The sequence below is a fragment of the Phenylobacterium sp. T106 genome, assembly GCF_057219735.1.
On the sequence record NZ_JBXVWA010000008.1, the window covers coordinates 110,110 to 161,523 of the forward strand.

Sequence of the window (51,414 nt, forward strand, 5' to 3'; positions counted from 1 at the left end):
CCCGACCGCGATCCGCTGGAGGTCCTGGCCCGGCCCGACCGCGGCGCGATCAGCGTCTACGCCCAGGGCGACGACTATCACGAGGTCATCAAGGGGCGGCTCAAGCGGCTGGGCGGTTGGCTGAAGCACAGGTTCGGCGGCGAGCTGAAGGTGTTCGTCGACACCGCGCCCCTGCTCGAGAAGCCCCTGGCCGAGCGCGCCGGCGCCGGCTGGCAGGGCAAGCACACCAACCTGGTGAGCCGCGAGTTCGGCTCGTGGCTGTTCCTGGGCTCGATCCTGACCACGCTGGAGCTGTCGCCCGACCCGCCCGAGCCGACGACCTGCGGGACCTGCCGGGCGTGCCTGGACGTCTGCCCCACCAACGCCTTCCCGGCGCCGTTCCAGCTCGATGCGCGGCGCTGCATCAGCTACCTGACCATCGAACTCAAGGGCCCGATCCCGCGGGCGTTCCGCGAGGCCCTGGGCAACCGCATCTACGGCTGCGACGACTGCCTGGCGGTCTGTCCGTGGAACAAGTTCGCGACGACCGCCCGCGAACAGAAGCTGGCGGCGCGGGCGGCGCTGCGGTCGCCGACCCTGGCCGAGCTGGCCCGGCTGGACGATGCGGCGTTCCGCGAGCTGTTCCGCAAGAGCCCTGTCAAGCGCATCGGCCGCGACCGCTTCGTCCGCAACGTCCTCTACGCCCTCGGCAACTCGGGGGAGCCGAGGCTGGCGGCGGAGGCCGAGCGGCTGCTGGACGACCCGGTCCCGCTGGTGCGGGGCGCTGCGGTCTGGGCGCTGTCGCGGCTGCTGCCGGCCGAGAGGTTCGCGTCGCTGCGGGCCGCGCGTCTGGCCCAGGAGCCCGACGCCGGGGTGCAGGAGGAGTGGACGCCGCTGTGATGCCGGGTTCCGCGCCCGCGTACCACGGGGATCTCTAGATCAGCGAGGCGCGGCGGCGACGCCGCGGGCCGCCTCCGCCATCGGGCGCGTATGGGTCCCGGTCCTCGCCTTGCGGCGAAACCGGGATGACAGCCCGGTAGAGAGCAGCCCTTCAGAAAGCGACGGGGCCCAGGTCCTTCAGGCGGGGCAGGACCTGGTCCTTGCCGGAGAGGATCGGCTCGCCCGCCACCGGCCAGGGGATCGCGAGGTCCGGGTCGTTCCAGATGATCCCGCCCTCGCTCTGCGGGGCGTAGGGCCCGTCGACCTTGTAGAAGATCTCACAGTCGTCGGTGATCGTGCAGTAGCCGTGGGCGAAGCCGCGGGGCACCCACAGCTGCTCGCCGCCCTCGGCGGTGAGCTCGGCCGAGACCCACTGCCCGTAGGTGGGCGAGCCGGCGCGGATGTCGACGGCCACGTCGAAGATCGCGCCCCGCAGCGCCCGGATCAGCTTGCCCTGCGCGTTCGGGGCCAGCTGGAAATGCAGGCCGCGCAGGGTGCCCTTCGCGGCGCTGAAGGCCTGGTTGTCCTGCACGAACGTCGTGTCGGCCGTCGTGCCGGAGAGCGCTTTATGACTCCACGTCTCGGCGAACCAGCCGCGCGCATCGCCATGACGCTTGGGCGTGATAAGCAGGACGTCGGGGATGGCGAGCGGCGTGATCGTCGTCATTTCGATTCCAGCAGGACAGGTGAAGCGCTCGCATGGCGCACGGACCGAGCGATGACAAGGCCCCCGCCGCCACGGTGTGCGTCATCGCCTACAACTCGGGACCGACGCTGCGCGCCTGTCTGCAGCACCTGGGCGCCCAGACCTTCCGCGACTTCGAGACGCTGATCATCGACAACGCCTCCCCCGACCCGGGCGACGCGGAGATCGCGGAGGCGTTCGTCCGGTCGCACGCCGGTGCGCGGCTTATCCGCAACCCGGAAAACCTCGGCTTCACCGGCGCGGGCAACCAGGGCGCGCGGGAGGGGCGGGGGCGATGGTACGTGCTCCTGAACCCCGACGCCTACGCCGAGCCCGACTGGCTGGCCGGGCTGATGGCGGCGGCCGGGCGGCGCCCGGACGTCCGGGCCTTCACCTCGCGCCAGGTGGTGGCCGAGGATCCCGGGCTGCTGGACGGCCTGGGCGACGTGATGAGCATCACCGGCATCCCCTATCGCGGCGGCTACCTCAACCCCGACCGCGGCCAGGCGCGCGAGGGCGAGGTGTTCAGTCCCTGCGGTGCGGCGATGATGATCGACCGCGAGCTCTTCCTGCGCCTCGGCGGCTTCGACGAGGCCTTCTTCTGCTACGGCGAGGACGTCGACCTGGGCTACCGTCTGCAGCTCGCGGGGGAGCCGACGATGCTGGTCCCGGCGGCGACCATCCGCCATGTCGGCTCGGCGTCCACCGGCGGGCGCAAGTCGGAGTTCGCCGTCTTCCACGGCACGCGCAACCGGTTCTGGGTGCTGTTCAAGAACACGCCGGCGCCGCTCCTGCCGCTGGTCGTGCCGCTGCACCTGATGGCGCTGGTCCTGATCTACCTGCGGCGCGAGAACCGGCCGCACATCCGGCTGATCCTGCGGGCGGTGCGGGCGGCCTTCGCGGGCGCCCCCGCCATGTTCCGCGCGCGGCGGCGCGTCCAGGCCCAGCGCCGCGCCACCGTGGGCGAGATCGCCCGCGCCATGACCTGGAACCCGCGCGACCTCTCCGGACGCCGGCCCGTGATCAGGCCTCTTCGGCCGCGGCCCACTCGATCAGGCGGCGCATGAACTGGGCGCCGCGCTGCATCTGGCTCACCTCGACGTACTCGTTCGGCTGGTGGGCCTGGTCGATGGAGCCCGGGCCGCAGATCACGGTGGAGAAGCCGGCCTGCTGGAACTGGCCCGCCTCGGCGGCGTAGGCCACCACGCGCGGTGGGCCGTTGTCGCCCGCAAGCCGCCGGGCGAAGGCCTCGGCCGGACCGTCGCGTTCGGGGATGAACGGCGGCACGTCGGTACGCATCTCCACGACGACGCCGCACTCGGGGAAGCGCGCCTTCAGCGCCTTGTCCATGGCCTCGGCCTCGGCCAGGAACGGCGCCACGATCTCCTTCGGCGTCCGGGGTCCCGGCGAGCGGACGTCGAACACGAAGCGGCACTCGCGCGCGATGATGTTGTGCGCCGTCCCGCCGTTGACCATCCCGATGGTGAGGGAGGGCCCCTTCGGCGTGAAGGGCGAGCCGGGGTCGGCCTCGTCCTGCAGCCGTCCGGCCAGCCCGTTCAACGCGGCCATCAGCTTCACCGCCTCCATCACGGCCGAGACGCCCAGATGAGGCTGGCTGGAGTGGCATTCGCGCCCCGTGACGGTCACGTGGAAGGTGGCGATCCCCTTGTGGCCGTTCACGGCCACCATGTCGGTGGGTTCGCCCACGACGACGAGGGCGGGCTTCGGCAGTTCGCGGCGGATCACCTCGATCATGGCCGGCGCGCCCAGGCAGCCGATCTCCTCATCGTACGAGAAGGCCAGGTGCACCGGCCGTCGTGCGGTGCGGGCGAGTTCCGGGGCGGCGGCGAGGGCGAGCGCCAGGAACCCCTTCATGTCGCAGGTCCCGCGCCCGTAGAGCCGGCCGTCGGCCTCGACGACCGCGAAGGGGTCGGTCGTCCACGGCTGCCCGTCCACCGGGACCACGTCGGTGTGGCCCGATAGCACGACGCCGCCCTCGACCGCCGGGCCGATGGTCGCCAGCAGGTTCGACTTCGTGCCGTCGGCGTTGGGGACGCGGCGGTGGGCGATCTTCAGGTCGTCGAGGTAGCCCTCGACCCACGCGATCAGCGGCAGGTTCGACCCGCGCGACGTGGTGTCGAAGCTCACCAGCCTGGCCAGCAGCTCGCGCGCGTCGGGATAGAGGTCGGTCATCGTCCAGGCTTAGACCCGGGCGGCCTCCCGGTGAACCCCTCGGCGGCGCCTCAGCCCTGCTGGATGCGGCCCGGACCGGCGAGGACGTCGATCAGCTCGATGCGGAAGATGAGCGGGGCGCCGGGCGGGATGGGCCCCTGGCCTTCCTCGCCGTAGCCCAGGTTGGACGGGACGTAGAGGATCCACTCGTCGCCGGGCCGCATCATCGGCAAGGCCTCCTGCCACGCCGGGATCAGGCCCCTGAGCGGCATGGCGGCCGGCTGGCCGCGCTCGTAGGACGAGTCGAACACCGTGCCGTTCTCGAGCTTGCCTTCGTAGTGGACCTTCACCTCGTCCTGCGCCTGCGGCTTGAGGCCGGTGGCGGGGCCGGATCGGACGACCTTGTAGGCCAGGCCCGAGGGCAGGACCTTCACGCCCGGCTCCTTGGCGACCTTGGCCATGTAGGCGGTGCTCTGGGCCGAGGGCTTCTGCTGGGCCAGGTCGTCGCCCGTCGCGGCCGGCTTGTCCTGGCAGGCGGCGAGCGCGACGACGGCGAGCGCGAGAACGGCGAGGCGTTTCATCTGAACAGTCCTTACACGACCCGGGGCGGGTAGCCGCGCTCGCGCAGGGCGTCCATGACTTCCTGGGTGTGCTGGGCGTCGCGGGTCTCGATCATCACGTCGAACTCGGCGCCCTTGGCCGGCACGTCGAGCGCGAGGCGGTTGTGCGCCACCTCGATGATGTTCGCGCCCATCTGCCCGATGGTGGCCGAGACGTTGGCCAGCAGGCCCGGCCGGTCGTCGCCGATGATCCGCAGGGAGACGATCCGGCTCTCGCGGACCAGTTCTCGGGTGAGGACCGAGGCCAGCAGGCGCGTGTCGATATTGCCGCCGGTGATGACCAGGCCGCACTTCTTGCCGCGGAACCGCTCGGGATAGGCCAGCAGCCCGGCCAGCGAGGCCGCGCCGGCGCCTTCGGCCACCGTCTTCTCGACGTTGCAGTAGAGAGCGATGCCGCGTTCGAAGAAGGGCTCCTCCACCAGCAGGACCTCGTCGATCAGCGGGCGCGCGATCGAATAGGTGAGGCCGCCCACCTCCTTCACCGCGATGCCCTCCGCGATGGTCGAGGCGCCGTTGTTGGCGGCGGTGCGCACGCCGCGCATCTTGGCCGTGAACGACGGGAACATCGCCGGCTCGAGCCCGACGATGCGGATGTCCTTGTTCAGGTGCTTGGCCGCCGTCGCCATGCCGGCGATCAGGCCGCCGCCGCCGATCGGGATCGGCAGGACCTCGAGGTCGGGGACGTCCTCGAGCATCTCGAGCGCCACGGTCCCCTGCCCGGCCATGACGTCCATGTCGTCGAAGGGATGGACGAAGGTCAGCTCGCGCTCGTCGCAGACCTTCCGGGCGTGCGCCGCCGCCTCGTCGTAGCTCTCGCCGTCGATGACCACCTCGGCGCCGTGGGCCCGGGTCTGCTGCACCTTCATGAAGGGCGTGCCCTTGGGCATCACGATGGTGACCGGGATGCCCAGGCGGGCGGCGTGGTAGGCCAGCCCCTGGCTGTGGTTGCCGGCCGACGCGGCGATCACGCCGCGCGCGCGGACGTTCTCGCCGAGCAGCAGCAGCTTGTTGAGCGCCCCGCGCTCCTTGTAGGCGGCGGTGAACTGCAGGTTCTCGAACTTCACCCACACCTCGGCCCCGGTGATCTCGGACAGGGTGCGTGACCGGCGGCACGGGGTGCGCTCGATATGGCCCCGCAACCGCTCCTGGGCGGCGAGGATGTCGTCGAAGGCGAGGCTCATGTCTGCGGCGGCCGGGTCTGCAAAAGGCGGCGCAACCTAGCGGCGCCGCGCCCATGCCGCAACGCAGCGTCGGTCGGCCCGGCGCGGCGGTGAGTCGCGAGGGTTTGGAGGCCGCCGCTGAATCGGGCATTGGGAAGCGGGATGCCCCACCAGAAACCCGCCCTGTTCCTGGACCGCGACGGCGTGCTGAACGAGGACCGCGGCTACGTCCACAGCTGGGCGGACTTCCGCTGGATCCCGGGGGCGCGCGAGACGGTGGCGGCGTTCAACCGCGCCGGCTGGATCGTGCTGGTGGTCACCAACCAGTCGGGGATCGGGCGCGGCTACTACACCGAGGACGCCATGCACGCCCTGCACGCGCGGATGCAGGCCGACCTGGCCGAGGCGGGCGGACGGATCGACGCCTTCTACTACGCGCCGCATCACCCCGAGGCTCCGCTCGAGGCCTACCGCCACCCCGACCCGCCGCTCCGCAAGCCGAACCCCGGCATGATCCTGCAGGCGCTCCAGGACTGGCCGATCGACCGCGAGGCCTCGATCCTGGTGGGCGACAAGCCGTCCGACCTGGAGGCGGCCCTGCGGGCGGGCGTGCGCGCCGTCCTCTTCGGCGGGGGCGACCTGGCGGCGTTCCTGCAGTCGGAAGCCCTCTGGCCGGACGGCGCCGGCGGACCGTGACGCGGGTCGCCTGGATCACCTTCGCCGCGCCGGTCCGCGACCCGGCGGGCGGCCTCACCTCCGACGTGGCCAGTCTCCGCTACCGCGTGCTGGCGCCCGCACGGGGGCTGGCGGAAGCGGACTGGAGCCACGCAATCGTCGCCAACACGGGGGTCGACGCCGCCGCGCGCGACGCCGCGGCGGACTCCGACGTGCTGGTCTTGTCCAAGAGCGTCGCCGTCGGCAACGAGGCGATCGCGGAGCGGGCCCGCACCGCCGGCCGCCGCGTGATTTTCGACATCTGCGACGACCACTTCGGCCACCCGCGCCTGGGCGCCCACTACCGGCGGATGGCCGCCCTCGCGGATCAGGTCGTCTGCAACACGCCCGCCATGGCCGAGGCGGCCGCGCCGTTCGCCGCGCGGCCGCCGGTGGTGATCCCCGATCCCTACGAAGGCCCCGGGGGCGCGGCACGGTTCGCGCCCGGCGCGCGCCTGAAGCTGCTCTGGTTCGGGCATCCGTCGAACCTCGACAGCCTGCAGGCCGAGCTTCCGGGGCTCATCGCCTGCGCCCGCGCCAGGCCGCTCTCGCTCAGCGTGCTCACGGCGCTGACGCCGCGGATCGTCGAGGTCTGCGCGCAGGTCTCCGCCGCGTCGGAGGGCGCGCTGGAGATGGCCGCCGCTCCGTGGTCGCTGCCCGCGCAATGGTCCGCGCTCGCCGCCTGCGACGCCGTCGTGATCCCCAGCCGGGACACGCCCGAGAAGCGCGTGAAGTCGGCCAACCGCATGGTCGAGGCGCTCTGGGCCGGCCGGCCCGTGGCCGCCCAGCCCATGCCGGCCTACGCGCCATTCGCGGCCCACACGCCGGTGCGGCCGACGCTCGCCGAAGGCCTTTCGGACCTCCTGGCCGACCCGGCCGCCGTTCCGGCGCGGATCGAGGCCGCCCGGGCGCTGATCGCCGCCGACTTCGCGCCGCGCGCCATCGCGCGACAGTGGGCGTCCGTGCTAGCAGCCCGCGCATGATCCGGCTCAATCTCGGCTGCGGCGACAAGATCCTGGACGGCTACGTCAACGTGGACGTGGTGGAGAGCCGCGCCGGGAAGCGGCCGGACGTCATCTGCGACCTTCACCAGCTGACCCCGTTCCCCGACGACCATGCCGACGAGGTGATGGCGATCCACGTGGTCGAGCACTTCTGGCGCTGGGAGGTGGTCGACGTGCTCAAGGAGTGGGTGCGGGTCCTGAAGCCGGGCGGGAAGATGATCCTGGAGTGCCCGAACCTGATCTCCGCCGCCCAGGCGCTGCTGGCCGATCCGGACCGGGCCTCGGGGCCGGGCGGCGAAGGGCAGCGCAGCATGTGGGTCTTCTACGGCGACCCGCAGTGGAAGGACCCCCTCATGGTCCACCGCTGGGGCTACACGCCGCGCAGCCTCGCCTTCGTGATGCACGAGGCGGGTCTCGTGGAGCTCCGCCAGGAGCCGGCGCAGTTCAAGCTGCGCGAGCCGCGCGACATGCGCATCACCGGGATCAAGCCCAGGCAGGCCGATGCATCCGGCGGCGCTTGAATACCTGAAGTGGTACCACCAGACGAACGTCTGGAAGCAGGTGACCTGGCGCGGCGTGCGGACGCTGAAGCTGCCGTCCGACATGTGGAACTACCAGGAGATCATCACCGGCCACGGCGTGGGCTGGGTGGTCGAGACCGGCTCGCGGCACGGCGGCTCGGCGCTCTACTTCGCCGACCTGCTGCGCAACAGCGGCGCGCCCGGCCGCGTGTTCTCGATCGATTTCCGGCCGGCGCTCGACCCGCGCGCGGCCGCCGACCCCCTGATCGACTTCATCACCGGCGACAGCGCCGACCCGGCGATCGCCGCGCGCATCCTGGACGCCCTGCCCGCGGATCGGGCGCCGCTGTTCCTGATCCTCGACTCCGACCATGCGGCGGCCCACGTGCGGCGGGAGCTCGACCTCTGGGCGCCCCGGCTGCGGTCGGGCGACTACCTCGTGGTCGAGGACACGGTGGTGAACGGCCATCCCGTCCGGCCCGACCACGGACGGGGCCCGATGGAGGCGATCCGCGCGTTCCGCGCCGACAACCCCGGCCTGCTGATCGCCGACCCGGCGCGCGAGGCGAAGTTCGGGGCCACCTTCGCGCGCGAGGGCTACTACCTCCGCGCCTAGGGTTCGAACTGTATTCTGTATCAGCGATTTCAACAGCTTCCGACCGTCCCGGCGAATGCCGGGACCCAGATCCACGTGCGGGGTCGTGATGGGAAGGGCTCCGAACCTACCGAAGCCGCGCCTAAGCCATTCCATCTGGATCCCGGCTTTCGCCGGGATGACCGGGTGTTGAGTGGGCGACTCTAGCGGGCTTCGATCTTCCGCAGCAGGCGCTCCAGGGCGTCGATCTCGTCGGCCTCGCCGGGCGGCTTGTCCCAGCGGATCCGGTTGATGCGGGGAAAGCGCATGGCGACGCCCGACTTGTGGCGCGTGGAGCGCTGCAGGCCCTCGAACGCCACCTCGAACACCAGGCCGTGGTGCGGCTCGGCGCGCACCGAGCGCACGGGACCGAACCGCTCGATCGTGTTGTCGCGCACGAACTTGTCGATCTGCAGCAGCTCCTCGTCGGTGAAGCCGAAGTAGGCCTTGCCGACGGGCGTCAGCATCCGCTGGCCTGCGCCGTCCTGCGTCCAGACGCCGAAGGTGTAGTCGGAATAGAAGCTCGAGCGCTTCCCGTGCCCCCGCTGGGCGTACATCAGGACCGCGTCCACCAGGAACGGGTCGCGCTTCCACTTGAACCAGGGCCCCTTGGGCCGGCCCGCCTCGTAGCGGCTGTCCCAGCGCTTCAGCATCACGCCCTCGGCGATCTGCGGGTCGCCCGCCGGGGGTTCGGCGCGCAGGGCGGTGAGTTCGGCCCACGTCTCGAACGGCTGCAGCGGCGACAGGTCGATCCGCGGACTGGCCTGCCGCGCCACGAAGGCCTCCAGGCGCGCCCGGCGCTCGGCGAAGGGCCGGCTTCGCAGGTCCTCGTCGCCCTCCTGCAACAGGTCGTAGACCCGGATCGCGGCGGGGAACTGCGCCATCATCTTCGCATCCACGGTCTTGCGGTTCAGGCGCTGCTGCAGGTCGGCGAAGGGGGCGACCCGGCCGTCGCGGATCACCAGGAGCTCGCCGTCGATCACGCCCACGTCGTCCAGAGCGTCCAGGACGTCGGGGAAGGTGCGGCTGATGTCGTCGCCGGTGCGGGTGTAGAGCCGGCGCTGGAAGCCCTCGTGGGCGGCCTGCACCCGGATGCCGTCCCACTTCCATTCGGCGGCGTAGTCGGCGGGATCGAGCTTGCCGAAATCCACGGCCTCGTCGAGGGCCTGGGCCAGCATCACGGGCCGGAAGCGCGCCGGATGCTCGGCGGTGGGCTTCTCCGAGCGGCCCTCCAGCCACGCGAACAGGTCCTCGTAGGGCGGCGAGAGGGCGTGCCACAGCTCCTCGATCTCGGCAGGATCGACGTCGCCCATATCGGCGGCGGCGCGCTTGGCGAGGCGCGCGGTCATGCCGACCCGCAGGGCGCCGGTCATCAGCTTGAGGAGCGCCCAGCGCTCGCGCGGCTCGGCCATGGCGTCGAGCCAGCCCTCGATCAGCCGCTGCACCTCGCTGCGCGAGGCGGTGCGCAGGGCCTCGATCACCTCGAAGAGCTCGGGCTCGCGGTTGGCGCCGGGGCGCGCGGGCCAGACCAGGGACACCGCCTCGGCCAGGTCGCCCACGTAGTCGTACGACCACCAGAAGAGCTGGGGGTCCATCCGCGCCTCGACGGCCTTGCGGATGAAGGCCGGCTTGGCGGCGTCGAAGGTCAGGTCGCCGGTGAGCGCCGCCAACGCCCAGCCGCGGTCAGGATCGGGCGTCTCGCGCAGGTAGTCGCGGACGAGCGTCAGCTTGGCGTTGCGCGACGGCGTCAGCGACAGTCGGTCCAGAAGCTCGGCGAAAGCCCGCATGCCTGACAGCTAGGCCCTGGACGCCGGTTCGCCAATCAGGCGCCGGGAATCTGGCCGGGCGTGTCGACCCCGCGATCGCCGTCGCCCTCCAGCAGGCCCGGGTCCACCGCGTCGCCGGGACCGGGCGGCTCGCGTCCGCCATCCACCGCAGGCAGGCCGTCGCCGGACGGGCGCGACAGGGGACCGCCGAGGCTGTCGGGGGGCGTATGGGGTTCGGACATGGCGCGGCTCCTCTTGCGGGGAGCCAACGCCACGCCTTCGCGACCGTTCCGCCTAGCGCTTCGAAGGCTCGGCCGCCGTCGTCGGCGGCGCGGGCGTGCCGGGCGGCGCCGTGGGCGCGGCGGCCGCCGGCCCGGCGGGCTGCGGCGCGGAGGGCTGCGGCGGCAGGGTCGTCGCCGCATAGGGGGCCGGCTCGGGCGCCGGATCCTTCTGCCAGAACGGCTTGCAGGCCACGAGCCCGCCCGCGACGAGGGCGACGGTGGTCAGGGTCAGGGTCTTGCGCATGGATCACCTCCGTGTTGGCGCGAGGTGACGGTAGGGGCGCGCCGATCACGCGTTCGTGATCGACCTTGGGAGAACCCGTGGAGGAGCCGCGCGGCTTCGGCTCAGCTGTCCTCGTCGTCCTCGTAGCCCACCAGGGCCAGGGCGCGGGCGGGGATGTCGTGCAGGGCGGCCCAGCGGGCCAGGGCCTCCTCGCGGCCATGAGTGATCCAGAGCTCGCCGGGGCGCAGCTCGTCGACGGTGGCGGTGAGCTCGTCCCAGTCCGCATGGTCCGAGATCACCAGGGGCAGCTCGACGCCGCGCTGCTTCGCACGCGCCCGGATCTGCATCCAGCCCGACGCGAAGGCCGCCACGGGCTCGGGGAAGCGGCGGCTCCAGCGGTCCTGCATCGCCGACGGCGGGGCGATCACGATGGCGCCGGCGAAGTCGGCCTTCTTCGCGGTGGTCGCCGGGGCCAGCGGACCCAGGTCGACGCCGTGCCGCTCGTAGAGGGCGTTGAGCCGCTCGAGGGCGCCGTGGACGTGGATCACGCGATCCCAGCCCGCCTCGCGCAGCAGCCGGATGATCCGCTGGGCCTTGCCGAGCGCATAGGCGCCCACGATGTGGCTGCGCTCGGGGAACTGGGCGACCGAGCGCAGCAGGCGGGCGATCTCCTGGCGGTCGTCGGGATGGCGGAAGACCGGCAGGCCGAAGGTCGCCTCGCTGATGAAGACGTCGCACGGGACCGGCTCGAACGGCGGGCAGGTCGGGTCGCGCCGGCGCTTGTAGTCGCCGCTCACCACCATGGTCAGGCCCTTCCAGCGCACCACCGCCTGGGCCGAGCCCAGGACGTGGCCGGCCGGGACCAGGGTCACCGCCACGTCGTCGCGGGCGACCGCCTCGCCGTAGGCCGCGGCCTGCCTGGCCTGGGCGAAGTCGAGGCCGTAGCGCTCGGCCATGATGTCGAGGGTCTCGGCGGTGGCGAGCACCGCGCCGTGGCCGGCGCGCGCGTGGTCGGAATGCCCATGGGTGATCACCGCCCGCGCCACGGGGCGGACGGGGTCGATGTAGAAGTCGCCGGGGGCGCAGTAGAGGCCCTCGGGCTTCGGACAGAGCAGGTCCTGCGGACGGATCATCGCCCTTCAATGTAGGGGCGGCCTTTCGGCTCCGCACATTGACTTCCGCGGGCGCGGGACCCTACGCCGGGCCAATGTCGGATTTCTTCCACACAACGCCCCTGCCCGAGAGGATGCTGATGGCTCCGCACGCCGACGCCCTGGGTCTGACGCTGGTCTCCATCGAGCCCGGGCGAGGGGTGATGAGCGCGCCGTGGCGCGAGGACCTGGTCGGCGATCCCGAGACGGGCGTCATCGCCTCCGGGGTGGTGACCGCGCTCATCGACCACGCCTGCGGCCTGGCGATCAACTCGGCCATCGGCCAGCCGGTCCCGATCGCCACCCTGGACCTGCGGATCGACTATCTTCGCCCGGCCGCGCCCAAGGCCGGCGTGACCGCCGAGGCGCATGCGTACCGGCTGACGCGCACGGTCGGCTTCGTCCGCGCCGAGGCCTGGGACGCCGACCGCAGCGATCTGGTCGCCACCGCCCAGGCGGCCTTCATGCTCAACACGCGCGCCCAGCCCCTGAAGGCCTGACGATGGACGACGCAGCGACCCAGAGCCTCGACGCCTTCCTGCAGCGCGTGCCCTATGTGCGCTTCCTCGGCATGCGGGTCGAACTGGCGGGCGACGAGATGACCGCCGTGCTGCCGTTCAGCCAGCACCTGATCGGCAATCCGGTGCTGCCCGCGATCCACGGCGGCGTGATCGGCGCCTTCATGGAGCTGACCGCGCTGGCCCAGCTGGCGCTGGCCGAGCCCGGCGGACGCGTGCCGAAGACCATCGACGTAACCATCGAGTACCTGCGCTCGGCGGGCGCGCGCGACACCTACGCCCGCGCCAGCCTGCGCAAGGTCGGCCGCCGGGTCGCGAACGTGCAGGTGGAAGCCTGGCAGGAGAGCCGGACCAAGCTCGTGGCCGGCCTGACCGGCCACTTCCTGCTGCGGAGCAGCGGCGAGCCGGTCGCGCCGTAGCCATTGGAAGCCGCGCGAACGGGGTCACCGCGACCTGTTCACCCCTTGTCATCCCGGCCGGACCGCAGCGTAGAGCCGGGCCCCATAGACTCGGCGGCCAAGGCGGGGGGCGGCGGCCGCGCCCGACCTTCAGACACGGCGTGTATGGGTCCCGGTCTTCGCCCGGGGCGAAACCGGGATGACAGCGGTTGGCAGGGGCGGGTCCAGGCCAAGCGTCAGGCCGGGGACGACTCCGCCCCGAAGGCCGCGACGTCCTCCAGCATCGCGGCGGCCGCCAGCTTGACCAGCTCGCCGCCCTTCTCGGGCGTGGCGAGGCCAGGGTCGGACCCCATGCGGCCGTCGGCGTAGCGGGCGCGGAAGTCGGCGGCCTCGCGGATCGGGCCGGTGGGGGCGATCTGCGGCGCGTAGTTGGCGCTCTTGATGGCGTGCGGATAGGCCCACTGGGTGACCGCGATCTCGCTGGGCGTGGCGTGGCTGCCGTGGCCCACCGGGAACTGCTGGTTGGCGAGCGCGGTCACGCCCCTCAGATCCCACCAGTTCTTCAGCTTGCAGGCGAAGCCGCGCTTGCGCCCGGCGTAGCTCGCCTCGGCGTAGAGCTCGGAGAAGGCCGCCTCGATGGTGGCGACGTTCCCGCCGTGGCCGTTGAGGAAGTAGAGCTTCTCGAAGCCGGCGTGGCTCAGGCTGCGGCACCAGTCGCCGATCGCCAGCATGAAGGTGGAAGGCCTGAGCGCGATCGTGCCCGGGAAATCCAGGTGATGCTGGGCCATGCCGATGTTGAACGTCGGAGCGACGATGATGTCGCCGGCCTTCTCGGCCTCGTGGGCGATGATCTCCGGGCAAAGCCAGTCGGTGCCGAGCAGGCCCGTCGGCCCGTGCTGCTCGTTCGACCCGATGGGCACGACCACGGTCTTCGAACGGGCGAGGAAGCCCTCGACCTCGGCCCAGGTGGACAGGTGAAGCAGCATGCGGGGCGTCGTCCTTGGCGGATCGAAGTCGGGGGCCCTTGCATAGGGCCGCGCGGCGGCGGCCGTAAATCGAAACTTCGAGCGTGGAGGAGGGACATGGCGCGCCCCGCGCTGGTCCCTCCCCCCGCCCCGAGGGTCGCGTCAGGCGGCGCGGGTGCGCCGCTGGCGAAGCAGCGAGCCGGCGGCGCCGAATCCCACGATCATCAGGGCCCACGCGCCCGGCTCCGGCGCCGCGCTGACGCGGTCGGGACCTGAGACCGTGAGCTCGAAGCCCGTCGAATCGAAGGTCCAGTTGCCTGCGGCGCCCACCGCGAAGCTGACCTTCTGGCCGGCCGTCAGCGTCGAGTCGAAGGCGAAGCCGCCGATCGCGTTGGCGATCTGGCTCACGCCGCCCACGTAGGCGGCCACGTCAACGCCCGTGGGCAAGATGTCGTTGTAGCTGAAGGCGCCGGCGAAGTTGTACTGGCCCGCGATCGGCGCGACGAATTGCACGACCACCACTTCGGAGCCGGGGCCCGGGTGCAGGTTCAGTTCGCCGGCCTCGAAGAAGGCCGTGCCCGCCACATCGTAGTCGCCGACCGGCTTGAAGACGCCCGGCAGGCCGCCGTTCACCAGAGCGCAGGAGGCCAGCACGTCGCCGCCGCAGGCGGTCTCGAACGTGTTGAAACTGGTGATCGCATCCGCGCCGGCGTAGTTGCTGGCGGCATAGCCGAAGGCGAAGTTGGCCGCCGTGATGGCGTTGCCCGAGATCGCGAACTGATCGTAGGCCGAGTAGGTCGCCGCGGCAGCCGGACCGGCCGCGATCGCGGCCGCCGCCACGCACGACAGCGCAAACGTCTTCATTTTCATTTCACACCCCACTTCCGCGCCGCCGAATTCCATGGGCGCCTAACGCCCCCGGCGGCCGTGCGCGAGTCGTAGGCCCGCGAAATCGTTGTGAATTGTAAGGACTCGCCACCCGTCTAGGTGGTTGGCGGATCGGCAAGGCGGAAGGAAAGCGGAATGCCCGCGGCCTGCTGGGCGGCCGCGGCCGCCTCCATCAGCGCGCGCGGCGTCGCCGCATACTGGCGGGCGCTCATGCCCATGAAGTCCCGGAAGTCGCGGTTGAAATGGGACTGGTCGTGGTACTCCGCGTCGATGAGCGTGCCGAGCAGGGGATCGGGCGTCACCCGGATCAGGCCCAGGGTGTAGAGGAACCGCTGCCGCCGCAGCAGCCGCTTCGGCGGGAACCCGAAGGTGCGCAGGCAGATCCGGTGGAGGCTGCGCTCGGACATGCCGGCGATCTCAGCGAAGGTGGCGACGTCGCGGGGCTGGCGGCGCAACGCGTGGTCGACCGCCAGCGCCGCAGGGGGCGTCTCCGGCCGACGGCGGAGAAGGTCCAGCAGGGCGGCGTCGAACCGCGCGACGCCCGCCGCATCGTCGTCGCCGTCCGCGACCATCGCGGCCTGCAGGGCGCGTGCGTCCAGGTCGATCTGGTCCGTGATCTCGACCACACGGTTGGCCAGCTGGCTGGCGTCGGACCCGATGAGCCGAGCCCAGCCGCCGGGCGTCAGGCCGAAGCCGACGGTCTTGCCGCCGCCCGTGACGATCTTTCCGCGGCGGTCGGTGGGGCCGAACAGCACGCGCTGGGCCGGGACGGCCGGATCGCGCGGGTCGTTCAGCACCATCCAGTCACCGGAGACGTTGAGCCGGACGTTTCCCCACTCGGGATAGAGGAAGTCGGTGAGCGGCCCGGCCGCTTCCACGAAGTAGTAGAAGGTGACGAACGGCTCGAGCTCGGGATGCGGGTAGTAGACGCGCACCGAGACCGCAGGCGATCCCGCGGCGGTCACGGACAGGTCTACCCTGGCGGACATCACGCATCGACGGCGCGCACCAGGCCCCGCCCCTCTACCCATACCGGGCTTCACCCTAGCGCGGGTTTCCTAAGCGAATCTGTTGGCTAGTCGCCACTCACGTCGACCGTCGCGTCGGCGACCCGCATCCCGACCAGCCGCCAGTGGTCCTTGCCCCTGGCGAAGGTGAGGACGCAGTCCTGCCGGCGGGCGTCCATCAGGCAGGCGCGGCCCTCGCCGACCTTGCGCAGGAGCGGCGCCACCTGCGTGGGCGACGGGGCCTGGGTGACGACCGCGCCCGACGGGTCGACCAGGCGAACCCTGTCCGGGCTGATCATGCGGTCCAGCGCGAATTCGGACGGGCCGCCCTCGACCTCCAGGGCCTTGCCGCGGGCCACCTCGGCGATCTGGCGGCGGACGTCGTCGCGCACGGCCGGACGATCGATCTCGGCCTCGAACGCCACGCGGTCGCCCGCCACGGCGGCGGCCAGCAGGCGGCTGGCGCTCTCCGCCGCGCCCTTGGGCGCCGGCCCGCCGCATCCGGCCAGCAGGGCCGCGGCAACGATGACGGAAAGGCTCCGAATCATCCTCCCAGGCTCGCGGCTCGCCCGCGCCGCATCAAGGGCGCACGGCGCCGCACGGTTGCTTACCGCGCGTCACTGCGGCTACTCCCTCGGCGACAGATCTCGGAGGTGCGCGCGTGTCCGACGGCGAGGTTTTCCCGGTTCCCGCAGACTGGGCGCAGACGGCCCATCTGAACGCCGAGCGCTATGCGGCGGCGGTCATGCGCGTGGCCGAGGATCCGGACGGCTACTGGACCGAAATCGGCGCCCGGCTCGACTGGATGACGCCCTTCACCAAGGTCAAGGACGTTTCCTACGACAAGGCCGACTTCCGCATCCGCTGGTTCTACGACGGCGTGCTGAACGTCAGCACGAACTGCCTCGACCGGCACCTGGCCGAGCGGGGCGACCAGGTCGCGATCATCTGGGAGAGCGACGACGGCAAGTCGTATGACGCTCTGACCTACCGGCAGCTGCACGCCGAGGTCTGCCGCTGGGCCAATGTGCTCAAGGCCAAGGGCGTGAAGAAGGGCGACCGGGTCACGATCTACCTTCCGATGATCCCCGCCGCGGCGGCCTCGATGCTGGCCTGCAGCCGGATCGGGGCGATCCACTCGGTGGTGTTCGGCGGCTTCTCGCCCGACAGCCTGGCCGGCCGGATCCAGGACTGCGACTCGAAGATCGTGATCACGGCCGACGAGGGCCTGCGCGGCGGGCGGGTCGTGCCGCTGAAGCTGAACGTGGACGAGGCGCTGACGTCGTGCCCGGGCGTGACCGACGTGATCGTGGTGAAGCGCACCGGCGGCGACGTCCCCATGATCGCCGGCCGCGACGCCTACTTCTCGGACCTGAAGAAGACCGTGGAGACCACGTGCGAGCCCGAGCCGATGGGCGCCGAGGATCCGCTGTTCATCCTCTACACCTCGGGCTCGACGGGCAAGCCGAAGGGCGTGCTGCACACCACGGGCGGCTACCTGGCCTGGGCCAGCTGGACGCACGAGGTGGTGTTCGACTACCGGCCCGGCCAGATCTTCTGGTGCACCGCCGACGTGGGCTGGGTGACAGGCCACAGCTACGTGGTCTATGGCCCGCTCGCCAACGGCGCGACGACGCTGATGTTCGAGGGCGTGCCGAACTATCCGGACTCCAGCCGTTTCTGGGAGGTCTGCCACAAGCACAAGGTGGAGATCTTCTACACGGCCCCCACCGCGCTGCGGGCGCTGATGCGCGAGGGCGACGGGCCGGTGAAGAAGTGGCCGCGCGACACCATCCGCCTCCTGGGCACGGTGGGCGAGCCGATCAATCCGGAGGCCTGGCTCTGGTACCACCGCGTAGTGGGCGAGGGCCGCTGCCCGATCGTGGACACCTGGTGGCAGACCGAGACCGGCGCCTGCCTGATGACGCCGCTGCCCGGGGCGCATGCGCTGAAGCCGGGCTCGTGCGCCCAGCCGCTGCCAGGCGTCTATCCGCAGCTGGTGGACGCCGAGGGCGGCGTGCTGGAGGGCGCGATCAGCGGCAACCTGTGCCTGACCGACAGCTGGCCGGGCCAGATGCGGACCGTCTACGGCGATCACCAGCGCTTCATCGACACCTACTTCTCGACCTATCCCGGCAAGTACTTCACCGGCGACGGGGCGCGCCGCGACGCCGACGGCTACTACTGGATCACCGGCCGTGTGGACGACGTGATCAACGTCTCCGGCCACCGCCTCGGCACGGCCGAGATCGAGAGCGCGCTGGTCAGCCACCCGGCGGTCGCAGAGGCCGCGGTGGTGGGCTATCCGCACGACATCAAGGGTCAGGGCATCTACTGCTACGTGACGCTGAAGGTGGGCGTGGACGCCACCGATGCGCTGATGGCCGACCTGCGCGGGCACGTGCGCCACGAGATCGGGCCCTTCGCGGCGCCCGACGTGATCCAGTTCGCGCCGGGGCTGCCGAAGACCCGCTCGGGCAAGATCATGCGCCGCATCCTGCGCAAGATCGCCGAGGACGACCTGGGCAACCTGGGCGACACCTCGACCCTGGCCGAGCCCGCGGTGGTGGACGACCTGGTCAAGAACCGCGCGGGCCGCGGCGACGACGAGGCGCACGTGGGCGGCCAGCGGGTCTCGTGCGCCGCCCTGGCGGTGACGCTGACGTCGCACGACGCGGTGGTCGAGGCGGCGATCGTGGCCGTGTCGGGACAGGGCGGTGATGCGCTGTGGGCGTTCGTGACGCCCGACCCGGCGCTGATGGCGACCGACGTGCTGGCGGCCGACCTGAAGGGCTTCCTTCGGCGCGAGGTGGGCGCCCATGCCGTGCCCGAGGCGGTGATCTTCGGCCCGCTGCCCAAGACCCACTCCGGCGAGGTGGTGCGCCCGGTCCTGACCCGCATCGCCCGCACGGGCGAACCCGGCGACGCCGCGGGCCTCGCCGACCCGGCGGTGGCGACGCACCTCGCCAAGCTGCGGGCCGACCTCCTGGCCTGATGGGCGGGGACCTGCCCCCGGCGCTGAAGGCCGCCATCGCGCGCGAGCTCGAGGGTCGGCCGCGGCGCGACCTGGGCGCGCGGAGGGCGGCCGCCACAGCGGCCTACCGCGCCGGCGGGACCTCGGCGGCGGCGATCCGCGGCGCCAACGACGCCCTGGCCTACGCGCTGGCCCGCCTGCCCGCCACCTACGCCGCCGCAGCCGCCGTGTTCGCCGAGGCGCGGCGCGTGGCCCCCGGCTTCAGGCCCGCGAGCCTGCTCGACGCCGGATCCGGTCCGGGCGGGGGAAGCTGGGCGGCGCGCGAGGCCTGGCCGTCGCTGCGGGCCATCGCCTGGGTGGACGCCAGCGCCCCGTTCCTCGCCCTGGCCGGACGGCTGGCCAGCGGCGCGTTCGAGCCGGACGCGCGGCGCGGCGACCTGGCGAGCGCCGACCTGCCCCGGGCCGACCTGGTGCTGGCGAGCTACGCGCTGGCCGAGATCCCGCCGGTCGGACAGGCCGGCGTGGTCGGGCGGCTCTGGAACGCAACGGACGGCGTCCTCGCCCTGGTGGAGCCGGGCACGCCCGCCGGCTACGCCCGCCTGCTGGAGGCCCGCGGCCTCCTGATCTCCGGCGGGGCCACGATCCTGGCGCCGTGCCCACACGCCGACGCCTGTCCGCTGACCGCGCCGGACTGGTGCCACTTCAGCGTCCGCCTGGCGCGCTCGCGGGACCACCGCCTCGCCAAGGACGCCAGCGCACCGTTCGAGGACGAGAAGTTCGCCTACGTCCTGGCGGCGCGGCCAGGGGTCGCCGCCGCCCCCGCCCGGGCCCGGGTGCTCGCCCGTCCGCACGCGGGCAAGCCCGGCATCGACCTCAAGCTCTGCACCCCGGCGGGCCTCGAGCGCCGCCACGTGGCCCGCCGCGACAAGGCCGCCCACGCCGTGGCGCGCCGGCTCGGCTGGGGCGACGCCTGGCCCGACGCGGAGGATGCGCCCGCGCCCGCGCCGCGCTAAACGTCCCCGCATGACCACCGCCGCCGAGGCCTGGGCGCAGGGCGCCGAGCAGCAGCTCCTGGACGAGGCCCTGAAGCTCGTCCCCGCGCACGGCTGGACGCGCCGCACCGTCGTGCTCGCCGGGCGGGCGGCGGGCATGAGCGCCGGCGAGACCGAGCTGCTGCTGCCGCACGGGGCCGCCGACCTCGCCGCATTGCTGTCGCGCCGCCACGACGCGTGCGCCCTGGCGGCCCTGGCCGACGTCCATGCCTCGAACCTGAAGATCCGCGAGCGGATCCGCCGCGCCGTCGAGGCCCGCCTCGACGCCGCCGCCCAGGACGAGCCCGCCACCCGCCGCTGGATGGGGTTCATGGCCCTGCCGGCCCAGCTGCCCCTGGCCGGCCGCCTCGCCTGGGAGAGCGCCGACGGGCTCTGGCGCTGGGCCGGAGACGAGGCCACCGACGAGAACCACTACTCCAAGCGCGCCATCCTGGCGGGGATCCTGACCAGCGCCATGGCCGTGCGCCTCAGCCAGGGCCGCGGGGCGGCCATGGACTTCGTCGACCGCCGCATCGAGGACGTGATGCGGTTCGAGACATGGAAGGCCACGACGAAGGTGCGGCCCGAACAGGCGCTGACCCTGGCCGCAGGCTTCCTCGGCCGCCTGCGCTACGGGCGGGGGTAGGTCGCCTCTCTGCACCGCGCGCCCCGGCGGGGATCCGGATCGCAGCCGCAGGGCTCGCGGCGGAGCGGGACCCTGGCCGCTCAGCCCGCGTCGACGGCGGCCCAGACGCCGTCCCAGTCCGCGGGAGCAGGATCGCGCGCCAGCGCGCGGGCGCGGTCCAGCATCAGCGCCGAGGGACGATCTGCGGCGTCGGCCGCCAACGCAGTGGCGAAGGCCTCCGCGGCGCCCATGAAGTCGCGCCGGCCCAGTCGTTCCAGGCCCTGTGCATAGGCCGCATGCACGGGCTGGGGCTCACCCGTCAGCACCTCGAAGATCCGTTCGGGCCGCTCGCGGCCGCGCACACGGATGGTGTCGAGTTCGCGCAGCCGGCGATGGCCCGCAACCGCGGCGGCGGTCCGCTCGCAGCACACGACGCCCACCTGATAGGTCTTGGTGGTCGATTGCAGCCGAGCGGCGAGGTTCACGCTGTCGCCGATTACCGTGTAGTCCATGCGCTTGGGCGATCCGATCGTGCCGGCCACCACCTCGCCGGTGGAGACTCCGATGCCCAGCCGGATCGGCTCCAGGCCGCGGGCCACCCGCGCGGCGCTGATGGCGTCGATGGTGCGCATCATCTGGACGGCGCTGTCCACGGCGTTCAGGGCGTCGCGGCCCGACGTGAGCGGCGCCCCGTACACGGCCATCAGCCCGTCGCCCATGAACTTGTCGAGCACCCCGTCCGAGGCGGCCACCGCCTCGAAGAGCTCTGTGAAGATCTCGTTGAGCATCTCGACCGTCTCGCGCGGCTGCAGCTTCTCGGCGAGGCTCGTGAAGCTGCGGATGTCGGCGAAGAGCACGCTGGCCTGGCAGGCCGCGCCGAACAGCATGTCGTCGCCGCGGCTCAACACCTGGTCGACGACCTTCTGGCTCATGAAGCGGCGCATGGCGCCCTGCATGCGCTTGCTCTCGCTGATGTCCTCGATGATCACCAGCAGGCCCGTCTGGCTGGCGTCCTCGGTCGAGATCAGCGGGACGATGGAGATGTTGCCGGAGACCAGCCGCCCGCGGGCGGTGCGGATGTCGGCGTCCAGCAGGATCTTGTGCGATCCGCTGCGGGCCACCGCCTCGATCTCCACGAGCACGGCGGGATTGGTCTCTTCGAGCCAGGCGCGGGCGTCGACGCCGTCGAGGCGGTCGGCGGGAATCTCGAGGATGCGCGCGGCGGCCGCGTTCAGCTTCGCGGCGCGGATCTCCCGGTCCAGGGTGATCACCCCGCTCGACATCGAGCGCAGGATGCTCTCGTTGTACGTCCGCTCGGCCGCCACCTCCGAGAAGAGGGTGGCGTTGTCGATGGCCACCGCGGCCTGGGCGGCGAAGGCGTTCATCCGGGCGACATCGGCGTCGTCGAAGTCGGGCGCATCCTGGCGGTTCAGGGCCTGCATCACGCCCAGGCGCCGGCCGTCGCGGGCGGTCACCGGAACCGTCAGCACGCTGCGGGTGACATAGCCGGTGGCGTCGTCGACGGCGCGGTTGAAGCGCTCGTCGTCATAGGCGCGCGAGAGGTTCACGGTTTCGCCGCGGGTGAAGACCCAGCCCGCCAGGCCGGCGTCCGAGGGGATGCGGATGGCGCGGCCGTCGATTCCCTCGGCCACGGCCGACCAGAGCTCGTCGGTCTTGGCGTTGTGGAGGAAGAGAGAGCTGCGGTCGGCGTGGATCACCTTCGAGGCGGCCTCGACGATCTTCTTCAGGAGGGCGTCGAGGCGCATCTCGCTGGAGATCGAGATGTTCACGTCCAGCAACCGCCGCAGGTCGCCGTTGGTGCGCTCGACCGTCTCGATGGCGAGGCTCCACCGCTGCGCCAGGATCACGATCTGCGAGAACAGCAGCAGCAGCACGCCGATCGGCAGCTGGTTCAGGCCGAAGGTGCGCGGGATGAGGCCGTTGGTCGCCAGGTCGGTGTAGAGCATCGCCGCGACCATGCCGGTAAGGCCGAAGAGAAAGACGCCCGCGCCCTCGCGACGACGCCAGGCCGCGGCGATCACCACGCCGAGGACGTAGAGCAGCGTCACCGCGCGTAGCGGCGAGGCCCATTCCGAAAGGTGCGACATCAGCACCGGCTGATCGAGCGCGCCCGCCACGCCGTAGCTCAGCATCCTCAGCGCGATCAGACCCTGCAGCGGCCAGTAGACCCAGCGGGGCGTCTCGGCCGGGAACAGCTCGCGCACATAGGCGAGCACGAAGCCGAAGGCGGCGCTGCTGGTCACCAGCTGGAAGGCCATCATGGTCGTGAAGCCCGCGCTTGGCATCATCAGGACCAGCAGGTTGTCGTGGCTGAGCAAGGCCACCAGCGGGAGCAGCAGGATGGCCGAGAGCGCCAGGTAGAGCGAGGCGCGATCCTGGGGCCTGAAGACGAAGACCACGGCGCTGAAACAGGCCAGGAGCAGCAGCGAAACCACGAGCAGCAGCGTCCGCATCCAGTCCAGGGAGATCCACTTGCCCATGGGCTCTGCCAGTCCGAACACCGGCGCGTCGTCGAGGCCGTTGGTGGCGTAGTGGAACGTCGAAACGTCGATGCGCAGCTCCAGGTCGGAGCCGTCGGCGTCGATCGTCACCTCATGCGGACGCAGGCTGTAGCGCGAGGCCTGAGGCGTCAGGCCGACCTGTCCCCGCTCGGACAGGACGCGGCCGTCGGCCACGACGCGGCTCGCCCCGTAGATCTTGGGGACGTAGAGGATGTAGCGCCCGGCCGGGACGCCCCGGATGGTCAGGCTGTAGGACGCGGCCCCGGCCTCCGGCAGGCGGCGGCCGGCCAGGTTCGCGCCTTCCCACCGGCCCGGCACCGGTATGTCGGCAGTCGCCCCGGGCGCGGGCGCGGTGCGCCAGGTCAGCCGCCAGTCGCCCCTCAGCTCCACCGGCTTGGACAGCGGGCCCCAGCCCGAGAAGTCGGCGACGCCTGCCCGTGCGGTCGGAGCCCCGCGGGCCACCTGATCCACGAAGAAGGGCGCGCAGATGGCGCACAGGACAGCCAGCACCAGCGCCGGCGCCAGGAGACGGCGCAGGCGCGCGGCCCGTCCTGCCAAAGCTGCTACGCCCACCGACGCCATACGCCCCCCCGGAACGGGCGGAGAATGCCTCGCCGAGGTCGGGGCGCCTAGGTCATGGTGACGCTTGGTGGCCCTGCGCAGGGTCCCGGCGCCACCCCCCATCCCTATCATCCCGGTTTCCGCGCAAGCGGAACACCGGGACCCATAGACTCCGCCTTTCCGGATGAGGCGCAGCGGCGCCGCCCGCGGGCCATCCCTCCACATCGGGCGCGTATGGGTCCCGGTCTTCGCCTGCGGCGAAACCGGGATGACGGCCGTGAGGGTGCGGGAGGACGAAGAGAAAAACGCAGAGCGCGCAGAGATCTCCGCCCCCTCCACCCTGATGGCGGCCGAGCGTGAGGTCAGGCTCGGCTCAGAGCGCCCTCAGCTTGTTGACGTGGCCCATCTTGCGGCCGGGCTTGGTGTCGCGCTTGCCGTAGAGATGCAGCCGCGAGTCGGGCTCGGCGGCGAGCCTGGCCCATTGGTCGACCTCGTCGCCCAGCAGGTTCAGCATCTCGATCCGGGCGTGCGGCTGGGTGGGCCCGAGGGGCCAGCCGGCGACCGCGCGCACGTGCTGCTCGAACTGGTCGACCGAGCAGCCGTCCTGCGTCCAGTGGCCGGAGTTGTGAACCCGCGGCGCGATCTCGTTCACCAGCAGGCGGCCGTCGCGCATCTCGAAGAGCTCGATGCCGATCACGCCCACGTAGTTCAGCCCCTGCAGCACGCGCGCGGCGATCTTCTCGGCCTCGAAGGCGATGTGCGGCATCACCAGCGCCGGCGCGAGGCTGCGCCGCAGGATGCCGTGCTCGTGGTGGTTCTCGGCGAGCGGATAGACCGCCGTGGCGCCGTCGCGCCCGCGCGCGGCGATGACCGAGAGCTCGCGCACGAAGTCGGCAGGCGCCTCCAGGATCACGGGCCGGCCGCCCAGGGCCTCGAAGGCGCCCGCGGCGTCGGCGACATGCTCGACCCACCGCTGGCCCTTGCCGTCGTAGCCCTCGCGGCGGGTCTTCATGAGCAGCGGCGCGCCCATGGTCGCGGCGGCGGCCGCCGCGCCCGCGGCGCTGTCGGCGAAGGCGAAGGCCACGGTGGGGGCGCCGCTGGCGTTGAGGAACTGCTTCTCGGCCACGCGGTCCTGCGCCACCGACAGCGCTTCGGCCCCCGGGGCCACGTCGACGCCGAGCGCCTGCAGCTTCAGGACCGAGGCGGCGGGGACGTTCTCGAACTCATAGGTGACCACGCGCGCGAGCCGCGCCAGCGCCTCGAGCGCCGCCGGGTCGTCATAGCCGCCGACGATGGTGTGGGTGGCGACCTGGCCCGCGGGGCTGTCGGCGTCGCGCTCGAGCACCGCCGTCTCGAACCCGAGCCGGGCGGCGGCCAGCGCCAGCATGCGGCCGAGCTGCCCTCCGCCGAGGATGCCGAGGGTGGAGCCTGGCGGAAGCGGGAACTGCGGCATGGGACGTCCTATTCGACCGCTTCGGACACGCTGGCGGTCTGGCGTGCGGCGAACTCGGCCACCCGTGCGGCCAGCCCTTCGTCGGAAAGCGCGAGGATCCGGGCCGCCATCAGGCCCGCGTTCTTCGCGCCGGCCTCGCCGATGGCCAGCGTGCCCACCGGGATGCCGCCGGGCATCTGGACGATGGAGAGCAGGCTGTCCATGCCCTTGAGCGCCTTGGACTCGATCGGCACGCCCAGCACCGGCAGGTCGGTGAGCGACGCCGTCATCCCGGGCAGGTGCGCCGCCCCGCCCGCGCCGGCGATGATCACCTTCACCCCCGCGGCCCTGGCGCCCGTGGCGAAGTCGTACATCCGTTTCGGAGTCCGGTGCGCCGAGACCACCTTGGCCTCGTACGGCACGTCGAGCGCCTCCAGCATCTCGGCGGCGTGGCGCAGCACGGGCCAGTCGGACCGGCTGCCCATGATGATGACGACGGGCGCGCTCATGGCGGTTTCTGCGGATTCCCCTGCCCCGGAAGGGCGCGGAGTATAGGCGCCGCCCTTCCCGGCACAATGCAGCCCGGTCAGATTCCCTTAACCGCGACGCGATGGAATGCGTTAACCATTGCGTTGCAACAGGCGAAGGTCGGGGGGCGGGTCATGAAGGTAGGCGGCGCGCGCACCGATCCCTATTCGCCGGCGCGGCGTCCGGCGGGGGCGCGCCAGGCGACGGCGGCCGCGGCCGCGGCGAAACCGGACACCGTGGCGATCCTGGGCGTGCCCGAGCCCGAGATGACGCCGGCGGTCCAGGCGGCGATCCGCCACCTGCTGGCCGAACTGGACGAGCTGCGCAACGAGGTCGGCCGCCTGAAGGCGCGGCTCTCGCAGGCCGAGGCGCTGGCCGACCGCGACTCGCTGACCCCGCTCCTCAACCGGCGCGCCTTCGTGCGCGAACTGGCGCGGATCCGCACCTTCGCCGAGCGGTACGGCGCGCCCGCCAGCCTGGTCTACTTCGACCTCGACGGCTTCAAGGCGATCAACGACCGCCACGGCCACGGCGCCGGCGACGCGGCGATCCAGGCGGTAGCCGAGCGCCTCGCGGCCAACGTGCGCGAGAGCGACGTGCTGGGGCGCATGGGCGGCGACGAGTTCGCCCTGATCCTCGTGCAGACCGACCAGGCCACGGCCGAGGCCAAGGCCGCGGCGCTGGCCCAGGCCATGGAGGCCGAGCCGATCTCGTTTCCGGGCGGGAGCGCCCCCGTGCGGCTCAGCTACGGAGTGCGCGAGATCGTGGCCGACGCCGACCCCGAGTCTCTCGTCGCCGACGCCGACGCGGCCATGTTCGCCGCCAAGCGCCGCCGCAAGAGCGCCTGACGCCCTTCCCTTCCCGCTTGCGGGAAGGGGGGACCGCCCGCCGAGCGGAGCGAAGAGCGGGTGGTGGGAAGGGCGAGCGGCCGGCGAGGGCGCGTGTCTCGAGCGCAGCGCCTGGGGCTTACCCTTTCCACCCCTTTCCCGCAGGCGGGAAAGGAAGGGGGCGCGCTTGTTTCACCTTCCCCTCCCGCGCGCGGGAAGGGGGGACCGCCCGCCGAGCGAAGCGAAGAGCGGGTGGTGGGAAGGGCAGGCGGCGGGCAAGGCGGCGCGCCTTGAGTGCGGCGTGTGGGGCTTTCCCTTTCCACCCCTTTCCCGCAAGCGGGAAAGGAAGGGGTCAGGCGATGATGTCGGGGTTGAGGACGTCCTCGACGCGGGCGATGTCGTCCTTGATCAGCAGCTTCTTGCGCTTGAGGCGGCCAATCACGATCAGGTCCGGCACGGGCGTGGCCGCGAGGGCGTGGATCGCCGCGTCGAGATCGGCGTGGTCCTGACGCAGCTCCGCGAGACGCGCCTCCAGCGCCTCCTCGGTGAACGTCGAATAGTCGATCATCGGGCCGCGGTCCCTACCCCAGCGCCGCGGCGAGCTCGGCGAGCGCGGCGGCGGGCGCGGGCCTGTCCCACGCCGCGGACGCCGCTTCAAGCGCTTCCAGCGTGGTGGCGCCGCCGGACCCTCTGGAAAGGCCCTCCAGCGTCTCCATCAGCAGGCGCTCGGCCTCCAGTTCCAGGCGGTTCACGTCCTTGCGGAACGCCAGCCGCGCATCGTCGTCGAACGGCGGCAGAGGCGGCTTCAGGTCGCGGCGCACCGCGCGCAGCGGCTTCAGCGCCACCGCGTCCCAGGCGCGCGCCGCCGCGGCCGCGCGCTTCAGCAGTTCGGGGTCCTTCGCCTCGGCGTGCACGGCCCAGAGCAGGAACGAGGTGTTCTGCCCGTGCTCGTCCTGCAGCCTCAGCGTGGCCTCGGGCACGCCCGGCCGGGCGTAGGCCTCCAGCACCCATTCCCAGATCGCCAAGGCTCAGCCCTCGCCCTTGAGCGGGGCGATGTCCTCGCCCCAGCGTTTCACCGGCGCCCACGACAGCCCGAAGAGATCGAGGGCGCGCCCCACGGACTGGTCGACCATCTCGTCCAGGCTCTGCGGCCTGGCGTAGAAGGCCGGCAGGGGCGGGGCGATTACCGCCCCCATCTCGGCGAGCCGGACCATGGTGCGCAGATGGCCCAGGTGCAGCGGCGTCTCGCGCACCATCAGCACGAGGGGGCGGCGCTCCTTCAGCGTCACGTCGGCCGCGCGGGTCAGCAGCGACGACGTCACGCCCGTGGCGATCTCGCTCATGGTGCGCACCGAGCAGGGCGCCACGATCATGCCCAGCGTCTGGAACGAGCCCGACGCGATGGAGGCGCCCACGTCCGTGACCTTGTGGACCTGGTCGGCGCGGGCCTGCATGTCGGCCACCGAGAGGCCGGTCTCCTGGGCCAGGGTCAGCGCCGAGGAACGGCTCATGACGAGGTGGCTTTCCACGCCGAGGTCGCGGCAGGCGGCCAGCGCGCGAAGGCCGTAGAGGGCGCCGGATGCGCCTGAAACGCCCACGATCAGGCGCGGCTTCTCCGGCTTGGCCATTCAGGGATCCCCGACTCGAAGGCGGAACCGGTTCCCCGGCCGCCCTGCAACCATATGTGATCTGACAGCCGGCGGAAGCGGGTGTTCACTCGGAAGTCGCATGAACTGAGAGGAGGCACTTCGCATGGCGCTAGATGCCCGGATCCGCGAACTCGGATCCCGCCACCAGTCCCTGGAACAGGCGATCCAGGACGAGATGCGCAGGCCCTACGCCGACGACGTCAAGCTCAAGGAACTCAAGCGACAGAAACTCAGGCTCAAGGAGGAGATCGAGACCCTCCGGGGCCAGATCCACTGACGTGACGGGCCCTCGCCTCGCGGCGGGGGCCTTCGTCGTTCAGTCCTCGTCGTCGTCGCCGTCGTCGTGATCGGCGAAGACGGACTCGGCCGTGTGCTCGATCTCGCGCTCGGGCTCGGGTTCGTCGTCGATCACGCCGGTCTCGGAGGCCGGCAGCAGGGTGGCGCCCTCGGGCTCCACCACGCCGCGGCGGGCGTCGTCGCGGGCCTTCTTCTCGGCGGCCTTCTTCACCACCGCGTCCAGCTCGAGCTGGGTGGCGAGGCCGAGCGTCACCGGATCGACCGGCTTGATGTTGGCCGAGTTCCAGTGCTGGCGGTTGCGCACCTGGTCGATGGTGGCCTTGGTGGTGCCCAGCAGGCGGGCGACCTGGCTGTCGGGCACTTCCGGGTGGTTGCGGATGAACCAGGCGATGGCGTCCGGGCGGTCCTGGCGGCGCGACACGGGCGTGTAGCGCGGCGCCTTCTTCACGGGCTTCAGCAGCTCGGCGTGGCGGCTCTTCTGCGCCTTCATGCGGTAGTTCGGGTTCTTCTCGGCCGCGTCCAGCTCGTCGCGCGAAAGCTGGCCGTTGGCGATCGGGTCGGCGCCGCGGATGTCGCGCGCCACCTCGCCGTCGGCGATGCCCTTCACCTCCAGCGGGTGCAGTTCGCAGAAGTCCGCGATCTGGTCGAAGGTGAGCGAGGTGTTGTCGACCAGCCACACGGCGGTCGCCTTGGGCATCAGGATCTGGGTCATTTTCGTCGTCTCGGAAACGAAGGCGCCCGGCCTTTCGGCCGGGCGGTGAGGCTTCACATATAGGCCGGATGGCGGCGCGAGGGAACGGGATTCTCGCGACGCCGCCGGCGGAGGCGACAGCCTGGCGGCCGAGGGTCAGGAAGCAGCCGAGGACGTCAAGACCGGAGGTCGCGTCGAGCCGTTCATCAGCCCTCTGGGTCGGGGGCGTCGGCCGTCCCGAGGGCTGAGCTCAAGCCAGGGGCGGGACGGGGCCGCGGCGTGACGGCCGCCGGTTGAGCACGGCCAGGGCGCCCAGCCCGAGCAGGAGCCCCGCGCCGAACGCCGTGGCCAGGCCCGCCGGCCCGAGCAAGAGGCGGCCCGGCGCCATCCAGTGGACCAGTTCGCCGCTGGCGGCTTCGGGCTCCAGGGGTTCGATCGGCGGGCTCATGGCGCAGGCTCCGGTTGCCCGGGCCTAACCGCCGCCGTTGACGGGGGGTTCCGCCGGGCGCCCCGGGCGGGTTAGAAGCTGCGGCTTTCCTCGACCGCATCGACAGACCATGGCCGGCCACTCAAAGTTCAAGAACATCATGCACCGCAAGGGCCGAGCCGACGCGGCCCGCTCGAAGCTGTTCTCCAAGCTCTCGCGCGAGATCACCGTGGCGGCGAAGTCGGGGATGCCGGACCCGAACATGAACCCGCGCCTGCGGCTCGCGGTCCAGAACGCCAAGGCCGAGTCCATGCCGAAGGACGTGATCGACCGGGCCATCAAGAAGGCGATCGGCGGCGACGCCGAGACCTATGAGGAAATCCGCTACGAGGGCTTCGGACCGGGCGGCGTCGGCGTCATCGTCGAGGCGCTGACCGACAACCGCAACCGCGCCGCCTCCACGGTGCGCTCCACCTTCACCAAGCACGGCGGCAACCTGGGCGAGACCGGTTCGGTGTCGTTCATGTGGGACCGGGTGGGCCAGATCACCTACGCCGCTGCGGCCGGCTCCGAGGAAAAGGTCATGGAGGCCGCCATCGAGGCCGGCGCCGAGGACGTGGAGTCCGACGAGGATGGGCACACCATCTGGACCGCCTTCGAGCAACTCTCGGAGGTCGCCCAGGCGCTGGAGGGCACGCTGGGGGAAGCCAGTTCGACGCGGATCGCCTGGCGGCCCAAGGCGTTGACCCCCCTGAGCGGAGAACCGGTGGCGACGCTGATGAAGCTGATCGAGACGCTCGAGGACGACGACGACGTGCAGAACGTCTATTCCAACGCCGACATCTCGGCCGAGGACCTGGAGAAGCTGGCCGGCTGATGGGGCGCAAGCCATCCGAGCGTGACCGCGGCGACCCCCGGGTCACCGACCTGCGCGCCTATCGCCGCGAGCGGGACAAGGCCGCCCGCGCGCCGGCCGCGAAGCCGACGCGGCGCAGCGAGTCCCTGCTCGGCGCCAATCCCCGCGCCGGGCTCATCCTGGCGGTGGTCGTGGTGATATTCGCCCTGCTTTCCCTAGGGCCAATCTTCCTCTGAGCGGCGAACGGCGGATATGCTCGCCGCAATCATCAGGGGAGGCTCCACGCCATGAAACTCGCAACCGGGCTCGCCGCGGCGGCCGCCGCGCTGGGCCTCGCCGCCCAGGCCCAGGCCGGCGACTATGTCTCGATCGTCCAGGAGACGACCATCGACGCGCCCGCCGACGTGGCGTGGGCCAAGCTCAAGGGCTACTGCGAGATCGGCAAGTGGCTGCGGCCCGGCATGACCATCCCGTGCGAGGTCACCTCGGGGACGGACGGGGAGCTGGGCGCCCTGCGCAAGATCGCCGGCCGCGTGGAAGAGGTCATCGTGGCCCGCACGCCGATGTCCTACACCTACGCCGACATCGATCCGAAGATCCTCTACCACGGCACGGTCGAAGTCCGGCCGGTCGACAAGAAGTCGTCCAAGCTGATCTACAGCCTGTTCTACGACCAGACGAGCATCCCGGCCGACCAGCGCGAAGCCAACCGCAACGGCCGCGCGACCACCTTCGCCGGGGTCATGAAGGCCATGAAGGCGCAGGCCGAAGCGAAGTAGCCGTCGCCGGGCGGGCGCAGCGCTCAGTTCGGAGGATCACCCGGGGCCGGCGTGGGCGGCGCGGGGGCGGCCGCGGCGCCGGCCTTGAGCGCAGCCTCGCTGTCGGCCCCGGCCTGCGCGGAGTCCACCGCCGCCTGCCGGGCCTGCTCGTTTTCGACCACCGCCGAGACCTCCCGGCTCGCGCCGCCGCCGCTCGCGCAGCCGGCCAGCGCCAGCATGACCATCGCGAAGAGCGCGCGCACGGCTAGCGGCCCCTCGGCGAGCTGGCGCCGTCGACGCTCTGCGGCGAGCTGTCGCAGCCGGCGAGGGCGGCGTCCGCGAGCGCCGCCGCGGCGCAAAGGCTGATCATCCGCATCTGCATGCTCCTATGGGGTGGATCGCATGCGAACCCGCCGGACCCGATCGAGTTCCGGATTCGACCGCACGCGCCGCCATGGCTAGAACGTCGCCGGTCGACGGGGGACAGGACGCCAATGCAGAGACGCAAGGTCGATCGCGCGCAGCGCATGCGCGCCCGGCGAATCTGGTGGGAACGCAACGGCGCCTTCGTTCGGGGCGCGCTGGCGGGCAGCGTCATCACCGCGATCGCCGCCTGGATCCTGCAGATGGTGACGGCGTCATAGCCCGCGCGTCGCCTCCCTTCGCCGCCACCGATGCGGCCTACGAGCACTGGGCGGCCGCCGAGGTCGCCCGCTGGCGGGACGAGGTCCTCAGGCGCGCGAACCTTCTCGACCGCGCCGCCAAGGGCGTGCAGGGGCGCATCAACCGGCTGATCCCCGAAAAGGTGCACGCGGCCGTCACCTCCGTGATGGAGGGCCTGACGCGCACCATCCTGACGGGCGCCGACCTGACCACCGCCGCGCCGATCGCCGGCGCCTCGCTGCGCGAACGCGACCGACGGGCGCTGGAAGCGATCGAGGGCTACCGCACCACCGCCGCCGTCGAGGGCGGCGTCGCCGGCGCCGGCGGCTTCTGGCTGGCGCTGGCCGACTTCCCCGCGCTGCTGGTGATCAAGATCAAGCTGCTGTTCGACCTCGCGGCGATCTACGGGCACGAGGCCGACCGCTTCGAGGAGCGGCTGTACATCCTGGCGCTCTTCCAGCTGGCGTTCTCCAGCGCCGACCATCGGGCGGAGGTGTTCGCCGGCCTGGAGGGCTGGGACGGCCGCGACCATCCGGCGGACTTCGAGCACTTCGACTGGCGGCGCTTCCAGCAGGAGTACCGCGACTACATCGACCTCGCGAAGCTGGCGCAGATGATCCCGGTCGTCGGCGCGCCGATCGGCGCCTTCGTGAACTACCGCCTGCTCGAGCGGCTGGGCGACACGGCGATGAACGGCTACCGCATGCGCTGGCTCGCGCGTTCCTGAACCATGCGCGCGCTCGTCCTCGCCCTCGTGATCGCCACGCCGGCCGCGGCGCAGACCCGGATCAGCGACGCGGACGTGCGCGCCTTCGTGGTCCGCCAGCAGGCCGCGTGGAACGCGGGTCGGCTGGACGCCTACTTCGCGGCCTTCACTCCCGACGCGACGTTCACCGACCAGGCCTACAACGGGGGCAAGCCCCCCGTGCCCTACGGGACGGCCACCCTGGCCGAGGCCCGCGCCCAGACCCTCAAAGCGGTGGCGAAGGCGCAGCCGCGCGAGGCCGCGCGGGTGTTCCGAATCGCGATCGCCGCGGACGGCCGCTCGGCCAAGGTGACCACCAGCGTTGGGATCCAGGCGGGATCGCGCCGCATGTGCGCCAGCCGCGTGCAGACGGTGGTGCTGGCGGAGGGCGGCCTGAAGTCCCGCGGCCAGACCGACACCTACATCCGCTGTCGCGCGCGCTGAGGCCGCGCTAACCTGCGGCCATGCTCCGCCGCTCTCTCCTGGCGCTCGCCGCCGCCTTCGCCGTCACCGCCGCCCAGGCCCAGACGCCACCTGCCGCGCCGCCCGCCGCCCCGCCCGCGGCGGCCCCCGCGCCCAAGCCCCTGCCGCAGGTGAGGATCCAGACCAGCGAGGGCGACATCGTCGTCGAGCTCGCCACCGACAAGGCGCCGGTCACGGCGGCGAACTTCCTGCGCTACACCGACCGGGGCCTGTTCAACGGCGCCACGTTCTACCGGGCGTCGCGGCCCAAGGGGTACGCGGGCACGGACTACGGCTCGATCCAGGGCGGCCTGCAGAACGACCCCAAGAAGGTGCTGCCGCCGATCCGGCACGAGCCCACCACGCTGACGGGCCTGAAGCACCAGACCGGGACCATCTCCATGGGGCGGCACGCGCCGGGGACAGCCCAGGCGGACTGGTTCATCACCCTGGGCGACATGAGCTACCTGGACGCCGACCCCAAGGACCCGAAGAATCCCGGCTTCGCCGCCTTCGGCCGCGTCGTGGCGGGCCTGGACGTGGTGCAGAAGATCATCGCCCTGCCCGTCGATCCGAACCGCGGGGAAGGCGCCATGAAGGGCGAGATGCTGGTGAAGCCCGTGCGGATCGTCCGCGTCAGCCGCCACGCCCCGCCGCCGCCGGCCCAGCCCGCCGCGGCGCCGGCCACGACGGCTCCGGCCCCCGCCACGGCCCCCGCCACGGCCCAGGCGCCCACGCCATGAACGACGACGCCCCGCAGATCCCGGACGACGGCTGGAAGCACACCGGCGTGCGCGTGGTGCCCGGCGACCAGCTGGCCCCCGCCACCGCCACCACGCCCGGCATGGACCGCGCCGTGGCCATCGACCGCGCGCGGATGGGGGCCCAGAAGCTGTGGGCTGGCACGGTGCACATCCACGCCAACGCCAAGACCGGCGCCCACCACCACGGCCCGCTGGAAAGCGTGATCTACGTGGTGTCCGGCCGGGCGCGCATGCGCTGGGGCGAACGGCTGGAGTTCACGGCCGAGGCCGGGCCGGGCGACTTCATCTATGTGCCGCCCTATGTGCCGCACCAGGAGATCAACGCCTCCACCGACGAGCCGCTGTCGTGCGTGCTGGTCCGCTCCGACTCCGAGGCGGTGGTGGTGAACCTGGACATAGAGCCCGCCGAACGCCCCGAAGGCGTCGCCTGGATCGACCCCATCCACCGGACCTGAGGCGGCACGGGCCGCCGCGGGCCCGACGTTACGTGACCGCGTGGTAGGTCAGGGCGAGGCCCGAGATGCTGGCGCGTTCCTCGGTGGAGGGGACGGCGGGGTCCAGTTGGCGACGGGCGGCGTCGGTGAGCAGGACCATGCCGCCCTGGGCCACGTCCTCGCCCAGCTTGGAGGCAAGGTTCACCTCGTCGCCGAACAGGTCCTCGTCGCCGGGCGCCAGGATGTCGCCGTAGCCGATGCCGATCGCCGCGTAGAGGCGCCGGCTGGCGGGCAGCAGGACGTTGACGGTGGAGAGCTGGCGCATGATCTCGCGCGCGGCCTTCACCGCCGGCGCCACCTCGTCGAACAGGCAGTAGAGGTTGTCGGCCTCGGCCTTCACCAGCACCCCGCCCAGCCCCTCGATCGTCGGCACCGCCAGCAGCCGCATCTGGTGGATCATCACCAGGAACGAGACCACGCCGTGCACTTGGGTGGTGCGCGAGAAGCCGCTCATGTCGAGCACCAGAACCGCGCGGCGCTTGGTGAACTCGGCCTCGATCTGGGCCGAGATCTCGCCCCGGCGCTCGGGCTCCTCGATGATCTGCGACAGGAGGGCGTAGAGCCGGTCGTGCGGGTTCTGCGGCGATGCGGCCTCGGACGCGGCGCTGGTCATCCGTTCGCTCTCCCTCGCGGCATGGGCGCGATGCCACCGCCCCGGCCCGGACCTGTCAAGGCGAGCCCTTGCGGAAGGTCGCGGAAAGCCCCACCCCTCTGCGGGATGACGGACGACGCCCTGGACCCCGCGCCCGCGAAGGCCGCCGCCCCGCCGAACAACCTGGTGGGCCTGGGCCTCCTGGCGGCGTTCGTCGCGCTAGGCTGGAGCCTGACGCTCGATCCCGCCGGCCGCACGCCGCTGACCTTCGCCTTCGTGATGGTGGGCTGGGTGCTCGCGGTCATGGCCCACGAGTTCGCCCACGCGGGCACGGCGTTCCTCGCCGGCGACCACACCGTCCGAGAGAAGGGCTACCTGAGCTTCGACCCGCGCCGCTACGGCGACATCGGGACCAGTCTCGTGATCCCGCTGATCGCCCTGGCCCTGGGCGGCATCGGCTTCCCGGGCGGGGCCGTGTACCTGCGCAACGACCTGATGCGCGGCCCGACGTGGCGCGCCGCCGCCTCGCTGGCCGGGCCCGCCGCGACCCTGGTCGTGCTGCTCGTCCTCGCCGGCGTGCTGGCCCTGTGGAGCCGCACGGCGCTGCCGAACGGGCTCTTCGCGGGCCTCGCGATGCTGGCGTTCCTCCAGGCCACGGCCCTCATCCTGAACCTGCTGCCGGTCCCGGGCCTGGACGGCTTCAACGCCATCCGGCCGTTCCTGCCGCCGGGGCTCGCCGCGCGGGTGGCGCGCTACGAAGGCCTCGCGCTCATCGCGCTGCTGGGCCTGCTGCTGCTGGTCCCCGGGTTCGGTGCGCTGCTGTTCGGCGCGGCCGCCGACCTGGCCCGCGCCCTCGGCGTGCCGGGCCCGGCGATCGCGGAAGGCTGGGCGGCCTTCCACTTCTGGCGATGACGGGCGCCTGATCCGCGCTTGAGCGCCGCCCGGCGCCCCGATACCGTCCCTCCGTCGGGTCCGTGAGCGGAGGGCGGCATGCTGGGCGTCACCGAGATCATGAAGGCGCTCGGGCTGTGGGCGCTCGTGGCGCTCGCCGCCTACGGGGCCAGCCTGAGCCCGCTGGGCGGCTGGGCCTGGCTGATCCTGGTCGCGCCGCTCGCCGCCTGGATCGGGCTCGTCTTCGTGGGCGCGCCCGCGCGGGCGGCCAAGGCCGAGGCCATCCTGGCGCGCACGTTGATGACCGGCGAGACGGTCACCGCCCAGGCGATCCAGCATCGCGTCTTCGCCCTCTTCCGCCGCCGCACGTCGCTGGCCATCACGTCGAGCCGGGTCGTCGCGGTGCATCGCGGGCTGCTCGGCGGGTTCCGGATGGCCGACATGCAGTGGAAGGATCTGAAGGACGTCCGCATCGAGGCGAACATGCTGGAGGGTCTGTGCGGCGCGAACCTGGCGTTCGACACCCTGGTCGCAGGCTATGCCGGGATCGCGGTCCCCGGCGTGCCCAGCGGGCCGGCCACCGAGATGTACGCCAAGGCCCAGTACGAGGAGCAGGCCTGGGAGGAGAAGCGGCGCATCCGGAGCCTCGAGGAGACCCGCGCGGCCTCGGGCGGCGTGACCATCGGCGGACACGGCGGCGAGGCGGGGGCCCCGGCGACCGAGCGCATGGTCGACGAGATCCGCAAGGCCAAGGAGCTGCTGGACTCCGGCGCCGTCAGCGACGCCGAGTTCCAGGAGATGAAGGCCAAGATCCTGGGCCGCGCCTGACCCCAGGATTCCGCCGGTTTTCCCCAGGCAAGTGTTCCGTGCGCGCCTCAGTTGCTGGCGCGAAACAATGCGTGCACGATAGGTTTGCTTGGTTCTGGGGGGACCGACATGCTCTTTGTCCTGAGCGGGGTGGGACAGGATCTGGCGTGGCCGGTCGACGCGGGCGTCCTGGGCGCCTTCGACGACGCGGTGCGGGCAGCCGAGGCGCTGCTCGAACGATATCCGACCTGCGAAGCCGTGGAGATCTTCACCGACGGGCGTTTCGTCCGCGACGTGGAGCGGCTGCCAAACTGACGCAGCGGACTAACCGCGTTTGTCACGAAGCAGCCTGCCGTTTAAGGTCAGGCTTGCTGGAGGCAACTCAACGGGAGCAGCCAGTGGGGCGGGTTCCGAGGTCAGCACCGGATACCGCGCCTTTCCCGCCCGGGCGCAATCTGCGACTGCGTTTCCCGTTGTGAGATCACCATGAACCAGACCTTCCGCACGTGCGGGACCTGCAGCCTCTGCTGCAAGGCCATGGGCATCGAGGAACTGAACAAGCCCGCGGGCGTCTGGTGCGAGCACGCCCGGCCGGGGCGCCCCGGCGGGGCCTGTTCCATCCACGAGACGCGCTATCCGATCTGCCGCGGATTCCACTGCCAGTGGATCGTGAGCCCGGATGTCCCCGAGGAACTGAAGCCCAGCAAGTGCAAGGTGATCCTCACGGGGGTCCAGGGCGCCCGGGACGACCAACTCGTCGCATACTGCGATCCAGCCGACCCGGGGGCGTGGCGGCGCGGGGCGATCTACGCCTTCCTGAAGCGCCAGACCCGGCGGCCCGATGGGCGTCCGCGGACGGTGATCGTGCGGGTGGGGCCACGCTACTGGCTGGTCACGCACGATGCCGACCTCGACCTCGGCGAGGCGGGCGGCCGCAAGCGATTCCAGATCGAACCGGGCCCCGACGGCCGGCCGGTCGCCAGACTGGTGGAGGACACGAGCCAGTCCGGTCGGCCCGCGGAGGCTTAGGGCGTCCACATACGAAAAGGTCCCCGACGCAAGGCCGGGGACCCTTGGAACGTTCAGACTGAGCGGCGGCTCAGATGGCGGAAACCCACCTGCGCCGCTGCCGCAAGGCGTACCCTGCGCCGCCGAAGCCCAGGATCATCAGGCCCCAGGTGCTCGGCTCGGGCACGGCCGTTACCGGGCAGTTGGCGATGCAACGGGCATCGCGCGCCGCGACATTGATGGATTGGCCATTGGTCGGCTGGATGTGCGCGAAGAACCACCAGCCGCCTGCGTTCGAGTTGAAGCGATTGCCGTCGCCCAGGTCCACCACGAGTCCGCCGGCGCCCGGGACAACGCCCGTCCCCGCAAAGGTCAGGCCGTTCGCATTGTAGGCGGTGAACTTGAGCGGATCGACGCGGGCGTTCTTGCCGCTAGCGTTGATGTAGAAGTGATCGGTGAACGTGCCCCACGGCGCGTGGGTGTAGGCGTTCGGGCTGTAGATGACGTCAGGGCTGCTATGGTTCTCAGTGACCAGGGTCGCGCCGTCGTCGAGGAAGTTGAACGCGAAGAGCGCGTTGGTGCCAGACTGCTGCAGCACGCCGTCATAGACGGTCGCGGTGATGTTGACAGTCTTGCCGTCGCCGACCTCCTCGATGAGGACTTCGCCGAACGGGCCGCCCGGCGTCGGGCCGTTCACGTCCCAGTGGTCGATGATCGACAGGTAGGTGGCCGCCGAGGCGGACGTCGCCGCCATGCTCAACGCGCCTGCGGCCACTGCCGCCAAGAGTTTCAGCTTCATTCTGTTCTATCCCCGGATCGGGGCCCCCAATCACACTGCAGGGGTAATGACATCTTAACCGGAGGTTTGAGACTCGAACGCCTGAAAGGAGAATCCGCCGCCTAAAGCGTGTGGCCCTTTCAGGAGCGGCTCAGCGGTCCGCCGGGTCCTCGTTCATGCGTCGCCGCGCTTCCGCGTACGGGGATGCGAAGGGATGCACCCCGAGCGTCTGGCGGACCTCGTCCAGGCGGAGGTTCCACAGCTCCGGCCACGGCGCACCGAGCAGCAGCGGCGTCTCGCGTCCGTGCGCCCATGCCCTGAAGATGCAGTCGAGCCGCAGGTCGACGCTCTCGGGGCGCGCAAGGCTGAGCGCCGTCAGTGTCGCGGCCGTGGAGAGCGCCGAGTAGTGGTGTCCCACCTGCCCCATCAGGAAGGCGCCGAAGGCCACCCGGTCCAGGCGCGCCGGCCCGTACCCCGCGACCACGCCCAGCACCGCCAGGGACTGGATGGTGTGCACGTTGATGTAGGCGAGCGGCGGAGGCATGTGCCGCAGCAGCGCCACCAGCCCGCCGCCGAACGGCGCCGCAAACCTGTCGCCGCCGGCCAGCAGGTCCTGGCGGAGCAGGAAGCCGAGCGATGCGGGCGGGCATCCTTCCATCGCGGCGGGATCGTACGGCTCGGGAATGCCATCGGCGGCCGCTTCCGCGACGCCCGGATAATCCATCGCCGCAGCCGCCATCCGCGTGTTGATGCGCGGATCCAGCTCGCCGGCCGCGCGCAGCGTGGCCGCCGCCGCAGCCTGTTGGGTCGCGTCCGCGGGCAGACTCACGAGGTCCCAGAAGGCGGCCCAGAACCGCCTCGAGATCGGCAACGGCTCCTCGAGCCGCAACCGGGGCGGGAAAACCGGCTGCGACAGCCAGCCGGCGGCGGCGTTGTCGTAGACGTCCATCAACCGCTCGGGCGAGGCGGCCGCCACATGCACGGCCTTGGCTGCCAGGGCGCGCAGCCCCACCGTCGTCACGCCCCGCCGAAGGCCCACGGCCACCGCGCCGGCGTCGCCGCCGCCTGTCGCGGCCATCTTTTCGAAGGCGTCCTTCGCCGTGGCCCGCATGCCTGCGTTCCCCTGGTGGGCCAATCAATTCCGCGCCCGACAAGACTGCCAGTGGCGACGGTGGGCTGTCGAGCGGCTCCAGGTTGCAGGCGCCGCCGCCCGATCCCGCCCGCCACACGCTCGCCTGGAGGGAGAATCTTCAATCTTTAGCGCGAGGCTTGAGGTAATGCGGTGATCTCAGGACACGCCACGCTTATTCATGGGGCAACGGTGATGCGTAACATTTTCAGCGGCCTTGCCTTAGCGGCTGCGATCGCGGCGGCGAATCCCGCCGTGGCGGCCGTGGTGCTCGAGTTCAACCCCTCGTGGGGGTCCACGGAGAACACCGGCGCGACCGCGACGGCGACGTTCACGTTCACCGACGTCGGCTCGAACGTCCAGATGGACCTGGTGCTGGCGAACACCACGGACGGCACGGACGGCCTGGGCGCCACGTCGGCGACGCTGGTGGCGTTCGCCTTCGACCTGCCGACGTTCGCGGGCCTGACCTACAGCTCGAACGGCACGACCTTCACCAAGCTGTGGACCAATCCGTCGCTTCCGCCGCTCGGCACGTTCGACCGCGGCATCAGCCTGAACCGCAACAGCTTCGGCGGCGGCAATGCCAACGGCGGCGTGACGGCCGGCAATTCGCTGGGGATGGTCCGCTTCAACATCGACACCAGCCTGATCGCCGCGGACTTCGAGACCGCGTTCGCGGCCGGCTATCTCGCGAACGGGACCCTCGATGCGGCCGTGCGCTTCCAGCAGGTCAACGCGGGCGGGGGTTCCGACAAGGTGTTCGGCGGCCTGCCGCCGCCGCCCGACCCGCCGCCGACCATCGTGCCTGAGCCGTCGGCCTGGGCGCTGATGATCACGGGCTTCATGGGCGCGGGCATGGTCCTTCGCCGGCGGCGCGCCGTCGCGGCCTGAGCGCGGGATTTCAGTCACGGCGCGGATTGGGGCATCCTGCCCCTCGCGCCATGACCCTGCCGATTCGCCCCATCCGCATCCTGGGCCTGGACCCGGGCCTGCGCCGCACCGGCTGGGGCGTCATCGCCTGCGAGGGCGCGCGCCTGAGCCACGTGGCCCACGGCGTCATCGCGCCCAAGGACACCCTGCCGTTCGCCGAGCGCCTTCACACGCTCTTCGTCGAGATCGAGGCGATCATCGCCGCGCACGCGCCTGATGAGGCGGCGGTCGAGGAGACCTTCGTCAACGCCAACGCCCAGTCGGCGCTGAAGCTGGGCCATGCGCGGGCCATGGCCCTGGTCGTCCCGGCCCGCGCCGGCCTGCCCGTGGCCGAGTACGCCGCCACCGTGGTCAAGAAGGCGGTCGTGGGGACTGGCGGGGCCGACAAGGCGCAGGTGGGCTGGATGATCGCGCGCCTGCTGCCGTCCGCCGGCAAGACCACCGCCGACGCCGCCGACGCCCTGGCCGTCGCCATCGCCCACGCCCACGCCCGCACGGCCCGGCGGGTGGCGTAGGGCCGCCGCGCCGGCCATCCCGACCGCTCGTCGCGGGGGCCCTTGAGTGACCGGCGCCGGCGCGCAAGATGCCGCGATGAGCATCGATCGCAGGACCGCCCTGGGCGCCGCCGCCGCCGTCACCCTCGCCGCGCCCGCCGCGTGGTCGGCCCCGCGCGCCGCCCGCCCCTTGAACCTGCTGATCCTGGGCGGCACCGGCTTCATCGGCCCGCACCAGGTGCGCTATGCGCTCGCCCGCGGCCACAAGGTGACGATCTTCAACCGTGGCCGGCAGGCCAAGGAATGGCCCGGAGAGGTCGAGCAGCTCCTGGGCGACCGCAACACCGGCGACCTGAAGGCGCTGGAGGGGCGCAGCTGGGATGCGGCGATCGACAATCCCACCACGCTGCCGTTCTGGGTGCGCGACGCGGCCCGGGCCCTCGAGGGCCGGGTGAAGCAGTACATCTTCATCTCGACGATCTCGGTCTACGCCGCCGCCGACCGGCCCGCGGACGAGACCGCGCCGGTGCTGCCCTACGAAGGGGCCGACGTCATGGCCGAGACGGCGGAGACTCTGCGCGCCAGCCAGGGGCGGCTCTACGGACCGCTGAAGGCCGCCAGCGAGCAGGAAGCGCGCCGCCGGTTCGGAGAGGCCTCGACGACGGTGATACGACCCGGCCTCATCGTCGGCCCGGGCGACCAGACCGACCGGTTCACCTACTGGCCGGTGCGGCTCGCCAACGACGGCGGCCGCTGGGGTCCCGAGGCGCTGGCGCCGGGCGACGGCGAGGATCCGGTGCAGGTGATCGACGCGCGCGACCTCGCGGAGTGGACCGTCCGGGTGGCCGAGCGGCGGGCGGCGGGGACCTTCAACGCCACGGGGCGGCCCATGCCGATGCGCCGGATGCTGGCGACCGTCGGCGGCGCCGTGAAATCGAACGCGAAGCTGGTGTGGGCGCCCGACACCTTCCTGGCGGCCGAGAACGTGCAGGCCTGGAGCGACATGCCCGTCTGGATCCCCGCGCGCGGCGGCGACTCCGCCGGGTTCCACCGGCGCAGCATCGCGCGCGCCGAGGCCGCCGGCCTCACCTTCCGCCCGCTGGCGGGGACCGCCGCCGACACCCTGGCCTGGTTCCGGGAGCAGCCGGCCGAGCGGCAGGCCAAGCTCCGCGCGGGCCTCACGCCCGAGCGCGAGGCGGCGCTGCTGGCCAGGCTGAAGGCGCGAGGCTAGCTCGGCCGTTCACCGGTCGTTCCCCCGGAGTCCCGCCTGCGGTACCTCTGGGCGGCAGATGTCCCCGGTGATTCGCACATGATCGGCCGCCTGCGCGGCGCCGTCGCCGAGGTCGGCGAGGAAGACGCCCTGATCGATGTGATGGGCGTGGGCTATGTCGTGCGCTGCGGCGCGCGCACGCTCTCGCGCCTGCCCGAGATCGGGGCCGAGACGCTGCTGCACGTGGAGAGCGCCTGGGGCGAGCAGACCGGACTGGTCCTCTACGGCTTCCTGGACCGCGCCGAACGGGGGGCCTTCGTCCAGCTGCGGACCATCCAGGGCGTGGGGCCCAAGGCGGCCCTGGCGGTGCTCGACGTCCTGCCGCCCGCCGAGCTCGCCGCCGCCGTGGCGCGCGAGGACAAGGCGCTGGTCGCCCGCGCCCAGGGGGTGGGCCCCAAGCTGGCGCTGCGGATCGTGACCGAGCTCAAGGGCAAGCCGCTGGGCGACGGGACCGTCGCCGCCTTCCACGCCCAGATCCAGCCCGTGGCGCCGTCCCGGCCCAGCGCGTCCGGCGAGGCGGTCGCCGCCCTGATGGGCCTGGGCGTCGCCGAGCCCGCCGCCCGCCGCGTCGTGGAAGCCGCCGCGCTCCGGCTGGGCGAGGACGCCGAGCCGCCGGCTCTCATCAAGGCCGCCCTGCAGGAGCTCGGACGATGAGCGCGGTCGCGCCATGACCCGCATCGTCTCGGGCGAGCCCCAGCCCTTCGAGGGCGCGGACAAGGCGCTGCGGCCGCAGACGCTGGGCGAGTTCGTCGGTCAGGAGCAGGCCAAGGCGAACCTGCGCGTCTTCATCGAGGCGGCCCGCAACCGCGCCGAGGCGCTGGACCACGTGCTGCTGTTCGGACCCCCGGGCCTGGGCAAGACGACCCTGGCCCAGATCGTCGCCCGCGAGCTGGGCGTGAATTTCCGCGCCACCTCGGGACCGGTCCTGGCCAAGGCGGGCGACCTCGCCGCCATTCTCACCAACCTCGAGCCGCGCGACGTCCTCTTCATCGACGAGATCCACCGCCTGGCCGCGAACGTGGAGGAGATCCTCTACCCGGCGATGGAGGACCACGTGCTGGACCTCGTCATCGGCGAGGGGCCCTCTGCGCGGTCGATCCGCATCGACCTCGCGCCCTTCACCCTGGTGGCGGCGACCACGCGCGCCGGCCTCCTGGCCACGCCGCTGCGCGACCGCTTCGGCATCCCGATCCGCCTCGAGTTCTACACCCATGACGAGCTGACCCGGGTGCTGCTGGGCGCCGCCGCCAAGATGGGCGCGCCGCTCAGCGAGGACGGGGCGCTGGAGATCGCCCGCCGCGCCCGCGGGACGCCCCGCGTCGCCGGCCGCCTGCTGCGGCGGGTTCGCGACTTCGCCGCCGCCGACGGCGCGGCGGTGATCGACCGCAGGCACGCCGCCAGCGCGCTGGCCCGCCTGGATGTGGATGAGCAGGGACTGGACGCCCTCGACCGCCGCTACCTGCGCGCCCTGATCGAGAACTACGCCGGCGGCCCGGCGGGGGTGGAGACGCTGGCCTACGCCATCGCCGAGGCCCGCGACGCCGTGGAGGACGTCATCGAGCCCTTCCTGCTGCAGCAGGGCTTCATCCAGCGCACGCCGCGCGGCCGCATGGCCTGCGCCAAGGCCTACGACCACCTGGGCCTGGCCGCCCCCAGGACGACCCCGCCGGCCGCCTCCGGGGACCTGTTCGAATGAGCGCGCGTCTGGCCCGGCCCAGGTCCTCCCCTGCAAGGGGAGGGGGACCCTGCGCAGCAGGGTGGAGGGGTCTCGACGCGGCGCCCTCGCCCCCTCCACCGCCTTCGGCGGTCCCCCTCCCCCTGCGGGGGAGGACTTTCCGAGCGGAGCCCGCATGACCCTGGACGCCGCCCCCTCCGCCGGCTGGCTGGACGGCCGCGAGCATGTGCTGCCGGTGCGCATCTACTACGAGGACACCGACTTCACCGGCATGGTCTACCACGCCAACTACCTGCGCTATTTCGAGCGCGGGCGGAGCGACTTCTTCCGCATCGCCGGGATCAGCCACACCGAGCTGCTCCAGATGGCCGAGCCCACCGCCTTCACGCTGGTGCGGATCGAGGTGGACTACCGCAAGGCCGCCCGGGTCGACGACGCGCTGCTGGTGCGCACCGGCTACGACGCGGTGCAGGGCGCGCGCCTGCTCGTCAGCCAGCGGATCGTGCGCGGCGACGAGCTGATCGCCGAGGCGAAGGTCCAGGCCGTATGCATCGACCTGAAGGGCCGCGCCAAACGTCCGCCGCGCGAAATGGTCGAAAAGCTACGTCCGTACTTCGCGCCATAAGTTCGCCACGCAAGCCCCCCAACCACGAGCCGATACGAGACAGGAGAGACGATGGACCCGGCCGCCGTAACGCCCGAGAGCTTCGACCTGCTTTCGATCTTCCTGCGCGCCGACTGGGTGGTGAAGCTGGTCATGATCGGCCTGGCCGCCGCCTCGCTCTGGTCGTGGACCATCATCCTCGACAAGATGTTCCGCTTCCGCGCGCTGGGGCGCGAGGCCGACCAGTTCGAGGACGCCGTCGCCTCGGGCCGCAGCCTCGAGGACGTCGCCCAGGAGGCCGGCGAGCGGCCCGCGCACGCCCTGCCGCGCATGCTCCAGGGCGCGCTCAAGGAATGGCGCGACGCCCGCGCCAAGGGCGCCGTCTCGGAGGGCCAGGTCGCCTTCCTGATCCAGCGGATCGACCGCCACCTCGACGCCACCATCGCCCGCGAGAGCGCCCGCGTGGAGGCCGGCCTGGGCTCCCTGGCCATCGTCGCCACCGCCTCGCCCTTCGTCGGCCTGTTCGGCACCGTCTGGGGGATCATGAAGGCGTTCCAGGCGATCGCGGTGCAGAAGAACACCTCGCTCGCCGTGGTGGCCCCCTCGATCGCCGAGGCCCTGTTGGCCACCGCCATCGGCCTGGCCGCCGCCATCCCGGCCTATGTGTTCTACAACAGCTTCTCGACCGCCGCCGGCAAGTACGCCGCCCGGCTGGAAGGCTTCGCCGACGACCTCTCGACGGCCATCCAGCGCCGGCTGGCGGAGCGGGCCTGACCCATGGCGCTCTCGGCCAACGACGCCTTCGCCGCCACGGGCGGCGCCAAGCGGCGGCGGCGCTACGGCCGCGGCCGCCGCGGCGCGCTCAGCGAGATCAACGTCACGCCGCTGGTGGACGTGATGCTGGTGCTGCTGATCATCTTCATGGTCTCGGCGCCGCTGCTCACCGCCGGCGTGCCGGTCGAGCTGCCGAAGACCGAGGCCGGCGCCATGCAGGACGTGCCCGACCCGATCACCATCTCGATCCGGCCGGACGGGGCGCTCTACGTCGGCGACCAGGCGGTGCCGTTCTCCAGCCTCTCGCCGCGGCTGACCGCCATGGCCACGGACCGGACGCGGCCGATCTACGTGCGCGCCGACGGCAAGGCGAGCTATGAGGTCGTGGCCCGGGTCATGGCGTCGCTGTCCACCTCAGGCTTCACTTCCATCAACCTGATCACCGACACCGGCGGTCCCTCCTCCGGAGGCGACGACACCGACGAGGCGGGCGGATGAGCCGGGCGCGCGGCCTCAGCTTCGAGCGCTCGCCGGCGGCCCTCGGGTCGCTGGCGCTGCACGGGGTGGTGGCGGCCGCCTTCATGATCAGCTGGGGCAGCCGCGAGCTGAAGATGGGCTCGGTGGTGCCGGTCACCGTCGTGGCCAGCGGCCCCGCCGAGGCGCGCCCCGCCGAGCAGGGCCCCCAGGAGCTCGAGGCGCAGGCGGAACAGCAGACGCCGGACGCGCCGCCCGAGCCCGCGCCGCCCCCGCCGCAGCCGGCCCCCCCGCCGCCGACGCCCGCGCCGAAGGCCGCAGCCCCCACGCCCAAGGCCGCCGCGCCGCCCGCGAAGTCCCGCCCGGCCGAGCCCAGCCTCGACCTGGACGCCCTGGCCGCCAGCCTCACGCGGCCGGCCCGCAACGCGCCCCAGCGGCCCTCCTCCGCGCCGCGCGGGCCGACCCGTCCGTCCACGGCCCCCGTGGCGCGCAACACCGACGGCTTCGCGGCCACGACCGGCGTGGCGGTCTCGTCCACCATGCAGGGCGAGCTCGAGCGCAACTGGAACATCGACTGCAGCCTCTCGGCCAGCCGCGACGTTTCCGTGCGGGTGCACTTCACCATCGGGGCCGGCGGACGTCTGGCCGGCGACCTCGACGTGGAGTCCATCGGCGCGGCGAGCCCGGCGGTGAAGGCCGTCGCGGAGGAACGGGCCAGCCGGGCCGTCCTGCGGTCCCAGCCCTTCAGCCGGGAGCCCCGACAGAACTGGGGCCGGCGCGTCTATGCCGATTTCAGCGCCCGCGACTACTGCGGCAGACCAGGAGCCTGATGATGCGGATCAAAGCCTTCGTGGCGGCGCTGGCCGCGGCGCTCGGCGCCCTCGCGGCGGTCCTGCCCTCGCCGGCGGCGGCGCAGCTCAGCGTCACCCGCGGCGACGTGAACCCCATGGCCGTGGCCGTGCCGTCCTTCGCCGGCGGCCAGGTGGGCGCGGACATCAGCCAGGTGATCGCGGCGAACCTGCAACGCTCGGGCCTCTTCCGGCCGCTCGACCCCGCGAGCTTCATCGAGAAGGACCTGTCGGCGGCCGTCCAGCCGCGGTTCGCCGACTGGAAGACGATCAACGCCCAGGCGCTGGTCAACGGGCAGGTGACCGTCGACGGCAACCGCCTGCGCGTGGATTTCCGCCTGTGGGACGTCTACCGCGAGCAGCAGCTCCTCGGCCTGCAGTTCACCTCCAGCCCAGAGAACTGGCGGCGCGTGGCGCACAAGATCTCGGACGCGGTGTACGAGCGGCTGAGCGGCGAGAAGGGCTACTTCGACACCCGCGTGGTGTTCGTCGCCGAGAGCGGCGGACGCGGCAAGACCGTCAAGCGCCTGGCGATCATGGATCAGGACGGCGCCAACCCGAGCTACCTCACGGGCGGCGAGTCGATCGTGATGACGCCGCGCTTCTCGCCCACCAGCCAGGAGATCACCTACATGGCGCTGCGGCCCGACAGCGCCACGGTCTATCTCTACAACCTGCAGAGCGGCCGGCGCGAAAGCCTGGGCAGCTTCCAGGGCATGGTCTTCGCGCCGCGGTTCTCGCCCGACGGCGGCAAGGTCATCTTCTCGGTGGAGCGCGGCGGCAACTCGGACCTCTATGTGATGAACCTGTCCAGCCGCACCTCGACGCGGCTCACCACCGACCCGGGCATCGACGTCTCGGGCTCGTTCTCGCCCGACGGCTCGCGCATCGCGTTCACCTCGGACCGCGCCGGATCCCCTCAAGTCTACGTGATGGGCGCGGACGGTTCGGGCGCGCGCCGGATCTCGTCCGGCGGCGGCTCGTACACCACGCCGGTCTGGAGCCCCACGGGGGAATTCATCGCTTTCACAAAGCAGACGGGCGGCCAGTTCCACATCGGCGTGATGAAGCCCGACGGCTCGGACGAGCGCCTGCTGACCACCAGCTACCTGGACGAGGGCCCCACCTGGGCGCCCAATGGTCGCGTTCTTATGTTCTCCCGTGAAACCCCGGGCGGCGCGCCCAAGTTATGGATGGTGGATGTCACTGGGCGAATCCTTCAGCCGATGCCTTATCCCGGCGCCGGGTCGGACCCGGCCTGGTCGCCATTGCTTAACTAGTCTTCGCCTCAATCCCGCCGGATAGAACGCGACAGTGATTCGACAACCTCGACTGCAGGAGACGCTGATGGTTCGTAGCTTGAACGGCCGCACGATTGTCCGGCTTGCTCTGGTGGGCGTGGCCGCCGCGTCGCTCGGCGCGTGCGCCAAGAAGGCCCAGCCGGCCTATCCGACCACCACGACGCCGCCGGTGGCGCAGCAGCCGCAGACTCCGCTGCCGCCCAGCGGGCCGGGGGATGTGGGCACGGCCCAGACGGGCGCCCTGCCCGGCTCGCAGCAGGACTTCGTGGTCAACGTCGGCGACCGCGTCTACTTCGACACCGACCAGCACGACGTCCGCGCCGACGCCGAGCCGATCCTGGCCGCCCAGGCGGCCTGGCTGCGCCGCTATCCGTCGGTGAACGTGCGCATCGAGGGCAACGCCGACGAGCGCGGCACCCGGGAATACAACCTGGCGCTCGGCGCCCGCCGCGCCAACGCCGTGCGCGACTTCCTGGTCGGCCAGGGCCTCGAGTCGAGCCGCATCGCGACGATCTCGTTCGGCAAGGAGCAGCCGATCGACCCCGGCAGCGGCGAGGACGCGTGGCAGAGGAACCGCAACGCCCGCACCGCCATCGTCTCAGGCGCGCGCTGACCGTCCATGCGTAAGGGCCGCGCGTTCGTCACCACCGCCCTCCTGGCCGCCCTGGTGGCGGCCGGCCCGGCGCTGTCGCAGACGCCTCTCCCGGTTCCCGATCCGCTCGACGCGCGCGACGCCAAGCGGGTGGATCGGATGGAGAAGGTGGTGCGCGAACTGCGGGCGATCGTCTTCCAGCTGCGCGACACCGGCAAGCCGGTGGTCGTGCAGCCGGCCGACACCGACGCGCGGATCGCCGAGATGGCCGACCGGCTGCGCGACATGGAGCAGACGCTGCGCGGCGTGAACGGCAATTTCGAGACCGTCACGCGCGACCTCGACCAGGCGCGCCGCGAGAACGCCGAGCTGAAGCGCAGCGTCGCGACCCTGACCGAGCGGCTGAACGCGGCCGAGACGCGGCTCGCGTCGGCGGCCCCGCCGCCCGAAGAGACCGTGGCGGCCCCGCCGCCGCCCCCGGGCGATCCCGCCAAGGACTTCACGGCCGCCCGGCAGCTGATGCTGTCCGGCGACTACGACGCCGCGGAAGGCGCCTTCTCGGCCTATGTGGCCAACTATCCGGACGCCCCCCGCGCGGCCGAGGCGAGCTACTGGTGGGGCAAGACGCTCAGCGTGCGCGGCGCCCATGCGGACGCGGCCAAGGCCTACATCGGCGCGATCCGCGGCTGGCCGCAGACCGGCTGGGCGCCGGACGCGGTGGTCGAGCTCTCGCGCTCGCTGGTGGCGCTGAAGAAGCCCGCCGACGCCTGCCAGACGCTCGCCGAGCTGACGCGCCGCTATCCCAAGGCCCCCGCCGCCGTCGCCGGCCGCGCCGCCGCGACCCGCACCCAGGCCAAGTGCGCCGCCTAGGGCGCGTTCGGCGAAAGCGGAAGCCGGTTTCGCCGCGAGAACGCGGTCTGATTCAAGAAGATGGAGCCTGTTCGACCGGTCAGGTTCCGGAGGCCGTCGCGCGCGACGTGCTCGACCGCCGCCTGTCCCAGAACACCGACCGGCCGGTCGCGGTGGCCTTGTCAGGCGGCGGCGACTCCCTGGCTCTGACCCTGATCGCCGACGCCTGGGCGCGCGCGAACGGGCGGCCGCTGCTCATCCTGACCGTCGACCACGGCCTGCAGGCGGAGAGCGCCGCCTGGACCCGCGCCTGCGCCGCCGTGGCGGAGCGGCTGCAGCGCCCCTTCCGCGCGCTGTCGTGGGAGGGCGACAAGCCGGCGACCGGGCTGCCCGCCGCCGCCCGCCGCGCCCGCCACGCCCGCCTCGCCGACGCCGCCCGCGCGGCCGGCGCGCGCGTCGTCCTGATGGGCCACACGGCCGACGACCTGGCCGAGGCCGCGGCCATGCGCGCCGCCGGCTCGACCCTGCCCGACGCCCGGGAGTGGTCGCCGTCGCCGGTATGGCCCGAGGGCCGCGGCGTGTTCCTCCTGCGGCCCCTGCTCGACGCGCGCCGCGAGGACCTGCGCAAGGCCCTGGAGGCCCGCGGCGAAACCTGGATCGAGGACCCTGCCAACGCGGACCTCCGCTTCGCCCGCAGCCGCGCCCGCCGCGCCGCGCCCGAGCCCGCGGCCCGCCGGGAGCCCGCCCCGCTGGACCTGGCCGCCGTCGCCGACGAGCGCGCGGGCGTGATCCGCCTGCCGCGCGAGGCGCTGCGGGACGCCCCGCCCGACGCCGCGCGTCGCGTGATGGCCCTGGCCGCCGTGTGCGCGGGCGGCGGCGAGCGGACGCCGGCCGGCGTCCGCCTCTCGCGCCTGGCGGCGGCCGCCTGCGGGGACGCTGCGTTCGCCGCGACCCTGGCAGGCGCGCGGATCGAGGCCGACGCCCGGGAGATCCGCGCCTTCCGCGAGGCTGGGGAGGCCGCGCGCGGCGGACTTGCGCCGGTGGTCCTGCCGGCCGTGTGGGACGGGCGCTTCGAGCTTCAGGGACCGGGGGAGGCGCGACGCCTGGCCGGCCTCGCCCGTCAGCTTCCGCCCGGCCAGCGGACGGCGCTGCGCGACGTGCCCGCCGCCGCGCGGGGCGGGCTGCCGGCGGTGATACACGACGGCCAGGTCACCTGCCCCGCCCTGGAGGGGGCCCCAAGCCTCGTGGGCGAGCGCTTCCGCGCGGCGGCCGGATTGGTGACTCGCGAGCCGGACTAGAGTTCCGCGGGCTACTTCGCCCCGACGTAGGCCTTCACCAGGTCGAACAGGTAGTCGCGGCCCTCGTACAGCGACCGCACCCGGATCCGCTCGTTCAGGCCATGGGCGCCGTTGCCGTCCGGGTCGCCGAAGATGCCGGGCACGCCGTAGACCGGGGTCTTCGCGGGACCAAAGTAGCGGCCGTCCGTGGCGCCCGACGACATCGCGGGGATCACCGGCGTCCCCGGGAAATGCTTCGCGGCCAGCGCCTTCATCGGCCCCACGACCTTGGGGTCGAGCGGGGGATTGGCGGCGATGGGCCGGACCGGCGGGATGGTCTCGACCTTGACCTCCGGGTCGCCGATGACGCGCTCCAGCGTGGCGCGCGTCTCCTCCACCGTCTCGCCGGGGAAGATGCGGCAGTTCACCACCGCCGTGGCCCGCTGCGGCAGGGCGTTGTTCGCGTGCCCCGCGTCCAGGCGGGTCGTGACGCAGTTGGTGTGGAGGATCGAGTTCACGTTCACGTCGGTGGCCGCCACCCGGGCCGCCTCGGCGTCGTTCGGGTCGGCCAGGAGCCGCTTCAGGGCCGCCCCCGCGGCGTCGCCGCGCTGCGCCCGAAGCTCGAAGCCGATGCGGGTCGTCTCGGTGAACCTGGCCGGGAAGACGTGCGCACGGACCTTCAGCAGCGCCTCGGCGAGCTGGTAGATGGCGTTGTCCGGCCGGGGCCGGGAGGAGTGCCCGCCCGGGTTCGTCACGGTGAGCCGATAGCTCTGGGCCGCCTTCTCGCCCACCTGGATCGACAGGGTCTCGCGCCTGCCGTCGGCCGACAGCCGGCCGCCGCCGCCCTCGTTCAGAACGAAGTCCGCCGCGATGAGCTCGGCCCGGTTCTTCACCAGCCAGTCGGCGCCGTTGAACGCCTCGGCCGTCTCCTCGCCGCAGGTCAGCGCCATCTTCAGGGTCCGACGCGGCGGCGTCTTCGCCTGCTTCAGGCGGATCAGGGTGTCCACCCAGATGGCGTTCAGGCCCTTCATGTCGGCCGTTCCCCGCCCGTAGAAGTACCCGCCCTCCTCGATCAGGGTGAAGGGGTCGCGCGTCCAGTCCTCGCGCCGGGCCTCCACCACGTCGAGGTGGCCCAGGAGCAGCACGGCGCCGGCCTTGGGGTCGGAGCCCTTCAGGATCGCGACGAG

At 72.2% G+C, this 51,414-nt stretch carries 63 protein-coding genes and 1 pseudogene (2 of these 64 cut by a window edge); 39 read left to right on the top strand and 25 right to left on the bottom strand.

Annotation, left to right across the window (positions count from 1 at the left end; all coding sequences use genetic code 11):
• Window positions 1-879, top strand: the 3' portion of a protein-coding gene (gene queG, locus AC2D8W_RS17500) for a tRNA epoxyqueuosine(34) reductase QueG (protein ID WP_484672600.1). The gene continues 261 nt to the left of window position 1, outside the view; 879 of the gene's 1,140 nt are visible here — the last part of the coding sequence; its start codon lies off the left edge, out of view; it ends in the stop codon at window positions 877-879.
• 151 nt (window positions 880-1,030) lie between these two features.
• Here queG and rfbC read toward each other — a convergent pair whose 3' ends face one another.
• Entirely contained in the window at window positions 1,031-1,585 is a 555-nt protein-coding gene (rfbC, locus tag AC2D8W_RS17505) for a dTDP-4-dehydrorhamnose 3,5-epimerase (protein ID WP_484672601.1), read from the bottom strand.
• A 32-nt stretch (window positions 1,586-1,617) separates the two neighbouring features.
• Here rfbC and AC2D8W_RS17510 point away from each other — a divergent pair, with 32 nt between their 5' ends.
• Window positions 1,618-2,670, top strand: coding sequence for a glycosyltransferase family 2 protein (locus tag AC2D8W_RS17510; RefSeq protein WP_484672602.1), 1,053 nt, complete (start codon window positions 1,618-1,620; stop codon window positions 2,668-2,670).
• Here the strand turns inward: AC2D8W_RS17510 and argE are convergent.
• From argE to AC2D8W_RS17525, 3 genes are read right to left on the bottom strand one after another with little or no spacing between them, the layout of a single operon-like run.
• Entirely contained in the window at window positions 2,627-3,796 is a 1,170-nt protein-coding gene (gene argE, locus AC2D8W_RS17515; RefSeq protein WP_484672603.1) for an acetylornithine deacetylase, read from the bottom strand. The two genes, AC2D8W_RS17510 and argE, sit on opposite strands and share 44 nt — an antisense overlap.
• Window positions 3,797-3,846: 50 nt before the next feature.
• Complete coding sequence (locus tag AC2D8W_RS17520) at window positions 3,847-4,356, bottom strand: FKBP-type peptidyl-prolyl cis-trans isomerase (protein ID WP_484672604.1); 510 nt, start codon at window positions 4,354-4,356, stop codon at window positions 3,847-3,849.
• An 11-nt stretch (window positions 4,357-4,367) separates the two neighbouring features.
• On the bottom strand, window positions 4,368-5,576 hold the full coding sequence (locus tag AC2D8W_RS17525) for a threonine ammonia-lyase (protein ID WP_293479578.1): 1,209 nt from the start codon (window positions 5,574-5,576) through the stop codon (window positions 4,368-4,370).
• 141 nt (window positions 5,577-5,717) lie between these two features.
• Here AC2D8W_RS17525 and AC2D8W_RS17530 point away from each other — a divergent pair, with 141 nt between their 5' ends.
• From AC2D8W_RS17530 to AC2D8W_RS17545, 4 genes are read left to right on the top strand one after another with little or no spacing between them, the layout of a single operon-like run.
• Window positions 5,718-6,251 (top strand): D-glycero-alpha-D-manno-heptose-1,7-bisphosphate 7-phosphatase, encoded by a 534-nt coding sequence (locus AC2D8W_RS17530; RefSeq protein WP_484672605.1) that lies wholly within the window; start codon window positions 5,718-5,720, stop codon window positions 6,249-6,251.
• Window positions 6,248-7,252, top strand: coding sequence for a glycosyltransferase (locus AC2D8W_RS17535; protein ID WP_484672606.1), 1,005 nt, complete (start codon window positions 6,248-6,250; stop codon window positions 7,250-7,252). The genes AC2D8W_RS17530 and AC2D8W_RS17535 overlap by 4 nt, the downstream gene beginning before the upstream one ends.
• Complete coding sequence (locus AC2D8W_RS17540) at window positions 7,249-7,794, top strand: class I SAM-dependent methyltransferase (protein WP_484672607.1); 546 nt, start codon at window positions 7,249-7,251, stop codon at window positions 7,792-7,794. Before AC2D8W_RS17535 ends, AC2D8W_RS17540 begins: the two co-directional genes overlap by 4 nt.
• A complete protein-coding gene (locus AC2D8W_RS17545; protein ID WP_484672608.1) occupies window positions 7,775-8,410 on the top strand; it encodes a CmcI family methyltransferase in 636 nt (211 codons plus the stop codon). Before AC2D8W_RS17540 ends, AC2D8W_RS17545 begins: the two co-directional genes overlap by 20 nt.
• 182 nt (window positions 8,411-8,592) lie before the next feature.
• Here AC2D8W_RS17545 and AC2D8W_RS17550 read toward each other — a convergent pair whose 3' ends face one another.
• The 4 genes from AC2D8W_RS17550 to AC2D8W_RS17565 all read right to left on the bottom strand — a co-directional run bounded on the left by AC2D8W_RS17550 (window position 8,593) and on the right by AC2D8W_RS17565 (window position 11,831).
• Window positions 8,593-10,215 (bottom strand): cisplatin damage response ATP-dependent DNA ligase, encoded by a 1,623-nt coding sequence (locus AC2D8W_RS17550; RefSeq protein WP_484672609.1) that lies wholly within the window; start codon window positions 10,213-10,215, stop codon window positions 8,593-8,595.
• 35 nt (window positions 10,216-10,250) lie between these two features.
• Complete coding sequence (locus AC2D8W_RS17555) at window positions 10,251-10,436, bottom strand: hypothetical protein (protein WP_293479567.1); 186 nt, start codon at window positions 10,434-10,436, stop codon at window positions 10,251-10,253.
• A gap of 52 nt (window positions 10,437-10,488) precedes the next feature.
• Complete coding sequence (locus tag AC2D8W_RS17560) at window positions 10,489-10,719, bottom strand: hypothetical protein (RefSeq protein WP_484672610.1); 231 nt, start codon at window positions 10,717-10,719, stop codon at window positions 10,489-10,491.
• A gap of 101 nt (window positions 10,720-10,820) precedes the next feature.
• Entirely contained in the window at window positions 10,821-11,831 is a 1,011-nt protein-coding gene (locus AC2D8W_RS17565; protein ID WP_484672611.1) for a ligase-associated DNA damage response exonuclease, read from the bottom strand.
• 119 nt (window positions 11,832-11,950) lie between these two features.
• Here AC2D8W_RS17565 and AC2D8W_RS17570 point away from each other — a divergent pair, with 119 nt between their 5' ends.
• Complete coding sequence (locus AC2D8W_RS17570; protein WP_484672612.1) at window positions 11,951-12,349, top strand: PaaI family thioesterase; 399 nt, start codon at window positions 11,951-11,953, stop codon at window positions 12,347-12,349.
• A gap of 2 nt (window positions 12,350-12,351) precedes the next feature.
• Complete coding sequence (locus tag AC2D8W_RS17575) at window positions 12,352-12,786, top strand: PaaI family thioesterase (RefSeq protein ID WP_484672613.1); 435 nt, start codon at window positions 12,352-12,354, stop codon at window positions 12,784-12,786.
• A 215-nt stretch (window positions 12,787-13,001) separates the two neighbouring features.
• Here AC2D8W_RS17575 and AC2D8W_RS17580 read toward each other — a convergent pair whose 3' ends face one another.
• The 4 genes from AC2D8W_RS17580 to AC2D8W_RS17595 form a co-directional block, all read right to left on the bottom strand.
• Window positions 13,002-13,751, bottom strand: coding sequence for a creatininase family protein (locus AC2D8W_RS17580; protein WP_484672614.1), 750 nt, complete (start codon window positions 13,749-13,751; stop codon window positions 13,002-13,004).
• A 141-nt stretch (window positions 13,752-13,892) separates the two neighbouring features.
• Entirely contained in the window at window positions 13,893-14,600 is a 708-nt protein-coding gene (locus AC2D8W_RS17585; RefSeq protein WP_484672615.1) for a PEPxxWA-CTERM sorting domain-containing protein, read from the bottom strand.
• Between the two features lie 113 nt (window positions 14,601-14,713).
• Window positions 14,714-15,607 carry a helix-turn-helix domain-containing protein gene (locus AC2D8W_RS17590; RefSeq protein WP_484672616.1) on the bottom strand — a complete coding sequence of 298 codons (894 nt, stop codon included), beginning with the start codon at window positions 15,605-15,607 and terminating at the stop codon, window positions 14,714-14,716.
• 86 nt (window positions 15,608-15,693) lie between these two features.
• Window positions 15,694-16,173, bottom strand: a complete 480-nt coding sequence (locus AC2D8W_RS17595; RefSeq protein WP_484672617.1) for a hypothetical protein — start codon at window positions 16,171-16,173, stop codon at window positions 15,694-15,696.
• 113 nt (window positions 16,174-16,286) lie between these two features.
• On the opposite strand from AC2D8W_RS17595, the pseudogene acs reads away from it, so the two are divergent.
• The 4 genes and pseudogenes from acs to AC2D8W_RS17615 all read left to right on the top strand — a co-directional run.
• A pseudogene (acs, locus tag AC2D8W_RS17600) lies at window positions 16,287-18,221 on the top strand (acetate--CoA ligase); the annotation flags it as partial.
• A 57-nt stretch (window positions 18,222-18,278) separates the two neighbouring features.
• A complete protein-coding gene (locus AC2D8W_RS17605; protein WP_293482323.1) occupies window positions 18,279-18,620 on the top strand; it encodes an AMP-binding enzyme in 342 nt (113 codons plus the stop codon).
• The gene (locus AC2D8W_RS17610; protein WP_484672618.1) at window positions 18,620-19,612 is read left to right on the top strand and encodes a small ribosomal subunit Rsm22 family protein; all 993 of its coding nucleotides are present in this window, start codon (window positions 18,620-18,622) and stop codon (window positions 19,610-19,612) included. The genes AC2D8W_RS17605 and AC2D8W_RS17610 overlap by 1 nt, the downstream gene beginning before the upstream one ends.
• A 10-nt stretch (window positions 19,613-19,622) precedes the next feature.
• A complete protein-coding gene (locus tag AC2D8W_RS17615; protein WP_484672619.1) occupies window positions 19,623-20,276 on the top strand; it encodes a COQ9 family protein in 654 nt (217 codons plus the stop codon).
• A gap of 80 nt (window positions 20,277-20,356) precedes the next feature.
• Here the strand turns inward: AC2D8W_RS17615 and AC2D8W_RS17620 are convergent, their stop codons facing one another.
• The 3 genes from AC2D8W_RS17620 to purE form a co-directional block, all read right to left on the bottom strand.
• The gene (locus AC2D8W_RS17620; protein WP_484672620.1) at window positions 20,357-23,359 is read right to left on the bottom strand and encodes an adenylate/guanylate cyclase domain-containing protein; all 3,003 of its coding nucleotides are present in this window, start codon (window positions 23,357-23,359) and stop codon (window positions 20,357-20,359) included.
• Between the two features lie 352 nt (window positions 23,360-23,711).
• Window positions 23,712-24,791 carry a 5-(carboxyamino)imidazole ribonucleotide synthase gene (locus AC2D8W_RS17625; protein ID WP_484672621.1) on the bottom strand — a complete coding sequence of 360 codons (1,080 nt, stop codon included), beginning with the start codon at window positions 24,789-24,791 and terminating at the stop codon, window positions 23,712-23,714.
• 8 nt (window positions 24,792-24,799) lie between these two features.
• Complete coding sequence (gene purE, locus AC2D8W_RS17630) at window positions 24,800-25,279, bottom strand: 5-(carboxyamino)imidazole ribonucleotide mutase (RefSeq protein WP_484672622.1); 480 nt, start codon at window positions 25,277-25,279, stop codon at window positions 24,800-24,802.
• A 153-nt stretch (window positions 25,280-25,432) separates the two neighbouring features.
• On the opposite strand from purE, the gene AC2D8W_RS17635 reads away from it, so the two are divergent.
• Entirely contained in the window at window positions 25,433-26,146 is a 714-nt protein-coding gene (locus tag AC2D8W_RS17635; RefSeq protein ID WP_293482298.1) for a GGDEF domain-containing protein, read from the top strand.
• 331 nt (window positions 26,147-26,477) lie between these two features.
• Here the strand turns inward: AC2D8W_RS17635 and AC2D8W_RS17640 are convergent, their stop codons facing one another.
• From AC2D8W_RS17640 to AC2D8W_RS17650, 3 genes are read right to left on the bottom strand one after another with little or no spacing between them, the layout of a single operon-like run.
• Window positions 26,478-26,693 (bottom strand): YdcH family protein, encoded by a 216-nt coding sequence (locus AC2D8W_RS17640; protein ID WP_484672623.1) that lies wholly within the window; start codon window positions 26,691-26,693, stop codon window positions 26,478-26,480.
• A gap of 13 nt (window positions 26,694-26,706) precedes the next feature.
• On the bottom strand, window positions 26,707-27,150 hold the full coding sequence (locus tag AC2D8W_RS17645; protein ID WP_484672624.1) for a TIGR02444 family protein: 444 nt from the start codon (window positions 27,148-27,150) through the stop codon (window positions 26,707-26,709).
• A 3-nt stretch (window positions 27,151-27,153) separates the two neighbouring features.
• Window positions 27,154-27,753: a UbiX family flavin prenyltransferase gene (locus AC2D8W_RS17650; RefSeq protein WP_293482301.1), complete on the bottom strand. Its 600-nt coding sequence runs from the start codon at window positions 27,751-27,753 to the stop codon at window positions 27,154-27,156.
• 124 nt (window positions 27,754-27,877) lie between these two features.
• Here AC2D8W_RS17650 and AC2D8W_RS17655 point away from each other — a divergent pair, with 124 nt between their 5' ends.
• Entirely contained in the window at window positions 27,878-28,051 is a 174-nt protein-coding gene (locus tag AC2D8W_RS17655; RefSeq protein WP_293482302.1) for a YdcH family protein, read from the top strand.
• Window positions 28,052-28,090: 39 nt separating this feature from the next.
• Here the strand turns inward: AC2D8W_RS17655 and AC2D8W_RS17660 are convergent, their stop codons facing one another.
• Window positions 28,091-28,783 (bottom strand): DUF1013 domain-containing protein, encoded by a 693-nt coding sequence (locus AC2D8W_RS17660; RefSeq protein WP_293482303.1) that lies wholly within the window; start codon window positions 28,781-28,783, stop codon window positions 28,091-28,093.
• Between the two features lie 229 nt (window positions 28,784-29,012).
• The gene (locus AC2D8W_RS17665) at window positions 29,013-29,210 is read right to left on the bottom strand and encodes a hypothetical protein (RefSeq protein WP_484672625.1); all 198 of its coding nucleotides are present in this window, start codon (window positions 29,208-29,210) and stop codon (window positions 29,013-29,015) included.
• A gap of 109 nt (window positions 29,211-29,319) precedes the next feature.
• Between AC2D8W_RS17665 and AC2D8W_RS17670 the strand changes: the two genes are divergently transcribed.
• From AC2D8W_RS17670 to AC2D8W_RS17680, 3 genes are read left to right on the top strand one after another with little or no spacing between them, the layout of a single operon-like run.
• Entirely contained in the window at window positions 29,320-30,066 is a 747-nt protein-coding gene (locus tag AC2D8W_RS17670) for a YebC/PmpR family DNA-binding transcriptional regulator (RefSeq protein ID WP_484672626.1), read from the top strand.
• Window positions 30,066-30,281 (top strand): hypothetical protein, encoded by a 216-nt coding sequence (locus AC2D8W_RS17675; RefSeq protein WP_484672627.1) that lies wholly within the window; start codon window positions 30,066-30,068, stop codon window positions 30,279-30,281. The genes AC2D8W_RS17670 and AC2D8W_RS17675 overlap by 1 nt, the downstream gene beginning before the upstream one ends.
• A gap of 51 nt (window positions 30,282-30,332) precedes the next feature.
• Entirely contained in the window at window positions 30,333-30,824 is a 492-nt protein-coding gene (locus AC2D8W_RS17680; RefSeq protein ID WP_293480772.1) for an SRPBCC family protein, read from the top strand.
• Between the two features lie 23 nt (window positions 30,825-30,847).
• Here the strand turns inward: AC2D8W_RS17680 and AC2D8W_RS17685 are convergent, their stop codons facing one another.
• Window positions 30,848-31,066 carry a hypothetical protein gene (locus AC2D8W_RS17685; RefSeq protein ID WP_293480770.1) on the bottom strand — a complete coding sequence of 73 codons (219 nt, stop codon included), beginning with the start codon at window positions 31,064-31,066 and terminating at the stop codon, window positions 30,848-30,850.
• A gap of 231 nt (window positions 31,067-31,297) precedes the next feature.
• On the opposite strand from AC2D8W_RS17685, the gene AC2D8W_RS17690 reads away from it, so the two are divergent.
• The 5 genes from AC2D8W_RS17690 to AC2D8W_RS17710 are packed head-to-tail and all read left to right on the top strand — an operon-like array spanning window position 31,298 to window position 33,892.
• Complete coding sequence (locus tag AC2D8W_RS17690) at window positions 31,298-31,447, top strand: hypothetical protein (protein WP_293480793.1); 150 nt, start codon at window positions 31,298-31,300, stop codon at window positions 31,445-31,447.
• The gene (locus AC2D8W_RS17695; protein WP_484672703.1) at window positions 31,444-32,193 is read left to right on the top strand and encodes an EcsC family protein; all 750 of its coding nucleotides are present in this window, start codon (window positions 31,444-31,446) and stop codon (window positions 32,191-32,193) included. The genes AC2D8W_RS17690 and AC2D8W_RS17695 overlap by 4 nt, the downstream gene beginning before the upstream one ends.
• 3 nt (window positions 32,194-32,196) lie before the next feature.
• Window positions 32,197-32,655, top strand: coding sequence for a nuclear transport factor 2 family protein (locus AC2D8W_RS17700; protein ID WP_484672628.1), 459 nt, complete (start codon window positions 32,197-32,199; stop codon window positions 32,653-32,655).
• Window positions 32,656-32,675: 20 nt separating this feature from the next.
• On the top strand, window positions 32,676-33,416 hold the full coding sequence (locus AC2D8W_RS17705) for a peptidylprolyl isomerase (protein ID WP_484672629.1): 741 nt from the start codon (window positions 32,676-32,678) through the stop codon (window positions 33,414-33,416).
• Entirely contained in the window at window positions 33,413-33,892 is a 480-nt protein-coding gene (locus AC2D8W_RS17710) for a cupin domain-containing protein (protein ID WP_484672630.1), read from the top strand. Before AC2D8W_RS17705 ends, AC2D8W_RS17710 begins: the two co-directional genes overlap by 4 nt.
• Window positions 33,893-33,920: 28 nt before the next feature.
• On the opposite strand, the gene AC2D8W_RS17715 is transcribed toward AC2D8W_RS17710, so the two are convergent.
• Window positions 33,921-34,544 (bottom strand): adenylate/guanylate cyclase domain-containing protein, encoded by a 624-nt coding sequence (locus tag AC2D8W_RS17715; protein WP_484672631.1) that lies wholly within the window; start codon window positions 34,542-34,544, stop codon window positions 33,921-33,923.
• 105 nt (window positions 34,545-34,649) lie between these two features.
• Here AC2D8W_RS17715 and AC2D8W_RS17720 point away from each other — a divergent pair, with 105 nt between their 5' ends.
• From AC2D8W_RS17720 to AC2D8W_RS17735, 4 genes are all read left to right on the top strand, one after another.
• Window positions 34,650-35,435, top strand: a complete 786-nt coding sequence (locus AC2D8W_RS17720; RefSeq protein ID WP_484672632.1) for a site-2 protease family protein — start codon at window positions 34,650-34,652, stop codon at window positions 35,433-35,435.
• Window positions 35,436-35,513: 78 nt separating this feature from the next.
• On the top strand, window positions 35,514-36,242 hold the full coding sequence (locus tag AC2D8W_RS17725) for an SHOCT domain-containing protein (RefSeq protein WP_484672633.1): 729 nt from the start codon (window positions 35,514-35,516) through the stop codon (window positions 36,240-36,242).
• Between the two features lie 108 nt (window positions 36,243-36,350).
• Window positions 36,351-36,536, top strand: a complete 186-nt coding sequence (locus tag AC2D8W_RS17730; protein WP_484672634.1) for a hypothetical protein — start codon at window positions 36,351-36,353, stop codon at window positions 36,534-36,536.
• A gap of 171 nt (window positions 36,537-36,707) precedes the next feature.
• On the top strand, window positions 36,708-37,250 hold the full coding sequence (locus tag AC2D8W_RS17735; RefSeq protein WP_484672635.1) for a hypothetical protein: 543 nt from the start codon (window positions 36,708-36,710) through the stop codon (window positions 37,248-37,250).
• A gap of 70 nt (window positions 37,251-37,320) precedes the next feature.
• Here AC2D8W_RS17735 and AC2D8W_RS17740 read toward each other — a convergent pair whose 3' ends face one another.
• Window positions 37,321-38,028, bottom strand: a complete 708-nt coding sequence (locus AC2D8W_RS17740; protein ID WP_484672636.1) for a PEPxxWA-CTERM sorting domain-containing protein — start codon at window positions 38,026-38,028, stop codon at window positions 37,321-37,323.
• A gap of 130 nt (window positions 38,029-38,158) precedes the next feature.
• Window positions 38,159-39,118, bottom strand: coding sequence for a hypothetical protein (locus tag AC2D8W_RS17745; RefSeq protein WP_484672637.1), 960 nt, complete (start codon window positions 39,116-39,118; stop codon window positions 38,159-38,161).
• A gap of 213 nt (window positions 39,119-39,331) precedes the next feature.
• Between AC2D8W_RS17745 and AC2D8W_RS17750 the strand changes: the two genes are divergently transcribed.
• The 13 genes from AC2D8W_RS17750 (at window position 39,332) to tilS (ending at window position 50,248) form a co-directional block, all read left to right on the top strand.
• Window positions 39,332-40,030, top strand: coding sequence for a cistern family PEP-CTERM protein (locus AC2D8W_RS17750; protein WP_484672638.1), 699 nt, complete (start codon window positions 39,332-39,334; stop codon window positions 40,028-40,030).
• 50 nt (window positions 40,031-40,080) lie between these two features.
• Window positions 40,081-40,584, top strand: a complete 504-nt coding sequence (gene ruvC, locus AC2D8W_RS17755; protein ID WP_484672639.1) for a crossover junction endodeoxyribonuclease RuvC — start codon at window positions 40,081-40,083, stop codon at window positions 40,582-40,584.
• 76 nt (window positions 40,585-40,660) lie between these two features.
• Window positions 40,661-41,794 carry an NAD-dependent epimerase/dehydratase family protein gene (locus tag AC2D8W_RS17760; protein ID WP_484672640.1) on the top strand — a complete coding sequence of 378 codons (1,134 nt, stop codon included), beginning with the start codon at window positions 40,661-40,663 and terminating at the stop codon, window positions 41,792-41,794.
• Window positions 41,795-41,872: 78 nt separating this feature from the next.
• Window positions 41,873-42,487, top strand: a complete 615-nt coding sequence (gene ruvA, locus AC2D8W_RS17765; protein ID WP_293482035.1) for a Holliday junction branch migration protein RuvA — start codon at window positions 41,873-41,875, stop codon at window positions 42,485-42,487.
• Between the two features lie 13 nt (window positions 42,488-42,500).
• Window positions 42,501-43,529, top strand: a complete 1,029-nt coding sequence (ruvB, locus tag AC2D8W_RS17770) for a Holliday junction branch migration DNA helicase RuvB (protein ID WP_484672641.1) — start codon at window positions 42,501-42,503, stop codon at window positions 43,527-43,529.
• Window positions 43,530-43,683: 154 nt separating this feature from the next.
• Window positions 43,684-44,133, top strand: coding sequence for a YbgC/FadM family acyl-CoA thioesterase (locus AC2D8W_RS17775; RefSeq protein WP_484672642.1), 450 nt, complete (start codon window positions 43,684-43,686; stop codon window positions 44,131-44,133).
• 51 nt (window positions 44,134-44,184) lie between these two features.
• On the top strand, window positions 44,185-44,886 hold the full coding sequence (gene tolQ / locus AC2D8W_RS17780) for a protein TolQ (RefSeq protein WP_293482032.1): 702 nt from the start codon (window positions 44,185-44,187) through the stop codon (window positions 44,884-44,886).
• A gap of 3 nt (window positions 44,887-44,889) precedes the next feature.
• Window positions 44,890-45,384: an ExbD/TolR family protein gene (locus tag AC2D8W_RS17785; RefSeq protein ID WP_484672643.1), complete on the top strand. Its 495-nt coding sequence runs from the start codon at window positions 44,890-44,892 to the stop codon at window positions 45,382-45,384.
• Window positions 45,381-46,190, top strand: a complete 810-nt coding sequence (locus AC2D8W_RS17790; protein WP_484672644.1) for a hypothetical protein — start codon at window positions 45,381-45,383, stop codon at window positions 46,188-46,190. Before AC2D8W_RS17785 ends, AC2D8W_RS17790 begins: the two co-directional genes overlap by 4 nt.
• A 2-nt stretch (window positions 46,191-46,192) precedes the next feature.
• A complete protein-coding gene (tolB, locus tag AC2D8W_RS17795; protein WP_293482058.1) occupies window positions 46,193-47,488 on the top strand; it encodes a Tol-Pal system beta propeller repeat protein TolB in 1,296 nt (431 codons plus the stop codon).
• Between the two features lie 67 nt (window positions 47,489-47,555).
• Window positions 47,556-48,122 carry a peptidoglycan-associated lipoprotein Pal gene (gene pal / locus AC2D8W_RS17800; RefSeq protein ID WP_293482029.1) on the top strand — a complete coding sequence of 189 codons (567 nt, stop codon included), beginning with the start codon at window positions 47,556-47,558 and terminating at the stop codon, window positions 48,120-48,122.
• A 6-nt stretch (window positions 48,123-48,128) separates the two neighbouring features.
• Window positions 48,129-48,971 (top strand): tol-pal system protein YbgF, encoded by an 843-nt coding sequence (ybgF, locus tag AC2D8W_RS17805; protein WP_484672645.1) that lies wholly within the window; start codon window positions 48,129-48,131, stop codon window positions 48,969-48,971.
• A gap of 107 nt (window positions 48,972-49,078) precedes the next feature.
• A complete protein-coding gene (tilS, locus tag AC2D8W_RS17810; protein WP_484672646.1) occupies window positions 49,079-50,248 on the top strand; it encodes a tRNA lysidine(34) synthetase TilS in 1,170 nt (389 codons plus the stop codon).
• A gap of 11 nt (window positions 50,249-50,259) precedes the next feature.
• Here the strand turns inward: tilS and AC2D8W_RS17815 are convergent, their stop codons facing one another.
• Window positions 50,260-51,414: the 3' portion of a M20/M25/M40 family metallo-hydrolase gene (locus tag AC2D8W_RS17815; protein ID WP_484672647.1), read on the bottom strand. Its footprint extends 252 nt past the window's final position; only the last 1,155 of its 1,407 coding nucleotides appear in the window; its start codon lies off the right edge, out of view; the stop codon is at window positions 50,260-50,262.

What these genes read in the sequence shown, in the direction of transcription:
- AC2D8W_RS17675 (WP_484672627.1), top strand. Translation starts at nt 30,066, where the DNA reads ATGGGGCGCAAGCCATCCGAGCGTGACCGCGGCGACCCCCGGGTCACC.
- AC2D8W_RS17520 (WP_484672604.1), bottom strand. Translation starts at nt 4,356, where the DNA reads ATGAAACGCCTCGCCGTTCTCGCGCTCGCCGTCGTCGCGCTCGCCGCC.
- AC2D8W_RS17585 (WP_484672615.1), bottom strand. Translation starts at nt 14,600, where the DNA reads ATGAAAATGAAGACGTTTGCGCTGTCGTGCGTGGCGGCGGCCGCGATC.
- AC2D8W_RS17715 (WP_484672631.1), bottom strand. Translation starts at nt 34,544, where the DNA reads ATGACCAGCGCCGCGTCCGAGGCCGCATCGCCGCAGAACCCGCACGAC.
- AC2D8W_RS17670 (WP_484672626.1), top strand. Translation starts at nt 29,320, where the DNA reads ATGGCCGGCCACTCAAAGTTCAAGAACATCATGCACCGCAAGGGCCGA.
- AC2D8W_RS17550 (WP_484672609.1), bottom strand. Translation starts at nt 10,215, where the DNA reads ATGCGGGCTTTCGCCGAGCTTCTGGACCGACTGTCGCTGACGCCGTCG.
- AC2D8W_RS17700 (WP_484672628.1), top strand. Translation starts at nt 32,197, where the DNA reads ATGCGCGCGCTCGTCCTCGCCCTCGTGATCGCCACGCCGGCCGCGGCG.
- AC2D8W_RS17790 (WP_484672644.1), top strand. Translation starts at nt 45,381, where the DNA reads ATGAGCCGGGCGCGCGGCCTCAGCTTCGAGCGCTCGCCGGCGGCCCTC.
- AC2D8W_RS17665 (WP_484672625.1), bottom strand. Translation starts at nt 29,210, where the DNA reads ATGAGCCCGCCGATCGAACCCCTGGAGCCCGAAGCCGCCAGCGGCGAA.
- AC2D8W_RS17575 (WP_484672613.1), top strand. Translation starts at nt 12,352, where the DNA reads ATGGACGACGCAGCGACCCAGAGCCTCGACGCCTTCCTGCAGCGCGTG.
- AC2D8W_RS17565 (WP_484672611.1), bottom strand. Translation starts at nt 11,831, where the DNA reads ATGATCCGTCCGCAGGACCTGCTCTGTCCGAAGCCCGAGGGCCTCTAC.
- AC2D8W_RS17595 (WP_484672617.1), bottom strand. Translation starts at nt 16,173, where the DNA reads ATGATTCGGAGCCTTTCCGTCATCGTTGCCGCGGCCCTGCTGGCCGGA.
- AC2D8W_RS17745 (WP_484672637.1), bottom strand. Translation starts at nt 39,118, where the DNA reads ATGCGGGCCACGGCGAAGGACGCCTTCGAAAAGATGGCCGCGACAGGC.
- AC2D8W_RS17690 (WP_293480793.1), top strand. Translation starts at nt 31,298, where the DNA reads ATGCAGAGACGCAAGGTCGATCGCGCGCAGCGCATGCGCGCCCGGCGA.
- ybgF (WP_484672645.1), top strand. Translation starts at nt 48,129, where the DNA reads ATGCGTAAGGGCCGCGCGTTCGTCACCACCGCCCTCCTGGCCGCCCTG.
- pal (WP_293482029.1), top strand. Translation starts at nt 47,556, where the DNA reads ATGGTTCGTAGCTTGAACGGCCGCACGATTGTCCGGCTTGCTCTGGTG.
- AC2D8W_RS17750 (WP_484672638.1), top strand. Translation starts at nt 39,332, where the DNA reads ATGCGTAACATTTTCAGCGGCCTTGCCTTAGCGGCTGCGATCGCGGCG.
- AC2D8W_RS17625 (WP_484672621.1), bottom strand. Translation starts at nt 24,791, where the DNA reads ATGCCGCAGTTCCCGCTTCCGCCAGGCTCCACCCTCGGCATCCTCGGC.
- argE (WP_484672603.1), bottom strand. Translation starts at nt 3,796, where the DNA reads ATGACCGACCTCTATCCCGACGCGCGCGAGCTGCTGGCCAGGCTGGTG.
- AC2D8W_RS17635 (WP_293482298.1), top strand. Translation starts at nt 25,433, where the DNA reads ATGAAGGTAGGCGGCGCGCGCACCGATCCCTATTCGCCGGCGCGGCGT.
- AC2D8W_RS17655 (WP_293482302.1), top strand. Translation starts at nt 27,878, where the DNA reads ATGGCGCTAGATGCCCGGATCCGCGAACTCGGATCCCGCCACCAGTCC.
- AC2D8W_RS17720 (WP_484672632.1), top strand. Translation starts at nt 34,650, where the DNA reads ATGACGGACGACGCCCTGGACCCCGCGCCCGCGAAGGCCGCCGCCCCG.
- AC2D8W_RS17725 (WP_484672633.1), top strand. Translation starts at nt 35,514, where the DNA reads ATGCTGGGCGTCACCGAGATCATGAAGGCGCTCGGGCTGTGGGCGCTC.
- AC2D8W_RS17650 (WP_293482301.1), bottom strand. Translation starts at nt 27,753, where the DNA reads ATGGCCAAGCCGGAGAAGCCGCGCCTGATCGTGGGCGTTTCAGGCGCA.
- AC2D8W_RS17570 (WP_484672612.1), top strand. Translation starts at nt 11,951, where the DNA reads ATGGCTCCGCACGCCGACGCCCTGGGTCTGACGCTGGTCTCCATCGAG.
- AC2D8W_RS17590 (WP_484672616.1), bottom strand. Translation starts at nt 15,607, where the DNA reads ATGTCCGCCAGGGTAGACCTGTCCGTGACCGCCGCGGGATCGCCTGCG.
- AC2D8W_RS17510 (WP_484672602.1), top strand. Translation starts at nt 1,618, where the DNA reads ATGGCGCACGGACCGAGCGATGACAAGGCCCCCGCCGCCACGGTGTGC.
- AC2D8W_RS17610 (WP_484672618.1), top strand. Translation starts at nt 18,620, where the DNA reads ATGGGCGGGGACCTGCCCCCGGCGCTGAAGGCCGCCATCGCGCGCGAG.
- AC2D8W_RS17555 (WP_293479567.1), bottom strand. Translation starts at nt 10,436, where the DNA reads ATGTCCGAACCCCATACGCCCCCCGACAGCCTCGGCGGTCCCCTGTCG.
- AC2D8W_RS17710 (WP_484672630.1), top strand. Translation starts at nt 33,413, where the DNA reads ATGAACGACGACGCCCCGCAGATCCCGGACGACGGCTGGAAGCACACC.
- AC2D8W_RS17560 (WP_484672610.1), bottom strand. Translation starts at nt 10,719, where the DNA reads ATGCGCAAGACCCTGACCCTGACCACCGTCGCCCTCGTCGCGGGCGGG.
- AC2D8W_RS17540 (WP_484672607.1), top strand. Translation starts at nt 7,249, where the DNA reads ATGATCCGGCTCAATCTCGGCTGCGGCGACAAGATCCTGGACGGCTAC.
- tolB (WP_293482058.1), top strand. Translation starts at nt 46,193, where the DNA reads ATGCGGATCAAAGCCTTCGTGGCGGCGCTGGCCGCGGCGCTCGGCGCC.
- AC2D8W_RS17680 (WP_293480772.1), top strand. Translation starts at nt 30,333, where the DNA reads ATGAAACTCGCAACCGGGCTCGCCGCGGCGGCCGCCGCGCTGGGCCTC.
- AC2D8W_RS17730 (WP_484672634.1), top strand. Translation starts at nt 36,351, where the DNA reads ATGCTCTTTGTCCTGAGCGGGGTGGGACAGGATCTGGCGTGGCCGGTC.
- AC2D8W_RS17530 (WP_484672605.1), top strand. Translation starts at nt 5,718, where the DNA reads ATGCCCCACCAGAAACCCGCCCTGTTCCTGGACCGCGACGGCGTGCTG.
- tolQ (WP_293482032.1), top strand. Translation starts at nt 44,185, where the DNA reads ATGGACCCGGCCGCCGTAACGCCCGAGAGCTTCGACCTGCTTTCGATC.
- purE (WP_484672622.1), bottom strand. Translation starts at nt 25,279, where the DNA reads ATGAGCGCGCCCGTCGTCATCATCATGGGCAGCCGGTCCGACTGGCCC.
- AC2D8W_RS17545 (WP_484672608.1), top strand. Translation starts at nt 7,775, where the DNA reads ATGCATCCGGCGGCGCTTGAATACCTGAAGTGGTACCACCAGACGAAC.
- AC2D8W_RS17760 (WP_484672640.1), top strand. Translation starts at nt 40,661, where the DNA reads ATGAGCATCGATCGCAGGACCGCCCTGGGCGCCGCCGCCGCCGTCACC.
- AC2D8W_RS17580 (WP_484672614.1), bottom strand. Translation starts at nt 13,751, where the DNA reads ATGCTGCTTCACCTGTCCACCTGGGCCGAGGTCGAGGGCTTCCTCGCC.
- AC2D8W_RS17740 (WP_484672636.1), bottom strand. Translation starts at nt 38,028, where the DNA reads ATGAAGCTGAAACTCTTGGCGGCAGTGGCCGCAGGCGCGTTGAGCATG.
- AC2D8W_RS17705 (WP_484672629.1), top strand. Translation starts at nt 32,676, where the DNA reads ATGCTCCGCCGCTCTCTCCTGGCGCTCGCCGCCGCCTTCGCCGTCACC.
- AC2D8W_RS17640 (WP_484672623.1), bottom strand. Translation starts at nt 26,693, where the DNA reads ATGATCGACTATTCGACGTTCACCGAGGAGGCGCTGGAGGCGCGTCTC.
- AC2D8W_RS17785 (WP_484672643.1), top strand. Translation starts at nt 44,890, where the DNA reads ATGGCGCTCTCGGCCAACGACGCCTTCGCCGCCACGGGCGGCGCCAAG.
- AC2D8W_RS17615 (WP_484672619.1), top strand. Translation starts at nt 19,623, where the DNA reads ATGACCACCGCCGCCGAGGCCTGGGCGCAGGGCGCCGAGCAGCAGCTC.
- ruvA (WP_293482035.1), top strand. Translation starts at nt 41,873, where the DNA reads ATGATCGGCCGCCTGCGCGGCGCCGTCGCCGAGGTCGGCGAGGAAGAC.
- AC2D8W_RS17660 (WP_293482303.1), bottom strand. Translation starts at nt 28,783, where the DNA reads ATGACCCAGATCCTGATGCCCAAGGCGACCGCCGTGTGGCTGGTCGAC.
- AC2D8W_RS17735 (WP_484672635.1), top strand. Translation starts at nt 36,708, where the DNA reads ATGAACCAGACCTTCCGCACGTGCGGGACCTGCAGCCTCTGCTGCAAG.
- ruvB (WP_484672641.1), top strand. Translation starts at nt 42,501, where the DNA reads ATGACCCGCATCGTCTCGGGCGAGCCCCAGCCCTTCGAGGGCGCGGAC.
- AC2D8W_RS17620 (WP_484672620.1), bottom strand. Translation starts at nt 23,359, where the DNA reads ATGGCGTCGGTGGGCGTAGCAGCTTTGGCAGGACGGGCCGCGCGCCTG.
- AC2D8W_RS17525 (WP_293479578.1), bottom strand. Translation starts at nt 5,576, where the DNA reads ATGAGCCTCGCCTTCGACGACATCCTCGCCGCCCAGGAGCGGTTGCGG.
- rfbC (WP_484672601.1), bottom strand. Translation starts at nt 1,585, where the DNA reads ATGACGACGATCACGCCGCTCGCCATCCCCGACGTCCTGCTTATCACG.
- AC2D8W_RS17775 (WP_484672642.1), top strand. Translation starts at nt 43,684, where the DNA reads ATGACCCTGGACGCCGCCCCCTCCGCCGGCTGGCTGGACGGCCGCGAG.
- ruvC (WP_484672639.1), top strand. Translation starts at nt 40,081, where the DNA reads ATGACCCTGCCGATTCGCCCCATCCGCATCCTGGGCCTGGACCCGGGC.